Here is a 54,436-nt window from a genome sequence, read left to right as displayed (position 1 = left end):
TCGATGAGACAGTCCGCATGGTGGTGCAAAAGGTTGGTGATTTTATCCAGCCAGTAGACTTGTTTTTCCCAATTCTTATCCCTTTCTTGTTTCTCCCCATCCTTATCTTGTTTTTTCGAAAGCAAAAGTTCAATGTACTTAAGCTCTAATGACTGTATTGAATCGCCTGTGGTGACCATATAGCGGCGATTGGTCATGACTTCCGTGAATTCCTGATAAATTTGTTTCAAGCGTTCAGGAGAGCTATTGCTGTCGCGGTTAAATGTAAAACGATAGGCTCCTTTTCCAAATAAGCGCTGGGAAGTTCGGTTGAAATCGATGTAGTTAGTCTCTAACAAGGCAGGGGGTACTTCGATGACCACCAGGTTATCGCCTTCGGCTTTCTTTTCAGCGGCAACGGGGAGAATGACTTTCGATTTTCCACCACCAGGAATAACCTTTTCGATTCGTTCTTTAAAGCCACGGCCATCCTCAGTATGCTCAAGTAACGATTTTAAGGCACTGACTTGTCGAGTACGGAGTAAGATATCTTCTTCATGCTGGATGATGACTGTTGCGGGTTCTTCCAATCCCGGAATGTTTTCTCTAGCTAACGCATCGAGTGCTTGGAAGGCAAGCGTTTCATCCTTGGTTTTAAGTGCTTTATCAAGATTAGAGTTGATGTTTTTAACTGCTTGATGTTGAATATCTTGGAAGAGCGCTTTGTGGATTAAATCGTGTAATTGCTTTACCTTTTCAGCAGATAGCCCTGTTTTTTCCATGCTGTAGGCCACATCAGCACGGCAATACATGGCAATAAGATCTTTCTTCTTAAGCGTAGGTCTTGCTTTCGCGTGTTGTTCAATTTTCCACTTTCTTGCCTCTTTAGGATCGGCAGGCCCTTCATCGGCAAGTTTTAAGGCTTCTTCCCAGCTTTTTTGCGCCTGATTTTTAAGTGCGGGAGTCACTTTTTCGGTCATGTCGCGAACTAATTCACCGAGCTTAGGATTCTCAATCAGGGATTTTGCCAGTTTCTTTTGTTCTTGCTCTAAAGCAAAAATGTGTTTACCAGCGGCGTTTTCCGTGTCGATTTCACTTTCATGACCAATAATACTTTTTTCTTGCAGCTTTCGATAATGAGTAATTATCTTTTCTAACTCTTCTACCAAGCCACCTGATCTCTTTTCTTCAAGATACTGGTGGATATCTTTTTGCTCTAAAAGGGAGGTTTTTTCCAGTTTTGTTGCAACGAGCGGAATATGTTCCGGACGTTTTCGGGCGAGTATCTGCTCAGGTGTTGCTAATGCTTCAGTATAAATATCTTTTGCTTGCAGAACTTTGATAGGCTTTATGTGAAAGTTGCTGGCCTCGTTTACCAATTCAAAGAACTCAGTGTTCCCCCAACTATAGTTATGACCCGGATTGTTGATTACGCGATATAAAATATTACACAGAAGCGGAATATTTGATTGTTGATCAGATAATGGTACATGGCGACTAGCACGTAAGGTCTGCTTACAGAACGTTAATAAACGCTTCTGGAGTTCGGTTTTTTTATTTGAATTTGCTAACTGCAAGTACGCTGGAAAATTCGTGATAAAGGTATCGTCAGTCATGTTTGAAGAGAGCTCAGCAACGGCCTTTGTAAGTTCTGTTATACCTAGTTGTGACTTGAAAACATTACCCTGCCAGCTTTCAAAAGCTTTCACCGTGCTAGGTAAAAGATGAGTCTCTTTAATCGAACTCGAGGAGGGCAAGCTTAAGTCGATACTTACCTCTTCAAGCTTTGTAGACTTCTTGCTCACGGTTTGCAATTTTTTGAGTTGCTTATCAATAAACTCTAACCTTCTCTTGTCAGCGGCTGTTGAGGTTTTTGCTTTTTCTCGAGCAAGAAGTGCGTCACGTTCTTGTTGGATGGCTTCAATCGTTAAATTCATCCATTCATAACCTAAAGAACCCCGAGGTGCTCTGTCGTCTTTGGGCTGTGACCTGTGATAGTAATCCAACAGGCTTTTACGCTCGTGATTGGACAGTTGATAACCATGTTCAAGGTGGCGTCCCATCCTCTGATAACGGTCAAAGGTTTGGTAAATTGTTCCGGGAAGCGCTTTAAGGAATTTTTCTAAGCCTTGATGTTGATTTAATGCATAGTGGGCATTTGCGCTATCCTCAAGGCTGGGCGCTTTTAGATCAAATTTGCGATCTTGCATGAGAAAATCACTGGCAAGACCTAATGCCTTTAATTGGCATGCTACATAGGGGGGAGTACTTCTGGTGGCATCCTCAGCATCTATATTTGAATTAGGTAGGATATGAGGCATATCATTGCAAATCCAGGAAAGAAATTGTAATTCTGCGGGATCACCGGTTAATCCTCCCAAACGAGTATTGCAATCTTCTAATACAGCCCATGCCTTTTCTGTTTGGTCTGTAGCAAGATAGGTGTAAGCTAAATAAAGGGCATCAGCGACAGTATCGGCGACAGGTTGTCCATCTTGTAAGCGGAAGCTCACGTATTTCTCGCTACCCTGGTAGTGCCACATGGGCTCTTGCGCAGGAGGTTGGCGCTCCCAGGCTGCTTTTAACTCAGCTTTAGCAATCGTTCCATTCGTGTCATGCACCACAGGATAGAAATCACTTTGTTCAGCATCATCTTCGGTTGCATAAAATCGGGCTACGGGCACGAGGCAGCGGTTGTAATCCCCCTTCGATAGCACGAGCCCCCTCACATTGGGGTGAATGGGCGATGAATCCTCAACAACGTGTTCGCCAGTTTCAGGGTACACAAGAGCAGGTTTGGTACCGGCGGTGTCCACTTCTAATGTCAGGTTATACCGTGGCAGTTTAATGAGAGTATAACTAGCGCTGGTGTGAGCCAGTATAAAATTGTTACTCTCAAAATTATGAATAACGGAATGCCATCGCTTATCAAGCCGACTTAACTGATAAGGTGTTTTTTTACCCTCTTTATCCAGGACTGTAATTATTCCCTTAGAGTCGATGGAATAAACGGGACTGTTATTTTGAACTAAGAGCCCTTCTCCTGAATTATTGGTGGCATACCAATAATCCGACGTGCCATCAGTTAAGACTAGAGGCAAGGAAGAGGTAACCGGGATGTTTTCTTCATTGGCGTGATATGCAAGGTGATTCTCGGTCAGCGCTTGTAGTTCATAGCCGCGCTTTTTATCATCAATCGTCCAATCTTTTTGCACCGTGAGTTTTTTATCACTATAAAATAGCCGTACTTCATGGTTTGGATCCGGCAGAACCATGTATTTCTCATCAGCTGAGATAAGACATTTCTGTTGTTCCTGAAGATTTAAATGCTTAATCAGGGCATGGTTTTGTAGGGCTAACGGTAAACCACCATGGGCCAATCCGTTTTCAAAAATTTTACCCAAAAAGACATTGAACTCCAGTGTCTTTTTGTCTTTTGTGTCCTTCAATTCGTAGATAGGAAATCGGCCTTTTTCCAGCATTAATGTTGGTGAGTGTGCTGCCAACGTTTTTTGAACGGCATTTGTTATTTCATGCTCAGGCTGTTGACTTGCCAAAACCTGGAATTTGGCAATCGCAGCATCCACTTCGACGCGGTGATTGAAGTCTTGAAGAATAAAAGGATCAGCATGGCTTTGTAAGTAGAAATAAGCATTAAAGGCAGTTGCGAACAATTCACTGGACACTTTTTCACCCATTTCAATTTGGGTCATGACCGTTAAGAATAAATATTGTTGCAAGACATACGTTTCGTCAGGACCATTGGGGAGTGCAAGCTGTTTGCTGAGGGCTTCTTGCACATTTTGAAGACGTTTAAGTCCTGCGGGTTTATCACTAAGGTAGAGATAGCGACTGACTAAGTAGTTCAATCGGAAAAACACCAGTGAATCACGTGTACATTGCCCATTTTTGTTAAAAAAGCGAAATCCCGTTTTCAAAAATTTATCAAATTGCGGGAAGAACGTAGGATTTTTAAACGCTTGTGTTAAAAGCCCTGGTTGGAAAAGATTCGCCTCGACATAGTGTTTATTAGACTCTTTGGAAAGTTTGGCAATATTGCGAGTAAAATAATCAAGGGTTAATGTTATTTGGAGTTTGGGTTCACTTCTTAGGTGAAAATAATCACGAGCAGCAATGTCTTGTTGGGTTATATGTCGCCTAGAATTTGATTTCGACTCCTTCTTTGATGGATTAAGCTGAATATCATTGGCAGTTCTCACTCGAAGCGGAAATGATTGAGGAGCTCTATTGCTAACATCCGCATTCAATGCGTCCAGAGCAGGAGAGTCTTCTATCATGGTTCTGTTTTTAGTAATTTCAATTGACCGTTCTTGCCAGGCAATATAAGAGGGAAACAAGGGCGTGTCGAGGTCGAAATTATTATTACTTGATACATAGAATCTAATTGACGGGTTGCCTGAAAAATTTGAACTAAAGAAATGGCTAATACCTTTCATCAGCTTGCTTTCATATTGAATGTGGGCTTGAACAGTCTCAATGGCTTCGTTATATTGGGATGGAAGCGTTATTCTTAATCCCAGATGCTCTGATATTAAGTACACAGGCCCAAGCTTCTTCTCTCTAATTTTGTTATGAAGCTTGCTAGTATCGTGACCATAAGTTTTCTCGTATTCACTCTCCAAGCTCTTATATAAATCGGGGGCGATTAGTTGGTTAAAGTAACCATAATGCTCATCATGGCTTACAGTGGGGAAACCGAAAAATTTTATTTGTAACTCTTTAAATTTTTTGTCAAGTCCTGGATGATTTGTAGCCCAAAATGGATTTCTTTGGTTATTACCAATAACAGTTTCCATCGCAACACCTGCAAAGGGTGTAAATGAGGGTAACTTTTTAGTTCTTCCAATGGTATCTTGAATGTCTATCTGGAGAGCAAGGGTGCTAAGCCCCATTATATTTAATGCCCCAGTTTGTGCTTTGTTAAACCATTTTTTTTGCAAACCGTTAGATCCGCTGATTAAATTTTGAATAGTATCCATGCATTTTTCGAACTCTTCGTAGTCACCTAAGGTCTTAAGTTCATTGTAAAAGGTGTTTGAAGTTTCGATAGGGAGTGCAAGAATAAGTTGCTCAAGATAATAATACTGTGTAGCTGGGTCTTTGATATTCTTAATATCACGAACTGCTTGTTTAATATTGTTTAAAAAATTCTTTCCCTGGCCAAAATTAACTGGGTTAGGTAAGTTAGCATCATAACGGAAATTACTATAGTTCTCACTTGAAGTTGAAGCAGGCGTCAGGTGACTTCTTATTGTTAGTTGAGTAGGAGCATCTCCTGCAGGCGCTGATTTTTTCGTGGTTACTAATGGAGCCTCATTAACTTGCTCCTGTAATGCCAAAAGCTCTTTTAAGTAGTTTTCGGTGTCAAATTCATCAAAAAGTCCCTCAGTTTTTAATATTTTCAAATTGTTTTCTATTGCCAGATTAATTTGCTTTAGCGACGCGCGTGTCAGCTTTTCACCTCCTTTTTGGTTAATACAAGCATCGATATAATCTCTAAGGGCATGATGTTTAAATTTGAAAATAAATTGTTCATACTCATCAACAGATGGCGAATTGATTTTAAGCATTTGATGAAGACAGCGTTGTGAACAAGTTCCGGAGAGTTGTCCGCCGGTATAGGCGTGTTCAGGAACAGCATGGGGCTCTTGTTCCACACCCTTAATATGACTAATAGTAGGCAGGATTTCTTCATAAAGAATTTTTTCATTTATTGGTTTTTTGCGGTCGTCAGTGTGGATTCTTGCTTTAAGGAGGCGGCTAATAAAAAGACCAACTTCTGCCTCATTAGCCTCGTCTTCACCTGTTCCCATCGGTGGGATTTTCCACGTCTTTGTCGGGTTATACAATTCCTTGGTTTCGCCCGAGCCTTTATGATGGTAGTTAATTCCGCCGCCTGCATTGAAAATGGTAAACTCATAACCGCCATCTTTAGTGCGAACAAATTGATAAACCATACCATGGCCACCAGAGCGGTTTGACCATCCGCCTGGCATTAATAGTTTCTGTCCTACCGGTAGGCTTTGGAGTTTTTTAGCAATGTCCCCACCAAGTTTGTCAATTTCTTGGGGGATTTGAGAGCCTAGAGCAATCCTATCCAATGCCTGCTCGGTTTCGAGCAAAGACTTGGTATCCTTAAATAATTGTTGGTATGCAAGGGGGAACTCTTCTTTGCCACCCTTTACCTTTAGGCTCTCTAAATATTCCTTGAGGTACAATACAGTGTTGGAAAAGTGATTCCCTTCAAGTTTATAGGTTCCAGAAAGGTTTGCGTCATTTTGTATATGGGCAAACAAAGAAGCATTGATAGTAACCATTTTAAACAACCCGATTTTTTTATGTATATTTTGCTATTATAGTTAGCTTGGCTTAAGTTAACATTAACGTGGTTTACTATTTATAAGTAAAGGAAATAGAAAAGGCTTTCCCTGAAAATAAATAAGCATTTTTAATAAATATTTGAAAATTACGAAGAATAGAATTGTGGCGCTTAATGGAGAACTTAAATGCCTAAATCTATTGTTAAAATTGCCTCACTTAAGAGTGGTATTTTTTACGTTAGAAGGTGTAAATCCCTTCTCATCAAGTAACGTTTCAAATTCGCTAACGCTTGCTGGCGTTGCCCAAAAATGCAGAACATTTCTTTTCTTTTGACAGACAGATCTAATTTGCTCAATGAAGTCGCTTTCGGATGAGCTCCATGCCTCATGGGGCGTATTTGCCATAGCATCCCTTAGTGTTTTTAAGTTGCTGACTTTTTCGGAGTCTTTTCCGGACGTCCAGCGCTTGCCTGTTGGTGTTTCGATATTGTTGATTAGAGTATCAACAATGAAAGTTAAATCTGTTTGTCTTTTATTGCCAACAGCAGTAGTTCTGGTTACTTCACCACTATCTGGCTGATTCTCTACAAAAAGAGGTAACGACTCCTTTATAACTTCTGTTACCGGCGATGGTTTCTTTGACGCTGCGGTTGTTGTGATAGTAAGTGTCCGTTGTTTTTCGTCTAGTGCTTGCTTTAAAGTGGCTTCAAATATTTTATCGTTAGATTTGGGATCTTGGGCATGAATAGGAATAGTGATCGCTAATTTGTCCTCGGGATCTGCCTCACTGATGACCTCAGCAAATAACTGAGCTGCAAGTGCTGGTGGCCATCCATATACCCCGATGCCTAATGGCTGCAAATAAAGAGGTTGTTGCAAATGTATTGCATCGTCTATCGCTCCTTTTATTGCGGCTTTATACTGACTTATGAGTTCTTCTTGTTGTTCTTTGTTTGCACTATAAACAGGAACTGTGGCAACACCACCTGTATAGCTGTCTTGTTTGGCAATGCGAATATAGGGCGGCACGGGTTTTTTGTCTTGATGATAATCCTCTAATATTTCGTTTAAATGATCGCTCCATTTACCTTTTTCTATATGCATGTCTTGATTAAAAAATTTTTTAAAGACGAGAAAGCCTGCGCCCATTCCCTTGACATCTCTACAAGTGACAGTACCGGCGCAAACAATGAGGGAGTTCGCAGAGGGGGAAATTTGTGTGGTTTGAGTGCAAATAGGCATTGTTTTTCCAAATAATTTTTAAGTTATTGGGATTATAGTTTGGCAATATTAAATAAACATTAACTTCCCCTCCGTGTTACTTTATGGTAGAAGAGGTTTTTTCCCTGAGATGCGGATAGCTATATGTCGATAAAATCAGATCGTTGGATAGAAAAAATGGCTTTGGAACATGGGATGATATCTCCTTTTCAGCCCGAACAACTACGTCATACCGATAAAGGACGCATTATTTCCTATGGGGTTTCGAGCTACGGTTACGACGTTCGTTGTGCTAATGAATTTAAAATCTTTACGAATATTAATTCTGCTATCGTGGACCCCAAGGCGTTTGACGAGAACAGTTTCGTTGATGTGCAATCTGATGTTTGTATTATTCCGCCTAATTCATTTGCTTTAGCGCGGACTGTCGAGTATTTCCGCATTCCTCGTAATGTGTTGACCATTTGCTTAGGTAAATCAACCTATGCGCGTTGTGGGATTATCGTTAATGTGACGCCACTTGAGCCAGAGTGGGAAGGTCATGTGACTTTGGAATTTTCCAATACAACACCTCTTCCTGCTAAAATTTATGCCCATGAAGGGGTGGCGCAGATGCTATTTTTGGAGTCTGATGAGGTTTGTGCGGTTTCCTATCGTGACAGAGGTGGGAAATACCAAGGGCAAACGGGCGTGACGCTTCCGCGAGCTTAGGTTTAAGTCAATGATAAACATGCGGCTCCGCGGCTTTGCCGCGGAGAGCACTATATCTGAAACTCAATGAAATAGTCCCTTAAATGCCTATTCATCTTTGTCTTGCAATTTTACCTTGCCGCGTGAAGCATCCACACGTTCCCTAAGTTCTTTGCCTGGTTTGAAATGAGGACTGTATTTTTCCTGAGTAATCACTTTTTCACCCGTTTTGGGGTTATGAGCATTGCGAGGTGGTCGGTAATGCAGCGAAAAGCTACCAAAACCTCTAATTTCAATGCGTTTACCATCAATAAGTGCTTGACTCATTAGTTCTAAAATACGATTTATGCTGTCTGTGACTTGCTTCTCAGGCAGATGTGTCATTTTGGCAGCAAGGTTTGCAATGAGTTGCGATTTAATCATACCCACCTCGGTTAGCCGCGTTTTTGGGGTGTCATCACCAGGACACATCAGGTGTTGACTTTCTTGCATTCAATTTTAGTATAGACTCGAAAAAAAATTATTCAATGTTATCAATTAACTGTAACAAGATTTTTATCTCTGATGCAACATTATATACCTCTAATCATTAGAAATGCTACTGTCAGACTTTTGCTTTTTTCGCCCAAGAAATTTTCAACTCGCCTAAAAATATTGTATTTCTAATGATAAGAGATATATTTGCTTAAATAACGTGAGCTCTACATTAATGCACCGCATTGTCAGGCTGCCGCTCTTGAATATAAGCATTGACAATCCCCCAGCTCATCGTAACTGCAGTGGTTTTAGAAATAATGAATCGGTTTGAGAGAAGCGCCTTACTCGTTGAAATTACGATAGCTCCAGGTTTTAATTGCTCCATATGTCTGCTAATAGCAAACCAATATTCGCCAAAAAAAGCAGTGGCATTGATGAAGACAATGGATGCATTGCGAAAATCTGTTTCTAGCAAATCACCTAAGATGAAAGTAATCCGCTCAGCTTTTTCTTGATATCCTGCCGACTGTCTTAATTGCTTTTGCTGCATTTGTGCACATTGGTGCAAGGCTGGCAAAATTTCAATCCCACAACTTTTTTGAATGTCAAAAACAAGTGCACATGCAATGACGGCTTTACCTGTACCGCTACCAAGATCATAAAAGATGGTAGCGGCATTGGGGTTGCACAAGGATAGCAAGGCAATGAAGGATTCAAAATCAATTTCGCCGTAAATATATTTCATGGCATCACTTTTCATTCTGGCAATACGCGATAAAGTAAAACCATCAATATGGCCATAAAGCTTCTGGAAAATGGCAGAATGTTTGTCTAATGACAAGGCTCTTCGCCAATTTTTAATAGCCCAGTGGCGGTGTACCCTAAGGCCTATTAAAGTTGCTGCAAATAATAATAAGGATAATAAAAAAGATAACATTTTATACTTTATGAGGCTTGTGGCTATTTAAAATCTTAGCTTTTTCTTCCTGTGTCAATGATGGCCATGCCTTCATTAATACTTTGCCGGCTTCCCGCTCATTGATGGCTTGCTGATGAATTTCCCAGGGAAATTCATTACTGACATAAAAGCCGATGGCAAATGCTGTAAAAATTGTGGTGAGTAAGGCAAGTGAGGCAGCACGCCATTGGAAACGACCCAAAAGTCCCTGGCTTTTAATAACGGCATTATGAGCTACTCTTTCAACTTGCTCACAGCTTTCGTTGGCAATACGGCGAAAATGATGAACATCATATTGCGTAAAATGCTCGTCTAAGCGCTCTATTGCGCGAACGGTATATTGTTCAATTTGATTAAGTCCTTTTTCCAATAGCTGGCTTAATTCTTGATGTTTGTTGGTCATGTCTTCAAGCAATTGCTGGCTAATTTTTTGTACATGATTAACATGTTCTTCGCCCTGTTTTAAGGCTTTTTCAGCCGTCAGGCGAAATCGTGCAATACCAGCTTGAGTGAGGACCTCTTGTAACGCATCAAGCTCATTGTGTAGATTTTGTAACTGCTGCTGTGATTTATTCTGTTGAATTTGGGCTTGCTGTTCAATATCGTGTCGCCATTCAAGCATTTTAGTTTCAGCAAGCTCAAAATATGCGATGAACTCACCTGTATGACGTAAAAGTTCTTTTAATTTAGTGATATCCTGATCTTGTATATGTTCCATGTTGCCTCCTTGCTCATGATAGCCATACCTTTTGCCTTGATATTTTCTCGCAAAATCTTCTACAGTCACTATATACTTAACCACTTTAATTTCTGGCATTGCGAATGATCAAACAATTGCTTTTCATTTGTATTTTTGTATTGCTTATTGCTTTTTTGTTAATTTATTTCTTTCAAAGAAATTTGCTGTATTTTCCAGCAAAAGAAGTGCCAAGTCGCAAAATTTTTCAGGCCGAAGATCTGCAAGTGGTTAAGTTTACAACGACAGATGGTATTCATTTAAATTCCTGGTATAAACCAGCATTAGCGAATCGGCCTACCATTTTATATTTACATGGTAATGCTGGCCATATTGGTTATCGCATGCCCTTAGTCCGTCAATTCCTTGCCAAGGGTTTCGGTGTTTTGTTATTGGAGTATCGCGGGTATGGTGGTAATCAAGGGAAACCTACTGAACAAGGTTTATATCAAGATGCAGAGGCTGCTTTAAATTTCTTACAGCAACAAGACGTTGCAATCGAGCAAATAGTTTTATACGGAGAGTCTTTGGGAACAGGGGTTGCAATTTATATGGCTATAGAGCATCCGGTTTGTGCCGTGATATTGCAATCGCCATATACTTCAATGACTCAGGTTGCGTATTATCATTATCCGTGGATTTTTATTCCTCCCTGGGACAAATTTGATTCTTTAAGTCGTATCTCCCAACTTAAAAGTCCTTTGCTTATTTTACATGGTGAAAGTGATGCTATTGTTCCTTATCAACAGGCGCGTGAGCTTTTTGCTAATGCGAATGAGCCTAAACAATTGGTTAGTATTCCTGGTAAAGGACATAATGATTTGTGGGACTCTACTTTTGCGGAAAAAGTTATTGATTTTATTGGGACATATTGTTTTTAACAGGGGCGAACGAGTTGAAATTTGAGCATGATAGTGTAAAGTCTAAGTTAATATTCCCTTAATCTGAATTGATTAGAATGGAATTATGAATAATGAGGGGAGAGCGCCATGTCAACTGCAAGGTTTTTTAGTCCCACAAACCTTGACAAAAATTCGACTGTTAAGCCAGCTATAGGGCCTGACTTTGTCGATGTGGGTGAGCGCGACAATTGTTTTAAAGCAATGGCAGTAGGGATTATCAATAAAGTACTGTCTGAAAAAAAGAATACCCCCGAGTTAAGTCGTCTATTAAAACGGCATTTTGAGTATTTCCCGGAACAAAAACCGGCTCTTCGTCTTGCTACTCCTGTGGAAAATGTTTTCGCCCTCAAAGGAAATATGGCTGAGTTTATTCAAACTCTTGCCTATACTTTGCGCCAGATAGCAGTTGATGAAATGGTTTCTAATCCTGAGTATTATCATGATGTTTTCTACAACAAGGAAGGCATGCCAATCTCTCCGGCTGAAATGCGTCTTGGAACTACCTGGATTGATGAAAAAAATGCAATTGCCGCTACGGCCATGGCAACTGGTTTCCCTTTTAAAATTTACACGGTAGCCACTGATAAAGAATTACACATGTTGTCTCATTACGGCAAGGCAGGAGAAACAAAGCCTGTCGCGATGCAATTACATAATGATTCGAAGACTGACCACTATCTGCCACAAGTTAATGAGCCACGCTATTTTCGTGGCGTTAAATCAACAACTATGCGTGGTGCGATTGAGCCTCAGGAAGTTGCTCGAAAAGAAGATCCTGATTTGCAAGATATTCTCACTAGAATTGAGGATGAGGAAAGCCGCTTACTAGGGGATTATAGAGATGCCCAAGGGCGTTTGATGGCAGCAGTCGATGCGGGTGAAGTGAGCCAAGAGCAACTCATAGATATTTATATAGCGGGTATAAACAAAGATAATCCTCAAAGATACGTGGGTGTTGAGCATGGAAGTGAGCATTTTTTTCGCACCATAAAAGATAAGCGCCTTGATATGCCAGTGACTCGTCCAAAGTTTGAGAAACATGATGAACAGTTTACAAAACAGTTGGTTAATGCCATTGCACGAGCTGTGGGTATCAAACATCAAGATCCGGTTAAAGTTTTTGATAAAGTTGAGGAGTTGCAAGAAAGCGGATTGAAATTAAAATAATCTGATTGCTCTTTTAACCGCTTAATCGCTGCCCGGATACTGACAATGTTGTTAATCCGGGCAATTGCTAGATTTATTTAAAGAAAATGCTGCTCTTTCATCCATTCGTCATTGGCATATTTAGACATATAATTACGAATAGAGTCAGGTAAAATAACCAAGCATCGTTGTCCGGCTTGTAATGATTTTGCCGCTTGTATTGCCCCCCACATAGCAGCACCTGAAGAGCCACCTACAAGTAATCCTTCCTCACGAATTAATCTTCGCGCCATGTCAAAGGAGTCTTTATCATTGGTTTTAATATAATGATCAATCAATTTGTTATCGAGGACTTCCGGGAAGAAATCGTAACCTATTCCTTCTACATGATAAGGTTTGATTTCATCCCCGCCACCAAGGATAGAACCCTCAGGGTCAACCCCTACAATTTTTATGTGAGGATTATGCTCTTTTAATCGTCTGGCGATTCCAGTAATAGTGCCTCCAGTGCCAACACCAGCCACAACCATGTCTAAATCCATGCCAAAATCGTCGATAATTTCCTGCGCAGTACCATAGTAATGCGCATTTGGGTTGTCAGGATTGGCGTATTGATCCAGAATGTGGGAGTTAGGTATTTCGCGTTGTAATTCTTTTGCTAGAGAAATGTGACTATCAGGGTCATTCCAGGCAGCTTCTGTCCGTGTCCGATAAATAGTCGCTCCTAATCTCTCCAGAACAGCCTGTTTTTCCTGACTCATTTTGTTGGGCATTGTAATAATGATTTTATACCCTAGAACTGCGCCTGCCAAGGCGATGCCAATTCCTGTATTACCTGAAGTTGGTTCAATTAAGGTGTCGCCAGGTTTAATGCGACCGCTCTTTTGGGCATTTGTAACCATTTCAAAGCCTATGCGATCTTTGACCGAACCGCCGGGATTAAAAAATTCACATTTAACATAGAGTTCGCAGGCAAGTTCTTGGCCAATACGATTTACTCTCACAATAGGTGTATGTCCTATAGTGGCAAGAATATTAGGATAAATCATGACAGATCCTTTGTAAGCAAATTTGCTGCCCAGTATACGCTAAAAACCTGAGCATGTCGTTAATGAAGGTAGATTGGGAAGCTTGTTCTCCTAAACATGACTTCACAAGTTCTCTGACACCGGCTAGAATTCAAGGTAGTGTTAAATAACTATTTTTTCAAGGATGGCCACATGAAAAAGAATCCATTTTCGGTTGTAACGTATACAGTAATTCTTTCTGCACCGTTATTACTTTCTGCTTGCCAAGGCATAGAGGGATTATTTACCGATTCGCCAAATAGAACCTACGACGCCCGTCCGAGCTATGGAAATTCTCAACATACTACAACGGTCTATCAAAGTGGCTCGCCAACACAAACCAGGTCTTCTTCCGCACAGAGAGGAACTACTTACTCGACAGAGAACAATAATTCGTCAAATACTAATTCATCTGCTGCCTCAGCTTCCGCTTCAGCGTTAGGTGCGCCACAAACTTCAACGCAGGCCAGTAAGAAAACCGTTGGTACTGCAGTACCAACCGAAGCCCCAACAGTTGGTCAATAGGGACTATTAACTCATCACTAGGGTTAAAAAGGTTACTGTTACTGACGTGTTTGTGGATACTTTTAGAATAAAGGGATTCGTGTTGAGGATCCCAGGGATTTAAAGGATGCTTTAAGACTCGCCTACTCATCAAGGGTCTGCTGTCGTTGATGTGCGAGTGAATCGCAATGAGCTAGTGATGCCACCTTTATTAACGCTGCACAAGTTAAAGGTTTAGTTTATTTCTCATGAAAGCCATTATAAATGGGCAGGAGACTGAAGTTTAGATTTGGTGAAAACCAATTTATGGCGTTAGAATGCGCCATGAATCTTCGCATGGATTATTATATGGGTGCATTGAAAGAAGCGGTTGCTAAAGCGGCGTTAGATTATCTAAAAGATGATGAAATGATTCTTGGTATCGGCACTGGTTCTACTGTTAAGTATTTCATTGAGCACTTGGCTACGATCAAACATCGCATTAATGCATGCATTGCAAGTTCAAAAGAAACCGAAGCTCATTTACGTGCTTTGGGTATTTCCGTTATTGATTTAAATGTTGCGACGGATGTGTCGATTTACATCGATGGTGCTGATGAAGTCACTGAACAACGGCAAATGATAAAAGGAGGCGGGGGCGCTTTAACGCGCGAAAAAATTATTGCCTCTGTAGCGCGTCAATTTATTTGTATTGTTGATGAGTCCAAGCTTGTAAAGCGCTTGGGGACGTTTCCTGTTGCTGTAGAAGTTATTCCCATGGCACGAAGCTTTGTTGCTCGCGAGCTTGTAAAGCTCGGTGGTGACCCGGAATATCGAGAGGGATTTATTACGGACAATGGCAATATTATTCTTGATGTTTATAATCTTGATTTGAGTAAACCTATTGAATTAGAAGAATTAATTAAGATAATCCCAGGTGTGGTTGACAATGGCTTGTTTGCTAAACGCCGCGCTGACACGGTATTAATAGCCACACAAACAGATATTAATGTGATCCGTTAAATCCTTAAGTTTCCCTTAAGGTTTGCTCGCTATACTCCTTTCTGAAAGTAGAAGGGAGTTACCATGCGTGTATTAATTGTCGAGGACAATGCATTTAATGCATTTTGCTTAACCAGGTTATTGACCGCGGTTAATAAGCAAATTCAGGTAATCGTTGTGGGTGACAGTCTCAGTACCTTAAATTATCTTGCTGAAAATGACGCTTCTTTCATCATTATGGATGGTGATTTAGGTGCCAGCGATGGTTTATATTGCAATGGTCCTGCTTTAGCAGAAGTAATTTGGCAAAAAAATCCGGAACTTCCTATCGTTGCTTGGTCAGATTCAGAGAATATGCGCCGAGCTTTCATTGATGTCTTTAAACAATATAATAAACCTTTCAATGAATATAGCTGCTGGACAAAAGTCGTTAGTCAAGAGCGTATTCGCCAATCACTACCTTATTTATTAGCGCAAAATGCTGGCAAATATTTCGCCAGAGAGCAAAATAAAAACCAAGAGCATTGTTTGCCTGCAGCTTAAGTTCGTAATTTATCTTCAACTCTTATTACGAGTTCTTGCACGCAATGTTCAAGTAAGATAGGCTAAACCATACTTAAAATGGAAGAATTTAGTGCATTTCTATTGATAGTTTAAACTTGGCACAAGCCTAGTTTCACGTTAGGATTATGATTTTTGCACAGGGTAAAACGAATGGAGCAGCTAGACACCTCAACACATACTGTACAAGAGCAGCTAGCACAAATAAGTGTTCATCTAAATACACGTATTTTAGGTCAGCAAGATTTAGTATCACGATTATTGATAGCGTTACTTGCTGATGGGCATTTATTAGTAGAAGGAGCACCTGGATTAGCGAAAACTCGTGCTGTTAAGGAGTTATCTGGAGTAGTAGAGGGCGATTTTCACCGTATTCAATTTACTCCTGATTTGCTACCAGGCGATTTAACGGGTACAGATGTTTATCGCCCTGAGAATGGCTCCTTTGTTTTTCAACCAGGCCCTATTTTTCATCACATGATTCTCGCCGATGAAATCAATCGTGCACCTGCCAAAGTACAGTCAGCATTACTTGAGGCTATGGCAGAACGACAGGTAACTATCGGTGGTACGACCTACCCTTTGCCGGAACTTTTTCTAGTAATGGCTACACAAAATCCTATTGAGCAAGAGGGAACTTATCCTTTGCCTGAGGCGCAACTTGATCGCTTTTTAATGTATGTGAAAATTAGTTACCCTGACACTCAGGTAGAGCGTGATATCCTAACTTTGGCACGTTCAGAAGCTATGGGGAACTTGAAGTTAAATTCAGCATCAACGGCTGTTGTTACCCCCTTGTCCCAAGTAACACTTTTTGAAGCTCGACGTCAGGTTTTAGAGGTACACACCAGTGAGGCATTAGATAATTATCTTGTGCAATTGGTTGTTGCAACGCGTAATCCTGCTGTCTATAGTGATGAATTAGCGCGTTGGTTACGTTTTGGGGCAAGCCCACGGGCAACAATTGCTCTCGATCGTTGTGCAAAAGCCCATGCGTGGCTTTCAGGGCGTAACTACGTTACTCCCGAAGATATTCACGTTATTGCCCATGATGTCTTGCGCCATCGCATTCTTTTAAGTTTCGAGGCAGAGGCGGAAGGGGTAACAAGTGATGATTTTATAAGCTCTTTATTGCGCTTGATTGCTGTACCTTAGAGGTCATTATGAGTGACGGATTGGTTGCCGAACTTGATGAATTGATTGCTTTCAAACGTTATGCTCACAGGATTAATTACAAGCCTGAAAATAATGCTATATATATGGGAAATCATCTGTCTAAGTTACGAGGACGTGGTATGGATTTTGCGGAGGCTCGTAATTATCAGGCCGGTGATGAAATTCGCCATATGGAATGGCGTGTGACAGCACGTACGGGACGACCCCATGTAAAACTTTACCAAGAGGAACGAGAGCGGCCTGTTGTTTTGCTTTGTGATTTCAACCCATCAATGTATTTTGGCACCCGGGTAGCATTTAAATCGGTGGTGGCTGCCCGTTTGGCAGCGATGATCGCATGGACAGCCGTTAAACAAGGGGATAAGGTTGGTGGTTTAATTTATTCCGCCAATGAGCATAGTGAATTTACACCACATAGTCGTAATTTAGGTATTTTGCCTTTTTTAGCAGCATTAAGTCACTATACCACCGTTTCCCCTGGAAATGGAGGTGACTCTCGAGATTTAAGTGATGCTTTGATTCGCTTAAGACGGGTCACGAGACCTGGAAGTATTGTAGTTCTAATTAGTGATTTTTATGCGTTGGATGTTGATAGCGAACGGCATTTGAGCCGTTTACGCTTCCATAGCGATGTTTTGGCCTATCATTTATGTGATCCTATAGAACTTGCTGTGCCAAAACCGCAGTACTATCCCATTACCGATGGCCAGCAAGAAACGGTTTTAGATACAACTAGAGATGACATTGCTAAAAGTTATCAGAGCTATTGTGAGGAACGTATTGCTAATTTAAAAATGTTATTTAAGCGTTTACAAATATCTTATGTCCAGGTGACAGCTGAAGCAAATATTCCTAAATTGGTACGACAAACATTTCCCAGGAGAACCGGTGGCTGATTCGCAGTTACTCAATCAATTGCATGATATTCAGTTGCCCGAACCTATTGGTTGGTGGCCCTTAGCGCCTGGATGGTATGTTTTATTAGTTGCCCTGTTGGTTGTTGGGGGAAGTCTCTTTTACATCGCTTACCGACGTTATAAACATGGCCGAGCCAAGAGAGAGGCCCTTCACCTGTTGATCAATTTGCAAAAAGAGTATGAACGTGATCATGACAGTCAATTAAGCAGTATGAAAATTTCTGAGTTACTAAGGCGCGTTGCCTTGGTCTATTTCCCAAGGCAGCAAGTGGCAAGCTTACAAGGCCAGGAGTGGATCGAGTTTTTGAGTAAGACAGCAAAGGGGATTAATTTTGATCAGATGCAAGATTATCTTTTACAGCTGCCTTATCAGAAGCCCACAGATATTGATTTGAGCCCTCTTTTTAATTGTGCCAAATCATGGATAAAGCAACGAGGTGTACCATGTTCGAATTAGCTTTACCCTGGGTTTTATTCTTTTTGCCAATACCTTTGTTGATTTGGTTATTTTTGCCTCACCCTCATACTAAACTGCCGGTGGCCCTTAAAGTTCCTTTTTTTAATGCTGTGCTCACCATGGTGAATAAAAAACAACGTGCATTCTCGGCGCAAGCACAAATGGGGCTTTTATCATTGGTATGGTGTCTACTTATTATTGCAGCTGCTGGTCCTCGCTGGGTGGGAGAGCCGCAACCTCTGGAAAGAGAAGGACGCAATATTATGCTAGTCCTTGATTTATCAGGGAGTATGGAGCTTCATGACATGATCTTAAATGGTCGCCCTGTTAGTCGTTTGGCAGTGGTAAAGCGCACTGCAAAAGAGTTTGTACAACAGCGAATAGGCGATCGGATCGGGTTAATTTTATTCGGCACACGCGCTTATTTACAAACCCCCTTAACGTATGATCGCCAATCAGTCTTATTACGTCTTGAGGACGCGACAGTTGGCCTTGCAGGGCAAACGACATCTATAGGTGATGCGTTGGGATTGGCAGTAAAGCGCTTACAAGATGTCCCCGCTAAAGGGCGTATCATTATTTTGCTGACGGATGGTGCTAATAATTCAGGCGTATTGCCTCCGCTGAAGGCTGCAGAGCTAGCCAAGCTTGATAATATCAAAGTTTATACCATTGGTTTGGGGGCAGAAAGTGATCCTAGAGCACTAGGCCAAGTATTTTTTAATATGAATGCCTCGTCTGACTTAGACGAAGAGACCCTCCAGGAGGTGGCAAAAATTACTGGAGGGCAATATTTCCGCGCGACAGATTTGCAGTCTCTGAATGCTATTTATGAAACTATTAATCAGCTCGAAACGGTGACTCAGGAACAAGCAACCCTTCGCCCGCAGCACGATTATTATCCATGGCCTTTGGCATTGGCTTTAATACTGTTTATTTATTGGCTTGGAAATAAAGCGAAACTGTTCTCTGGCTTGAAGAATGTTTTTCATCGTAAGGTTGTTGAATCATGACAGAGTTTCATTTTCTGCGTCCCTGGTGGTTGCTGAGTACTCTTCCTTTATTGGGATTGTATTGGTATTTGTGGTGGCAAAAGCCACAGTTGCAAGCTTGGGCTGCTATTTGCGATAAACATTTATTAGAGCGCTTACTCGTTTCTAACGGAAAGTATAATCGTAATCTGGCTTTATTCTTTTTATCAGTGAGTGCCTTATGCATGATTATTGGTCTTGCTGGTCCTACTTGGTCTCGTTTGCCCGTACCCACCTATAAACAAATTCAACCACGAGTGCTGGTATTAGATATGTCGGATGCAATGCTTGTCGATGACTTATCCCCTAATCGTTTAAGTCGCGCTAAATTTAAATTGCATGATTTGTTTAAGCGTCGTGATACAGGCCAATTGGGCTTAGTTGTTTATACTGGAGAGCCTTTTGTGGTATCTCCATTAACAGATGATGCTCAAACTATTGACTCGCTATTGTCTTCACTATCACCAGACATTATGCCTGTCGAGGGTCATCAGTTAGATTTGGCTCTTCAAGAGGCGGGTCAATTGATTAATCAGGCGGGTTTTCACCATGGACAAATACTGGTGCTAACGGCTGAAACACCAAGTAATGCTGCTATTACGGAGGCTAAGGTTTTGGCAAATAAGCAGATTAGTACTTCAATTATGCCAATTCGAGCAGATAAAACTCTAAATCCCCTATTTCAAGAGTTTGCTACTGCCGGACTGGGCGAAGTGTTACCGTTTTCGGATGACTCCAGTGATTTGGATGCGTGGCTTAATAAGAATGTTAATGATAATCAATTTCTACGTAATCAACAGGAGGGTATTCCCATTTGGCAAGATGAGGGGCGTTGGTTCTTATTGCCTGCACTTATTTTTTTATTACCAGTATTCAGGCGTGGGTGGTTACAGAGGTTAGAACCATGAGGATAGTCTGGCTATTATTACTTTTAAGTGTTTGTTGCCAAAGCTATTCATTTAGTTGGCAAGATCTATGGTTTACCAAAGATCAACAAGCTCAGACCTTAATGAAGGAAGGGCAATTTAAAGAAGCAGAGACTATTTTCCAAGATCAAGGATGGCGTGGTGCTGCAGCATATCGCGCTGGAAACTTCAAAGAAGCCGCTGAATATTATCAATCTTTGCAAAACGAGCAGGGATTTTATAATCAAGGGAATGCTTTAGCGAAGTTAGGGCAATATGAGAAAGCAATCAAGGCTTATGACAAAGCCCTTGCCCATAATCCAAATAATAAAGATGCGCAGTTTAATCGCAAGTTAATGGAAGAATTATTAAAAAAGGATAAAAACTCTCAAGCTAACAACCAACAAAACCAAGACCAGCAAGATAACAATCAACAGCAGGATAAGAATCAACAAAACCAAGGCCAACAGGGCAACAATCAGCAGCAGGATAAGAATCAACAAAATCAAGACCAGCAAGGTAATAATCAGCAGCAGGATAAGAATCAACAAAACCAAGGCCAACAGGGCAGCAATCAGCAGCAGGACAAGAATCAACAAAACCAAGGCCAACAGGGCAGCAATCAGCAGCAGGAGAAGAATCAACAAAACCAAGACCAGCAAGGTAACAATCAGCAACAGGATAAGAATCAACAAAACCAAAGCCAACAAGATAAAGATAAACAGGGGCAAGAACAACAATCGGATGACAAAAACACCGGAGTTGGAGTGGACCCATCTGCTGAACGTGAAAAGCAACAAGCAAAAGAGCAGTGGTTGCGCTTAATTCCTGATGATCCAGGTGGGTTATTGCGAGAGAAATTTTTACGAGATCATATACGTCGACAAGGTGGTTGGTATCAATGAAAAAAATTTTATTAAGTTTATTTTTATTGGGTTTCTATAGCCTTGGGTTTGCTACGGTGACCATGCGGCTTGAAACTTCAACAGTTCAAGCAGGAGAAACTTTTCAATTAATTTTGATCTTAGAGGGCAGCCAAACTGACAGTATCCCAGATTTAACTCCTTTACAAAAGGACTTCACCATCGTAGGGACGGAACGTAGTGTGAATTACACCCTGGTTAATGGTCGCGCTAGCTCGGTGGGACAGTGGTTAGTTTTATTGATTCCTAAGAGGACTGGCGTGTTAAACATACCTGCGATTCAAGTAGGTCAGGAAAAAACAATGCCTGGCAGCATTGAAGTAACTGAACAAGCTTCCGAAAGTAAGGAGCCAGACACCGATAAGCAGCAAGATGTTAAGTTGGTGACAGAAGTAAGTGTGGAGAATCCATATATTAATCAACAAGTCATTTATACGGTAAAACTATATTATAGTGGGCGTTTAATGAATGCTAATTATCAGCCACCGCAAGTTGAAGACGCTCTTCTTATCCCTCTAGGAGCTGGACGCCGTTACCAAACGGCTGAAAATGGTCGGTTGTATAGGGTCGAGGAGCAGCAATATGCTCTTTTCCCGCAAAAAAGTGGGGATTTGAAAATTATCCCTCCTTCTTTCCAGACGATCATTTATGATGCGGTACCTAAACACGTTAATGAGCGTGCTCAAGCAACCTTGCTACATGTAAAACCCATTCCGGAGCAACATGCAAACAACAACTGGTTACCTGCTAAGCAAGTTAATTTAACGGAAACCTATGACAATAATGCTTCATCTTTACAACAAGGGAGCACCATTGTTCGCAGTGTTACATTGCAAGCAACGGCAGTGCCTGCCCAGCTATTACCTGTGCTTGATTTTGGGAGTAGTACAGATTTTTCTGTTTATCCGGAAAAACGGACTGAGAGAAACACCTTTCAGCAGCCAGATTTAGTGGGTACAACTACTGTTAAAGTAACTTATCTGCTCAATAAAACTGGCCAAATTACCATTCCACCGCTCAAATTAACCTGGTTTAATACCACAACGGGAAAGGAAGAAATAGCAACTTTGCCTGAACGCTCAATTCAGGTGATGGCCTCTGCCAATGCACCTAACCCAACGGTGAAACCATCGACTGCAGTCAAGGAAACAAAGCCTGCAGACATTCCTCAGACTGTCGTAAAAACAGAGAAAACCAGTGATCCACGTCCAACGGCAAACTCTACTAAAAATTTTGCTTGGTGGTTGGCCTCAGGATTTGCAATCGCTTGGCTTTTAACGCTAAGTTTATGGATATGGCAAAGACGAAACCGAAGTTCAATACCCGATACAAAACAGGTCGTTAAGCGATTACAAGAGGCATGCTCCACTAATAATGCTTCAGCAGCACGGGATGCCTTAGTCCAGTGGGCCCAGAGACAGTGGCCACAGGCAACAATTTTAAATTTGATGGATATTGAAAGTAGAGTTAGTGATGCATCTTTAAAACAGCAAATTAAAGAGTTATCTCATGCACTCTATCATAATGGTTCACAAAACTTATGGCATGGAGCTGATTTATGGGCGTGTTTCACTGCGTTTAAAGAAGGTAAATCGCCAATTCATTCGACTAACTCTTTGCCCCCTATGCATAAACTATAGAGATAATAATGTTGCTGAGTGAATACTGCAATTTAAGTGTCCAAGAATTAAGTGAGCTTATTAGGCGAAAGGAAGTTGGCGCTTCAGAAGCATTAGACTGCGCCATTGCTCGTATGCATGAAATTAACCCTTTACTAAATGCCATTGTGACGGATTGCAGTGCTTGGGCACGCAAACAATTAAAGAAAATGAAAGGCAATGAGCTTTTTTATGGGGTTCCTATATTAGTGAAGGATTTAGGATTTGCCCTGGAAGGAGTCCGTTATACAGCGGGCTCAATTTTTTATACGAATAGTACATCGCTAAACAATAGTGACTTCATCAATCGTTTACTGGCATTAGGGATGGTGCCCTTTGCCAAGACTAATGTGCCTGAGCTAGGTCTTTCTTATGTAACGGAGTCTTTCTTACATGGACCTTGCAGAAATCCTTATAATTTAAACTGTACTTCGGGTGGTTCTTCTGGGGGCTCTGCGGCCGCCGTTGCAGCAGGAGTGGCACCGCTGGCTACCGCCAATGATGGGGGAGGCTCCATTCGTATTCCGGCTGCATGTTGTGGTTTGTTTGGTTTTAAACCAACTCCAGGGTTAGCTCCTGTCGGGCCTTGGGCTCCTGAGCCATGGTCAGGTCTCTCAGCAAGTCATGTCTTAACACGAAATGTTCAGGATTCGGCTCTATTATTTGAATGCCTAACTGCACAGTCTTTGACCCAAGCCAAAAACCGTATTGAAGTATACAAAAATACGTCTTCATTGCCACCATTAACAATTGCTCTGCTTGATGTGGATGCGCTTACGAAAGTACCCATCGCTGAGGCTTATACACTTGGAGTGAAAGAGGCAGTTAAGGTATTAAAAGAGTGTGGGCATCAAGTCATCCCTTATAAATTATCTCTTGATAACGAAGCGATTGGTGAGTGTACCTTAACAATGATTGCAGCCAATACTTGGGCTGAAATTGAAAATCAGCAAAGTCAATGGCAGCGTCAGGCGCAACAAGGCGATTTAGAGTCACTAACTTGGGAGTTTGTGTTAAGAGGGCAGGGCATCACTGCATCGCAATTAATTAATAGTAAGAACAAGCTTTATCAGTTGTTACAGCCGTTGCGTGATCTTTTTCAAAAATTTGATGTCATTTTGACTCCTGCTTTAGCGCAATTACCTATCCCTATTGGCAGTTGGCGAAACAGTAGCTTTGAAGACTATTTACAAAAAAATATGGAGTTTTCCCCATTTACTGCCCTATTCAACCAAGCAGAAATGCCGGCAATGACTATGCCGGTGATGCATTATGATGGTTTTCCAATTTCTGTCCAGTTTGCGGCAGGAAAAGGGAACGATAGATTATTGTTGCAATTAGCCAAACAGCTAAGCGCCAAACTTCCAGATTTCAGCTCTCCGATAATGGCAATTACGCTATGAGTTATGACTCGAATTGTGATTTAATTTTATTCTTATGGTATAATAAAAGTCCTAAATTGTTTAAATTAAGAGAATCTAAATGTCTTCCAACGAAAAAATTGTTGCCGTTGAACTTCAAATAACTAATCTTCAAAAAAAGATAGAGGAACTCACTGAGAAGTTTTCTATAGTAGAGAAAGAGTATAATGACATTCTCAGTCGTTTTGATAGCAAAGGTTTTTTTAAAAAAGACGATTTGGCAATGGTTGCTTATGGTAAGCACAGAAAGACTGAGCAATTCGTCAAGGACGATAAAGAGAGAAAAGAATTAGAAAATAAACGAGGATTCGTCATTACCACAGAACAAGGAAATTTGAATCCAGAAGAGTTTAAGCGACTACAAGAACTTCGATGGATAGTAGACCCTGAAAATACTGCCATTACACTTTTCCATACGAAAAATGGACAGTACCAGACATTAAAAAAAGAAATAGAAGGTCATAAAAAAGAATTAGAAAAATTGACAGAGACTTTATCAACTCTTGTCGATACTTCTATGGAAGAAAAGAAAGAAGAGAAGAAGACGAGTCAAACTTATCGTTTTCTCTTAAGCGATATTTCTTTTAAAAAACTACAACAATACAAATTAGATTTACTTGAAGGTAAGGCTGATGCAGGGGCCTACCTTAAGAAAAAGCTTGTTGATAAGAATTTAAAAGAAATGTCTGATGAAGCATTCATCGAATGTTTGGTACAAACTAAATTACCTACTATTTTTGCCGAATCAACACCATTTTCGGGTGAAGAAAACTGGAGCTCTACGGAAATTGCTCTTTTAGGGGATATCAGTTGCAGCATACCTACCACAATATATGATAATGGTGCCTGGAGTTTCCCCAAAATTTATGAACCTCCATTTGCGGCGACTTTAATTTATGTCCCCGGCGCTCTTTTGCGAGCGGTTGGTGAGGCAAAACCCGATCTGGATGAGGTCACAAAAAAAGGTAAGCTAGATCCTGAAGCTTTTTATCGCCTCTATGAGCGAAGGATACTTCCAGGATTATTAGCAGCTAATGAAAATGCAAAAATTACTGGAAAAAAGTTATTGGTTACTCTCCCTGGAATTGGTTGCGGACAGTTTGCGGGAAAATACGGGTCTGAAATTCATGCGCAATTTCAAACGGTCATAGAAAGATTACTCACTGAACATGGTAAAGAATTATCTCAAATCCAAGCAGTTTGGTATGACAATTACAATAAAGAAGAAAGTACAAAATCAATTAATGATATTGATCTCTTAGTTAGACCACTGACTAAGGGTGGCAAACCTCAGCTCTGCCGTCCCGAAGAATACGGTGTAGCCTACAAAGACTGTGATTTAGTGAGTTTAGTTGCTTGGGATCATGTGTCTTATCCTGGGAATGATTATTGGGGGGGGGCTAGAGCTACCGATGATGGTGTAAAAGCTGCTGCCACTAATACAATGGAAGTTTTAACCGGCTTAAATGGCCACTATGATAAGAAGAGAAGTGGTTTTGTTTATTCTGCGGCTCCATCTATGACTTGGGGACAGGTCGCTAAATCCAATCAATACCACCTTCAGTTACAAGGTAAAATGGAGGTTCATGTCATTAAGAGTGCTGCTACAAAATTAGAAAGCAAAGATGTTAAATCGGAAGTTAAAAGTACTGAATCTGAAGCTACTTCTTCCAATCTGGAAGGAATGGGGGCTGAAAAAAGTGGAAACAAAGATATTAAATCCACGGAAGTTAAGAGTACGGAATCTACTTCTTCCAATTTGGAAGGGATGGATGCTGAAAAAAGTGAAAGCAAAGGGATTAAATCCGGCACAGAAGTTAAGAATACGGAATCTACTTCTTCCAATTTGGAAGGACCGTTTGCTGGCAAAAATGGTTCTGAGATAGATCAATGGTTAAAAAATAAGTTACCAAAAAATCTTAATCTTAAAGAGAGTAAAAAAGCTTATCTGAATGCGCTGGAAGAGATAGCAAGTAATTTGAAACCTGAGCAAAAGAAAAGTTTAGCGCTTTATATTTTAAATACACCTCAGCATTTCTTGAAACAAGAAAGACATTTCTTCCGTACTAACAAATATTCAAATGAGACTTTCTCAGTGCACCAACTTGTGAAAACCTTGATGCAAGGAGAACAAAAAAATGGAAAAATTACTATTCATGATGAAGAGCATGGTCAAGATCATGTTATTTCTCGTCATGCTAAATAATTATTTAGCATGACCCTTTATCAAGGTATAAAACTAAGGGGAAGGTAGGCTTCTACCTCATCGTAAATTTTACCTTTACCACTCTTAAAATCGGTTAGTGCTTTACGTGCGGCATTCTTAGCACTTTGACAAACCTGAACTACATTTTTTGCATCATTATCGCTCAGGTAACTACCGATAAGTTCCCCTATTTCAGTGGGAATGTTGGGGCAATTCTTTTGCTTTAAGGGATTCCAGAGTAACAATATCCCTGCTGTGGCAGCCCTTTTAAAAATTGTTTTCTCATTTTTTATGCGTATAGAGTGATTAATTTGCATTATTTCACGATTTCCCAAATATTTCATGATTCCTCAATCTATTGTTAGTGGTAATTGTCTGATGATTGGCTTTAAGCCTAATTATTTTAATGTCATTAATGATTACATTTTCTTAATGGTTTGTAATCACATTATAATTCTCTAGACTTACATCCATTATCATTATTTGCTATGAAAGTAACTTCGTAGAAATAGATAGAGTTATATAATCTATTGTGGATTTTTTAGGCGACTAAGTCATTTGCGTTTTGGCAGTGCTACAAACAATGAGCCTGCGTGATTTAGCGCATTTGCCTCCACACCAGCTTGGTTACCCTCACCTTTATAGACGTCAACATGAGCCCCTATAATGGCACCGCCTGCGTCTTGAGCCACGCACCATGAAGTAGATTTTTTGCAATGATAGATAAAATTCATTCCAATAGGGATTACTTTGTGATCAGTTGCGCATGAGGCGTGCGGAGTTAGAGAAATATTTTCTGAACCATAAGGGCCACCAGCTTCTTTAGAAAAAAATACAAAACTTTGATCGCGATTTCGCAAGTCGGCGGCTTTATCGCGGTTAAGAGGACTATCTAAATATTGGCGAATTAGCTTTTCTGATGCAGCGCTTTGTCTAATTTCTTTAGACACGTTACAGCGTAACTTGGCTTCATCATGGCATTTGGGATCTTTAGCGCAACGTTCCATTGCATCAAGGTTGCCACCACAGGTTGGGTCTTGTGCACATTGCACAATGCGACCAAGCATGGTGCGCGGCCTGCCATTAGCGCCATCGTAATTGATACGAAATAATTTGCCATCAAGAATTAATGAACCAGAGCCTTGAAGCATTAAAAAGGCGGGGTCATTGGGGTTTTTAACATAGCCAATTATATATTTTGGATTTAAAGCCCCACGAGCAATTTCCTCTCGATCTGGCGCTATAGAGTAGGTGCCATCGGTATTTTTCAGACAAAATCCACGCACCATTTTGCTAACTGGGTCGATTCCGCAAAGAGGCGCTTTTAAATTAAATTTTCTACATTCCAAAGTTACGTTTACAACACCTGGATTACTATAGATGGGATATAAAAAGGCTCCTCCGCGTTGGGTGCGAGCTTCAATAGGGGCTGGCGCATAATAAGCTGTAAATTGAAATTCACCCTTTTTAAATCCTCCATAATTTTCAGGCCAGCCATCGCTTTTATACCAGTCAAATTCGGTTTTGATATTTGATAAATATTTTTGAAAATCGCCATGGGCAGCTTTTGCAAGAGTGAGCATTTTTTTGTTGGTATCAAGGCACCATTCCTGACGTTTGAACTTATGACCAGCAATAACTACTGTCTGAAATTCACCTTGGTTTTTATAGCAGTTTTCAATCTGATTATTTAATGCTTTGATAACTTCATCCATATTACCCGCAGGATTAGCTAACGGTAGCTTTGATGCTGAAATTTTATGAAATTTAAAGCGCAATACCCCGGGCTCTTTGGCGGCCATTTTTTGTCTTGTGGTTAAGTCTGCAAGCCTTCGAATATCTAAACAGCGCTGGATTGGGTCAGCAGGAAGGGCTGCTTGAGTGATGATGCTAAAAGTCATTAGTGCAATTATTAAAGCTGATTGAAACATTGCTATCCTTTTGCCTAGTGGGTTGATCCTTTCGCCCAACCATTAATTTGTAACAGGTATTATATCGTCTATTGGCCAGAGAGATACAAGTCCTGGTTGACGTAATAGCTGCGATAATAATCTATATTCTCTATTTATTTTTATACCGAAGTTCGCAATGGCTAATAAAATTATCAAGAAGTGTCGATGCGATACTAAACGACATGGAAGGTCGTCCTGGGAGATTATCATAGCGATACCAGTCAGCGTGTTCAATTTCACTGTTATCGATTAGAATTTCCCCGGACTCGTATTCTGCCATGAAAGCTATCATTAAAGAATCAGGAAAAGGCCAAGGTTGCGAACCGAAATAAGACAAATTTTTTATTCGTATACCAACTTCTTCTTTTACTTCTCTGTATACTGCTTCTTCAATGCTCTCCCCGGCCTCTACAAATCCGGCAATGAGGCCATAAATGCCTGGCAAAAAATGCGGGCTTCTCGCCATTAAGAGATGGTCTTCTCTGTGGATTAGAACAATGATAGATGGCGAGATTCGTGGAAAAAAACTAAGGTCGCATGGTGTGCAGATCCGTTCAAATGCTATGGTTTGATGCAATGTAAGTGCTCCACATCGCCCACAAAATTGGTGATTTTTATCCCAATTGATAACCGAATAAGCTTTAACGCCCAACCCATATTGATTTTTATCCATTAAGGATAATGCCTTACGTAATGGAAGAAAATAAAATGAATTGTCTAGAGTGATGTTTTCATCCACCTCAGCGCAATAATACTCTACTTTTTCATAGGCTCCCAAATTAAAATTTCTTTGAAAATAGGGAGCTATAGCCGCAATATTCGATGCACTTGGGAGGCTGTTATTGCTATTTAATAATATTTCATTATTTTGAATGATAATCCAATTGGATTGATTCTCATGAGATATGTGCATAGAGGTTCTCTTTTATTGAGTTGAAACAAATTTATTTAAATCGATAGGGAAGATATTTAAAGTAATATTAAAAGCCCTCGCTAACTCATTCTTTGGATTTTCCATTATTGATGGGCTACGCCAAGCAACATGACCATCTGGACGCACCAAAACACAACCCTCACTATTTATTTCATAAATACGGTGCCACGTATTTTCAGGGTTAATCAAATCACCATTAGCCCCCACACTATAAACGATTAATGGAAATGACAATGTTTGGGCTAATTCACTCGCAGCAATTCGCCACGGCTCCCCTTTTGAACCAATTAGCAGAACAAAATTTTTTTCAAAAAGATCTAATGTTGAAATAGGTTCATTATCCTTTAGTAATTTTACATAAGGTGCCCGAGCTCCTGGCAAAGTTGTGGGCATATATTTAGATGGAGATACACTGAGAGCTTGATTATTTTCAGATATCACTGCATTTGAATGGTAAATAAAACCTAAGTCTAATCCTTCATAATTAAGATTTTTTTGTTGTTCATGTAATTTTATTTTTAATGTTTCATGATCACCGGCATGGATTGCTTTATGGATATCAAAAAAACGTTTAGCGTTTTCAGTACTCCATTCAATGTTGCGTTTAGCAATGGGGGCACGCTCCTCATAATAAGTATCTAGTAGCGAATCAGAAACGCCATGATTAAGCACAAATGCTAATTTCCAAGCTAAGTTGTGTGTATCAGCAATACCTGTATTCATTCCCAAACCACCGGTAGGGGGTAAACGATGTGCAGCATCACCTACTAAAAGATTCTATTATGGCGATATTGTTTCGCGACTTGTGCTGCCATTGTCCAAAAACTTTTATTTATAATTTTAATATCAAGATGAGGGATATCAACAACACGCCGTATTTCATGGATACAATATTCATCTGTGAAATCTTCTTTCTTATTTTCTTCTGTAAAGCGCATACCGACTATCCAACGATTTTTGCCATAGGCCATAAATAAAGAGCGGCTGGATATTTTAGGATCAATAAAGAAAAATCCGGCGCTAGGACGATGCTTTGTCCATTGTGATATGTCAAATTCACAATAAACACTGCAACTTCGTCCCAAATTGTCCGGCCCTTCCATTTCGATTTCTAATTGTTTACGTATAGGGCTATGCGCACCATCAGCGGCAACAACATATTGAGCGCATACAAATTCTTCTTCGTTGTTTTTTCGATTCCGTAGTCTCACCATTACGCCAGTATTATTTTCTTCAAAAGAAATCATTTCTTTTGAAAATTGAACCTCTGCCTCTTGATGAGATCGCAAAGTATGGTGCAGATATTCTTCCACACAATCTTGAGTGACAAAACTAGCACCAATAGGGCCATGTGTATAATTTTCTATACCTTTCATTTCTACCCGAGTCACTTCATTGCCTTGCAAGGACTCTGACCAGATGAATCTTATCGCTTCTCTGGGGAATTCATATTTCAATAATTCGTTAATATTTCCCCATTGTTTAAATAACTCCATCGTGCGCATGCTAACACCACGGGCACGAGGATGTTCAGTACGGCTCGGATGTCGTTCAATCACTAAAGAATGAATACCTTGACGTGCCAATGCTAAAGCCATACTGAGGCCAACGGGACCACCACCAACAATTAGAATGGGAGTTTTTTTCATGAGTAGCTCTCAGTTTAAATTTTGAAAAGTCTATGACAATCATTGGAAATAAAAAGGGTATTCTAACATGGAGTCGATTGTCTTTAAGTTACTTGCCAGCGAGTTGTAACAGGGCTATATTTTTATCTCCCACTCTAAAACAGTAAGAAATGACCAAAATAGCGCTTTATTTGGCCGGTGGTGGAGCCCGCGGAGCCTATCAGGCTGGAGCCCTCAAAGCTATCAGTACAATTCTAAATTCAAAAAAAATTCCTTTTAATATGCTCACTGGAGCAAGCATCGGCAGTATTAATGCCGCCGTGCTAGCTGAAAATGCATTGGATTTTTCTGCTGCCACTACCAAGTTAAGTGAGTTATGGGCTGATATTACGTGCTCACAAATTTTTAAGATAAGCAATTATGCACTCAGTAAAACGTTCATGCGTAATATGAAAAGCATGATTTTTAGGCAACGTTTATTAGGGCATATTCTTGATACCTCCCCCTTGCGCGGATTTCTAAAGAGCATCATTGATTTTGAGGATGTGGAAGGCGCTATTAGGAATAAACACTTAGAAACGATAGAAATTATTAGCAATTGTTATGAAACACAAAAAACTATCTCTTTCTATCAACACCATGCAGAGGATTTTGCAGATTGGGACTATCCACTTCATATTAGCCAGCGAGTTAATTTGGAAATGGAGTATTTTCTGGCGTCTACTGCATTACCCCTGTTCTTTCCACCGTCAAAGATAGATGGTTTTCACTACGGAGACGGTCACTTAGGATTAGAGGCTCCTCTGCGAGGGGCAATCCATTGTCAAGCCGATAAAATTTTAGTAATTGGAAATCGACAATTAAAAGGGGGCGACCCAGAGAAATTACGTGATGGTGACATTGATTTTTCACGCGTTCTAGCGGGAATGATTAACGGATTGTTTTTAGATAATCTTGAGCGTGATATTGAGATGATTAACCATATGAACAATATTGCCCGTTTGTTACCCGCAGAGAAGGAACAGCACTGCTCTTGGCGACCTGTTCAAACTCTACATTTACGTCCAAGTAGGAATATAGCCGCAATTGCTCAATCTCATTACCACAGTATTCCTATGTTACTACGTCTTCTGCTTAATTTTCTTGGTGCCAAGCGCCACTCCGGGGATTTACTAAGCTTTCTTTTGTTTGAAAAAGAATTTACCCGTGAACTAATTAAACTAGGCTTCGACGATACAATGGCCGTGCAGGAATCCATTGTGACCTTTTTTGATGCATAGAGAGATTAATTGGGTTTCCTAGACAAAAGCTGACAATAGATTCGCGCGGTTAAATAAGTAGATTTGGGCTAATTATGACGCTGATTAGTGGGGTCAAAGTGCAATTGAGAATTATTTCGCACACAATTCTCGCTATTTGATCAACTCTAGGTTATAATCAGATCACTTGTGGTCTTTGCTTCTTGGCTGGAAACAGTGTTCTTCGTGAAAATCCCTCCTTTTGTAGTGCAAAGTGGCGAATTAGCGCGTGGTATACCTATTTATGTTTCTGGGTTAGTTAAGCTTAACTCAAGTGTATACGTTTAATTTTATTTGGAAAGTAGAAATGTCTGATAAAGAAACAGGCCACGTTAAGTGGTTTAATGATGATAAAGGTTACGGATTCATCAGTCGTGATAATGGTCAAGATGATGTATTTGTGCATTTTCGCTCAATCAACAGTGCAGCCAATCGTAAAACTTTGAAAGAAGGTCAACGTGTAGAGTTCTTAGTGACCAAAGGACCTAAAGGCTTGCAAGCGGAAGATGTAACTGCCGTTTAATCTCTCTGCTGTTTCTCTGAATCTTCCCTCTTTGCTGCCAAGCTTGCCTGGTATCAAAGGGGGATGATCTTTGTTTACTATGAAAAATCCTGATGTAATCATTATAGGTGCAGGTGCGGCCGGATTAATGTGTGCTATAGAAGCAGGCAATCGCGGGCGGCGTGTATTGATTATTGATCATGCTAACAAAGTCGGTAAAAAAATTCTTATGTCGGGGGGCGGTCGTTGTAATTTTACGAATTACTACATAGAGCCTCATAATTATCTGTCAGCCAATCCTCATTTTTGTAAATCAGCACTGAAACGCTATACAGCTTATGATTTTATTAACTTGGTGAAAAAGTACAAAATTCCTTTTCACGAGAAATCACATGGCCAATTATTTTGTGATAACAAGGCTTCTGATATTGTAGCAATGCTATTAGCCTGCTGCGAAGAGGCAAAGGTTTCTATACGGTTAAATACGGCAATTAATCGTGTCGATACAACAGAAAAGGGGTTTGCAGTTCGTTTAAATACGGGAGAGCAGCTACATGCGCAAGCAGTAGTTGTAGCAACTGGTGGCTTATCAATCCCGACGATGGGAGCCTCGCCTTATGGTTATCAATTAGCCGCTCAATTTGGTTTAACCGTTTTACCAACGCGTGCAGGCTTAGTACCATTTACATTACAACCAGAGGATAAAGAACGCTTAAGCCTTCTTTCGGGTATTTCTCTGCCTTGCCAAGTGCATTGTAATGGACAGAGTTTTACGTTGGATATGCTCTTTACCCATCGAGGATTAAGTGGTCCTGCAATGCTGCAAATTTCTTCTTATTGGCAACCTGGCGATCCTTTGACGATTGATTTGGATGTCTATGATGAATGGGCATGTTCACTTGCCAAACGTAAACGCCTTACGCCAAAGGCGCGATTAAAGCATTGTCTGGAAGAAGCACTGCCTAAAAGAGTGGTAACGACTTTTTTTAAAGAAAACCTCCTCGAAGCCGAATTACAAACTTTTTCAGATAAGCATTTGCAAGAAATTGGCGAGCGCCTAAGACAATGGTCCATTAAGCCTAATGGCACGGAAGGTTATCGCACCGCAGAAGTGACCTTGGGGGGGGTTGATACACGTGCTATTTCATCACAAACCATGCAAGTCAACCATATTCCAGGCTTGTATTTTGTTGGTGAAGTCCTTGATGTGACAGGGTGGTTGGGCGGTTATAACTTTCAATGGGCATGGTCATCAGGCTGGGCCGCAGGCCAAGTGGTATAAGTTAAACTAGAGAGCAGGTCTATACCTTTATAGTCATAGATAATCATATGATTTTTATAAATCTATGGGTATAATCATGGCATCTTATGTTGCTGGGATGCATGATGATAAGATTGCTTGTTATTTTTTGGATGGTTTTTCCCCTGTTATCCTTCTCCTCTGTTAACGTGACTGGCAATTTTGAAGCTCACAAATCTTGCCCTGTTTACCTCTCTAAAAATAAAAAAACGAATCCTGATAACTACAGGGTAAAACCTTCGCAAAGTTATATAATCAAAGAAATTAATCGCCCTAATAATCCTGATTGGCTGCGTATCGAGCTCCCCGACGCAGAACACTCTTTGCGATGGGTAAGTGCTGATTGTGGGGAGTCTAGCTTTCAAGCCAATGGCAAAACAACTTGTGAGCAGATACCTGGACTTGCCGATTCCTATGTATTAGCACTGAGTTGGCAGCCAGGTTTTTGTCAAACCTATGGGTATGAAGTTGGTAAGCCAGAATGTTTAAAATTGGCTGCCGATTCTTATCAAGCCAATCATTTGGTGTTGCATGGTTTATGGCCTAATCAGCAGATTTGTGGTGAACATTATGGTTTTTGCGGTGTGAATGCTAAACCGCATCATTGTGATTACCCTGCAGTTGATTTAAGTGCTGAAGTAGCACAGTCCCTACGGCAATTCATGCCTGCTTATGCAGCTGGCAGCTGTCTTGAGCGGCATGAATGGAATAAACATGGAAGCTGCCAAATTCTTTCAAGTGATGCCTATTTTTCCTTGGCGTTACGTTTAAATCAAGAGATTAATCAAACACCGTTAGGCTTGTTTCTCTACGCGCACGTAGGAGAGACCATAAAGCGAGAGCGGCTACGTGAAATGGTTCGCGAAACTTTTGGGCAAAATGCTTCTCGTAAAGTGTATTTTGGATGTAAGAATGGTGTTTTAGTTGATATTTTTATTCAACTCCCTCCTTTGATTATGCAACAGGAGACTTTGCAAAAGCTGGTAAGTAAAGCACCTGATTTTGAGCGTGATGATGGCTGCCCAGGGAATATTACCATATCAGATTTTAATAGTGATTCTTGGTTTTAAGTAAAAATTTTAAAACCAGGTGAGTTTAGTAAATTGAGGCTTGAACCGGCATAATAATCTTGCGCATTAGATTAACTTCCTCTAATGTAGGGAAATTCAGGTAAATGGAACATTGACTATGTTGATGCGGTTTTTCTCATTGATTTTTATTCTTTTATTGACGACAAGTTGTTCTAAGCATCAGGTAGTGATTGTTCCACCGGCAGCTAAAAAGGCTTTGCAAAATCGTCAACTTCCGGCATTTAATCAAGTGGTCGTTGAAGGGAACATCAATGTAAGTTTACATACGGGATATGCTCGTCCCCAGCTTATTTTACATGGTAATACCCTTGATTTATTACAGGTAAAAACCGAAGTTAGCAGCGAGACTTTATTGATACATGTTGGTAAGGGCTATCCGCGATATGGACCTATTACTGCAGAGATTCGTGGTCGCTATTTAAATGGTTTTAGTTATCGTGGTGCCGGGACGATAACCGGTAATAATTTGCGTTCTGGACTTTTAGACCTATCGATTAATAATCCGGGACGTACCACGCTTGGTGGAAAAATTTTCATACGCCGACTTAACATCAGTGGCGGGGGTTATACCCAAATTAGTGGTATTTATAGTCAATATTTGCAATTGTCGATAGAAGGTAAAAGCAAAGTTCAGCTAGCGGGTGTTATGAATATCACTAAGCTTGATTTGGGCGGTGATGCTTGGCTAGGAATGTATTGGGTTAAAAGCAATTCCTTAATTATTCGCAGTAGGGGACAGGCTTTTATGCAATTATCAGGGACTGTAGGCAAGTTGGATCTAGAGTTATGGGATAAAGCGCATTTCAACGGTCGATATCTACGAGTTGATCGTGCATTTATAAAAACTCATGATAAAGCCATTGCCGATATTGCTGCTGTTAAGCGTCAGCACACCTTGGCGACGGATGCCAGTGATATCTATTTCTATAACATTCCAAGAATGAGAACTGATTTCATGGCTTACAATGGCTCAGTGCTTGATATGCGCGATTGGGATTTATATTTTATGCAAGAATATGATCGCTATAACAAATAAATCAAAACAGGACTTCAGAGATGGCCATCTCTGAAGTCCTTCTTGGTTTAATCAATGATCCAGACAAAAATTACCTAGTTAGTTGCTTCATCTGCAGCAAAGTTGTTCTTTACGCAGGCGATAACACTGTCAATATCCCCATCCAAGGGGATAACATGGGCTGAGTTACTGAGCCAATGAATAGTTACATTGTCTTGATTAGCAAAACGGGCTGCTACTCGCCAAGAATCAACCACTTTATCATGACAGCCTAAAAATACATCCGTAGGGCAATTAGGTGGGGTGAATGGGAATTGTCTAATCAAATTAAAAACTTCAATAATTGAAGATAAGGGTAGTTTTCGATAAGCGATTTCACAATGTTGATTGGTATATAAATTTCCTGAAAGGCCCCGTACTTCTTGAAATCCCAACCAATTTAAAATTTTGGCCAATTTTAATGTTTTTTCAAGAGGCAGTTTTAGATCGAGGGCTGGAGCGAGTAGATAGAGATGATGTAATGGAAAGCAATTACTTAGATGACATGCCAAAATGCCCCCCAAAGAAAGGCCTAATACATCAAGTTGCTCAAACTCATTGATGAGAAGCTCGCAAGATTGCTCCACTGCTGTAACCCACGCTTCTCCTTTCACATTAGCAAAGGCTTGAAGATTCTCTGCATGTCCCGGCAGAACCGGGCAAATTACAGCATCATAAAATGAAAAAGAGGGCAACATAGCGCGAAAAACAGCCGGCGTTGAGGTAAAGCCATGTATTAACAGTAAAGCACGCCGTTTTTTCCCGTTGCGGCGGTCAATAGGTGCTATAAGTGACTCATCTTTTCTATTGAGGGCAAAAAGCGGGATTCCTCTTCTCATCGCCCGAAAGTCATCAATATCCATTGAAGTCCTTTTTGGTTAATAATTTTGCAAAATAATTGTAAATAAATCCTAAAAATTTTTTTTTACTAGCAGTAGTTTGGTATTATCAAACTACGATAATACTAAATTAAATCGTGATAGTAATGCATTAAGCTGATTCATACCTGTATTTTAGGATAAATTTAGCTGACTGCATAAGGAAATTAAAACGGGATTTATAAGTATTTATCCTGTGTAATTGTGCTATCTTTAAATTAATTAGTTAAAGCTTTTTGGAGATCGTTATGGGTGAGCCACTTGATGTGTCTGAAGTCACAGATAACACACCAGCACCTACAGAAAATAAGCCTCAGCCTAAGTCTGATAAGAAATCAGACAATAAGAAGTCTCAAGCTAAAAGTCCAGCTCCTAAGCCTAAATCTCCTCAAGAAGATGACAAGAAAAAAGAGGATTCCTGGGAGAAGATGGCAAAGGATCTTAAGGAAATGGTTGAAGGTGTCAATAAAAGTCTGTATGGAGACAATCAATTTGAGAAGCTTAAAAATTCTCTTAAGAAGAAAGATAAGAGTGAGGAAAAACCTGAGCAAAGCAAAGAAAAAACAGAGCAACCAGACGAAGACGTTAACCAGTGGACCAACAATGATGAGTTTGGTGAGGATGTTGAAAGTATATTCCAAGATGAACCCTCCACGAATTCAATGTCTTCTTCCACATCAAATACTACGTCAAGCCCATCAACTTCTAGTGGTGGCTCTACCGATTTACCCGATGGGGAATTTGGTGAAGATATTGAAAGCTTATTCGATGACAATGAATATGAAGGCATGCAACAAATGTTTGATGAGCAGTCTAGCATGAATTCAATGTCAAGCGATACTTCTGGTCCTGATATGAGCATGAGTAATGATTCAGGATTGGATGTAATGGATAGCCTAGGTGAATCTCCTGTAGAGGTTTTAAAAGACAACCCTGAACTAGTAGAAGAGGCTGCTCTTGTTTTATAAGAAAAGGGGGGGTTCTACCCCTTTTCTACGTTCATTATTCATTGTTTAGTTCTCTAATAATTTGTGCGGCAAGCTTTCAAGTCGTCCCGCCTGCGTTACTACCACATAGTTAAGTTTACGTTGTAATTCGCTAATGGTATCGGAACCGGCATAGGTTAGGCCTGAACGCAAGCCACCAATGATATCGGCGAGAATTCCTTCTTGGTTGGTACGATAAGCCACTTCTGTAGCGACGCCTTCGGCAGTTTTCCACTCATGCATCTGACCTAAGAAATCTTCTTGGGCTTCTCGAGAAGCCATCCCGCGATAACGTTTGACTTTTTTACCATCTTCTTTGCTGATCACTTCACCTGGTGTTGGTTCCGTACCTGCTAACATTCCTCCTATCATGACAAAGTCAGCACCAAAGGCAAGGGCTTTCACGATGTCTCCGGAGGTTCGGATTCCGCCATCAGCAACAATTGAGCGATCTGTACGGGCACAATCTTGAATACAGGTGAGCATGGGAATACCAAAGCCTGTTTTAATTCGAGTACTGCAAACAGAGCCGCCACCAATTCCTGCTTTAATAATATCGGCGCCACAAGAGGCTAAGTAATCTGCTCCTGCGTAAGTGGCCACGTTTCCAGCCATAATGCAGCGGCTGCCAAGAAGCTGTCTCAAACTCTTGAGGGTTTTCCCCACATATTTAGCATGCGCATGGGCAACATCAACACAGAAGAAATCCGCTCCCGCATCGCGCAAGGCTTCAGCACGTTGTAGTTCCGCATCGGTACAACCAACGGAAACAAACACCTGCCCATTACAGTTTTTGAATTCTTTAATGTTATCTTCAATGCTTAAAAAACGATGGAGAGCGCCAATGCCACCTTTGCTGTGCATGAAATTTGCCATCTTGCTTTCAGTGATGGTATCCATGTTAGAGCTAATCACAGGTAACTGCAGACTAAGTTTTCCTAACCTATCAGTCATACTGATATTCACTACTCGTCTTGACTCATGGTGATTGTACGCTGGAACCAGTAATACATCATCAAAAGTGATGGCTTGGTTGTTCATTAAGTAATCCTCTTTGGCAAGCAAAAGCGTGTACTATAAATGCTCAGCGGCATAATAAGCAAGTCTTGAGCGTTCGCCACGTGTTAATGTCATATGCGCACTGTGCTGCCAATGCTTGAAACGATCAACAGCAAAAGTTAATCCAGAAGTGGTTTCAGTTAAATACGGTGTGTCAATTTGTTTAATATCGCCAAGACAGATTATTTTGCTTCCTGGGCCAGCTCGTGTAACTAAAGTTTTAATTTGCTTTGAGGTTAAATTTTGTGCCTCATCAATAATGATGAAGCGATTTAAGAAAGTTCGTCCACGCATAAAATTAAGTGAGCGAATTTTTATTTTATTTTGTAATAAATCTTGTGTAGCACCGCGGCCAAAACTGCCCCCCTCCTGTGAGCTATGGAGTACTTCCAAATTATCCATTAATGCTCCCATCCATGGTGTCATCTTTTCTTCTTCTGTGCCTGGGAGGAAACCAATATCTTCACCGACAGGAATGGTAACGCGGGTCATTAAAATTTCACTGTAGCGGCTTTGATCAAGAACTTGGGTTAAACCTGCGGCAATGGTTAATAAGGTTTTACCCGTACCTGCAGAGCCTTGCAGGGTGACAAAGTCAATTTCTGGATCTAACAATAAATTAAGTGCGAAATTCTGTTCACGATTACGTGCAGTGATACCCCAAACAGAATGCTTGGCTTGTGTATAATCTCGAGCCAGTTGCACCACTGTCCCTTCGGGAGCAATTTCTTTAACAATGGCTTGAAACTGGTTATCCTGGGTACTGATGCAGTCATTAAAATTCCATTGGGTAGTTAGTGGTCCGCTGATGCGATAAAAGGTTTTGCCATTATCTTGCCAGGCTTCCATGTTTTTTGCATGGCTATCCCAGAAGTCATTCTCAAGAATGTGCAAACCACTATGCAAAAGATTAACATCGTCCAGTACTTTATCGTTGTAATAATCTTCGGCAGGTATACCAAGGATCCCTGCTTTAATGCGTAGATTAATATCTTTAGAGATGATAACAACTTGTCTGCCAGGATATTTTTTCTGTAACCCAAGAGCTGTCGCAAGCAAGGTATTATCGGCTTTGTGCCCTGGTAAAGAAGTAGGGCGTAATTGTTCAAATTCATCGGTTTGAAAAAATAATCGACCACTACTTTTGACTTTTTCTGAAGTCAGAAAGTTTGCAATGGGCAACCCTGCTACTATTTCTTGATGACTGGCATTACTCATTAATTCTACTAACATCCGGTTGGTTTGCCGTACGTTGCGAGCTACTTCGGAAAGGCCGGTTTTATGGCTGTCTAGTTCTTCTAATACCACCATGGGCAAGTAGATATCATGTTCTTCAAAACGAAAAATAGCGGTAGGATCATGCATCATGATATTCGTATCGAGCACGAAAAGTTTTGTTTCTTTAGTTTCCTTATCCATGATTTCACCTATCTCTAAATGTATTCATTGTGCTGAGGGTGAATAACGCAGTCAAGTGTTATCTCTCTTTAGCAATCAATTACTTAGCTGACTTTGCTCAGTGCCCATATAATATGAATAGAAACAAGACGATTAGTTTTGTAGTCGCTCTAGTGTCTCGATGACTTCTGCAACGTGATTCTTCACATTAACTTTGCGCCATTCATGTCGTAGAACACCTTGAGGGTCAATGATGAAGGTGCTGCGTTCTATTCCACGTACTTGTTTGCCATACATGGTTTTCATCTTAATCACATCAAACAGTTGGCAGAGCGTTTCTTCTTTGTCACTAATCAATTCAAAGGGAAATTCTTGCTTGCATTTAAAATTTTCATGGGATTTTAAACTATCGCGAGAGATGCCAATGACCTCCACATTTAAGGCTTTTAATTGAGGATAGGCATCGCGAAAATCTTGCCCTTCCAGGGTACATCCTGGGGTAGAGTCTTTAGGATAAAAATAAAGGACTAGCCATTGGCCTTGAAAGTCACTCAGTTTTCCTTGCAAACCATTGGTTGCTGAAAATTCGAACGCAGTTACTTTGTCACCAACGTTCATAAATACCTCCTAATTCATAAAATCAAGTTGAGTTAACAAGTCAATTAATATAATAAAATTATCTTTTGATTACGAATTAATTCACGCATACTCTTGGAACGAAAGGAGTATTTTTCTTAATTTGGGACAGGAATTTCGCTAAGACCTGTTGTTGAGTGTATAATCATCGTTTTAATCGCAATCACACGTAAGTGTGATTAGTTTAGCATTATCATTTGGCATCGAATGTCGAATGAAGAAAGCATTAATTAACAATATTTTTAAGTGAGTTAGGTGTCTCATGGGTACCCATAAACAACAAAGTGCGACTATTGTCACCAATAAAAAAGCGCACTTTGAATATTTCATTGAAGATGAATTTGAGGCCGGTTTAGTTCTTGAGGGATGGGAAGTTAAGAGCCTGCGTGCAGGAAAAATTAATCTTGCCGATGCCCATGTGATTGTTAAAAATGGTGAAGCATTTTTATTAGGTGCACAAATCCAACCGCTACCCACAGCTTCGGCTCATCTTTTTCCTGATGCTATACGAACAAGAAAGTTACTTTTAAACCGTAAGGAACTTAGTCAACTTATTGGCAGTGTAGAACGTCAAGGCTATACCCTAATTCCTTTATCATTATATTGGAAACATAATCGTGTCAAAATGAAATTGGCTTTGGCCAAAGGGAAAAAGACCCATGATAAACGGGAAGCTGTTAAAGACAGGGATTGGAATCGCGAACGTGCACGAATACTAAAAAAGAATAATTGATGCTCTTAACAAAAATAAAAGATTATTCTTAATGATTGTCAGTTTTTTTAGGAACTTTCATACCTTTTTCGCGAGCTTTGGATAAACCTATGGCAATGGCTTGCTCACGACTTTGAACTTTTTTGCCAGATGGGCCACTGCGAGCGGTTCCTTTTTTGTAGCGATGCATTTCCTTTTCCACTTCCTTTTGTGCTGCTTTGCTGTATTTTCTATCCATGACTTCTCTTCCTTTAGTTTAAGGGTTGTATTTTAAGTATAACATTTGAGAGAGCAGGGATGATGGGCAAACCTACAAGGAGATATTAGTGTAGATTCAGCCGATGAACCACGACATCTAACTCTTCGTTTTTTCTTTCGCGGCGTGCCATAGTGTCATTAATAAACTCAGAGGTTGATCTTTAAGAGTAGTAAAGCCTTGTTCCTTGGCAATTTCTTTGAGAGCGAACATCCGTGTCGCAAATTTTACCGTTATTTTTTGCAAAGTCTCTTCAGGTTCGAAACCGGCAAAAAGACATAAGGAAATGGCAGTATGCAATAAATCGCCTATTTCTTCTTCGATGCGTTGCTTAGACTCGCCAAGTGTGAGGGCTTCTTTAATTTCGTCACATTCGCTGATGGCTTGATCAATAATCATTTCTTCGTTGGGCCAATCAAAACCAAATTGTCGGGCATCTTTTTCGATAGCGATAAGGGAATCTAGAGGAGTATCGAGAGACTTCACCATATAAACCATATCCCAGGTGTAATTTTGGGGTCTTAAATTAAAAAGGGGATGAAATCCGGTTGTTTCATAAAAGCGATAAGTTCTTAAGTAATTTTTATCTGCTTCGCAGGGGGCGAGTGTTTCAACTGTCATTGTTTGAGCCTGGCACTGTCTTGCATAAGTACAAGCCTTTTGTAGCAGCAGGCGACCAAGGCCCTGTCTTTGATAGTTTTTTAAAATTCCCATCCAATAAAGATTACAATTAGCAGGATAAGGGAAGGACAGGCTTAAAAGTCCTACGGCAAGGCTATCTACAGTAACGATAAAATTTACACAGGAATGAACGCCTTTAGCATATGACTCATTGCACTCTGGCAGCCCAAAGTACTCAGGCAAGTCAGCACTAATTTTTCGGCATAATTTTTCTGCGCTTTCAGCTGAAGCAAGCTCAATACTGTAATTCATGAGTGAAATCCTAAATGGTCTGATCGTCAATAGCGGCATTTGTAGCACAACTAAAACAATGAATATATAGGGGCAAATGACAGGCTAAAAGAATAAAAACTGGCCGAGTAAAGTTTTCGAGCTGTTCAACCTATACTGAATGATAATAGGATATAAGAAGATACTCTTAAAGATTAAAATCCTGCACAGATGAACCGAGGGATTTTATGCCAAAATATCTCATTCAGGCAGCGATGTTTAGGTTGCCAATCCTTTTTTTAAATTGCTTTGCTCATAACTTTTGGATTTTAAGAGAGATTGTAACTAATACCGTAATAGCACAGCTACACGGTTTAGCTACTTCAAGAAAAACTGGGACGATAGTACCTATTGGCTATCGTAGAGAGCATAGCTTACGAGCGCATTGCATTGTGTATAATGCAAATTTCGCTAATCAATATGGATTGCGGGTAGGTAGCTATGCATTACCTATCCATGCTTGCAGCACCGTGTATGCCAAGGAAGATAGTGTGCAACGCTGGTTACGGGCAATTGATGCTGTTAAGGCCATTAATCATTTAAATCTTGATTATCCTCGTGGGGGATTTAAAATTCCCTTATCAGCCACAATCAATAGTAATTCTATCTATCATACTTTTGCTGAGGTCATGGGAATACCTTTACATACTTTTGCAGGTTTCTTTCAGATTGGAATACAAGCGTCTATTTACGATCAAATTAAAAATCATTTGTAAATCAAGCAGTAATAAATCTCGCAATTCATTGAGCAATATTTAGGCTTGATTAATATTGTCTTTTGTGAATAATACCTGCGCACTTTAGTCAAATATTAGGAATTTTATGAACCCTGAGAATCATATGGTTGTTCGATTATTACGTCATCTCAATTTCAACATGGCTGCGGATAAGCTTGTTGATTCACTTTTGGGGGATGATGAAGTATTCATCCATCCTGATGTATTAGCTGCCGCAGATCAGATCCAACGGCGCATGTCATTGAGCACAAATGAAGGCCTGTTTGCAGCAAATGATCCACAAAACATGAAAGTAATCTTTGATCGTGTGGCTCAGCAATTTAACCTTTCGAGTTTGGATAATCCTTTAATTAATGTAACTAACGATTTGGTTCAGTAGTTAAAAGGCAGCTGCACCAGAGCAGCTGCAACTTAAATCGTTGTAGTCATCGATTATTTGCAGTAGACGTTAAGTCCATTTGCTATCATCAGGGGTTAGTGTTGTTTGAAACGGGTTCATTGATTTTTTATGGGTATCACTTTGGGTTGATGGTTCCTCTGTCTCTAATGGGTTTTCAATGGTTTTGTCATTGTCCAATGGATGTTGCATACTCTCCGAAGTGGCTGGGGGCTTAAGTGAGGGATTAATTCCCCATAACGTGTAAACTCCCCCTAACTCTTCAAAATTTCTTGCGAAACCCCACTTATGGAAAAAATAATTTGCTGCGTGGTCTAATGCAATCGACTTGGGGATGATTTGGTCTGCAAGAATATGTCCATTATGGGAATTGGCGAAATAAACCACCGCTGTTTTATCATTTAAATTTATCGCTACCCATGCTCGACAATCATTCATATCACCTGAGTGGTAGGCTGTCGTTGCCTTTTTTCCTTCAGTTTGTAACCCCCAACCTAAACCCCAGGCGACATGAGTCAGGTCTGAATCGGGTATGTTTCCTTTTGCGACTCCAATTAAACCCGCTCTTCCTTTATCTTCGGTCATGAAGACCTGGGGGACAAAAGGATCTTCTAATGGTTTATTGTTCATTAAGTATTTAACAAAACTTGCGTAGTCTTTAGCTGTTGTCCGCAAACTATTGATTGCTTTAGGTTTAAGTTGTGGACAACCATAGGCTGAAACGACAGCATGAATCAAATCAGGATTTTCTGAGATGGGGCTGTCTTTGGGTAGCATTTTAACAATTTCTTTAATTGCACTTTCACTTAACGTTCTTGTAACCAGCTTGCTATTTTCGAGCCAATATGCGGTTAATTGCCCGTCTTTTTGTAGTATGACGAGCTCTGAGGGTTTCATCTCCTCCAACAATGGTTCTTTTTGAGACAATAAAACACGACCGATTCCAAAACTACTGCTAAGCATGCCGCAAGGTCCAAACACATGTTTTTGGGCTAGCGCTTCAATATTTGATTGGGTAAGCGTTTCAATGACCTTTTGCAGATAAAGTATTGCTACATTTGAATATCCATGTGCTTTTTCTGCAGGATTGAACTGGAATTTAATTTCTCCATGAGCTAAACCGGTCATATGTGATAATACCATGCGGGTGGTCAAGTCATTGGCATAGCTCACTGCTGATTCATCAGCAGTATCAAATGCAGGGATTTCATCTATTTTAAAATCTTGCAAAGGCAGGATACTGGACAGCGGAGTATCTAAATCAAAATGCGTTACTTCCTTTGGCAAAATAAATTTTCCTACTCCTGGTTCAGCGGTCTTCTCAGAATTCTTTTCTATCAATCGTTGTACTAGATTGGAAAATACGGGTTTGCTAAGTGATGCTGCACCAAAAATAGTGTTTTTCTGGACTTTTGTGGGTGGGGCTTCACCGGTGAGGGAGTTGAGCAATGGATAATCATTTTTATCAGCTAATTGATAAGTATCAGTGCATCTTGATTTTAATTTTTGGTAGTCAGCCTCATTGTCCAGATTCTTGGTAATTTTATGGACTTTTTCTTCCTTTTGAACGACATAATAAAGTTCATCATTGAATAAAACCACGGCATTTTTTGTTCCTAGTCCTAGTTTATCGAATGCGCATTGGGTTGGATCATTTGCCATCTTAAAAAGACCACATCCATCTGTAACCCCTTCTTCCCTTGTGGAAATGACTCCCTCTTGATCAAGATAGGCAATAGAAACGCCAGGAATCTGCGCTTTTTCCATGGTTTCAATAAGAGATATCTCTTTTTTGGGAAAGAGTTCTTCCATTTTTGTGTAGGACATAGGCATAACTCAAACAGTATATTGTTTATTAATTATACTTCATGTCCGAGGTGTTTGGCGTTACAGAGGGCTAGTAGTAAAGGCATATATGGAATTTATTTGTTCATTTTGTTATAATTATGAATTTTTTGAGAGAATGTTATGAAAATTGTCCATGAATTCATTATACCGGTGTTATCAGACGAGATTAAGTCGTTTACGCAAAAGGATTATCAGGATGATTTTCACCCACTATATATTGCAGAAAAATGCGAAGCGATTATCACACCGGTACTGCAAAAATTCGGTATGAAGCTACCTCGTTTGTTCGGTGATGCCTTACAAGAATTACTTGAGAACTCCTATGATTCTTATGCGAAGAAGGGGTTGTGTGTTGGTTCAAGCTTACAGATTAAATTAGTCGTTAAACAAATAGACACAGGCATCGTGGTGATGATTAAAGATAATGGTTCGGGCTTCCCTGAACAAAAAAAAGGCGACTACTTTATGATCGCTAATATAAAACCCGAGCATAAGGACGCGGAGCTTTATTGTGGTGGAGAGGGGATAGGTTTAAATCGATTACACAACCAATTTGCCAAGGAAAAGATAGGTCTTTTCTTTAAAAATCGTAAAGAAACTGGTGCTGCTGTCCAACTAAAGTTTACTCCTAATAATATGACCGCTTAATAACAAGCGATTTCATTAAGAGTAATTTTGGTTTGGAATAAAAAGTTAATCTAAAACAATTTAATTTTATTGTAAAACGATAAATTTTGGTTATAATGCCTAGCACTTTAACCTTACAAGGATATTGTTATGCAAAAAATAAAACGTACCAGTCACATGCTTTATCTACTTTTTCGTACCCTTTGTTGGTTCATGCCATTGGTTACGACCTATGTTACTCTTTTTCATTTACAGGATATGCTCAATTGGGGGATGTGGAGTGCAATCATTTCATCTTCTCATATACAGAATGTAGATTCTTTTTCCCTTATCCATCGCTTGATAATTTTAATCATCCAGTTATTACCCTTATCCATTACTGTGTTAATTTTTTATAAATTAGCGCAATTATTTCACTTATATGAGCAAGGAAATTTATTTGAACAGGAAAATATCAAGCTAATTAGACAGATTAGCATTTACATGATAGTAGGGGAGTTAGTGCAATTAATTTATCAACCTTTAATAACGGTCGCTCTCTCTTTTAACAATCCAGTTGGTGAACGCTTTGCAAGCATTACCTTAGGCTCTACTAATCTATCAACGCTAATTACCGCACTCATTATTTTGGTCGCCTCCTGGATCGTTAAAGAAGCGCACCAATTAAAATCAGATTGCCAATTAACCATTTAAGGATGTCGCATGTCGATTATTGTTAATTTAGATGTGATGATGGCTAAACGAAAGTGTCGGCTAAAGGAGTTAGCCGAAGCAATCGGCATTACTGAAGCAAATTTGTCCATCTTAAAAAATGGTAAGGCAAAAGCAATACGCTTAGCAACACTAGAGGCTATTTGTTCCTATCTACAATGTCAGCCTGGTGATATTCTTGAATATCAGGAAGACAAAAACCATGTATCAGTGAGAGAAGCTTAAATGCTTAAGCATTTAAGCTTCTCTGTAGGTAGGGCAACATTGATTTTGATTAGCTATACTAGTGAAAAATAATAGTAATTAACATTTCCTTGTTCCAACGTAATTACCATGTCTGATAATAGAATATTCCATTGAGAAGGAAGCTTAATAATGAGTAAAATGACTATTGGCAATTATCTGTTAACCCGCCTTACAGAACTTAATATTAAAGATATTTTTGGTGTGCCAGGAGATTATAATCTTACTTTTCTAGATCAAATTGTTAATTTTCCTTCATTGAATTGGATAGGAAATTGCAACGAACTTAATGCTGCATATGCAGCTGATGGTTATGCGCGTGTGAAGGGAGCTGCAGCTATTGTTACTACTTTTGGTGTGGGTGAGCTTAGTGCTATTAATGGTATAGCTGGTAGCTATGCAGAATATCTACCTGTCGTTAACATTGTTGGCGCACCCTCAACAGCTACTCAGAAACAAAGCGCCATTATGCACCATACTTTTGGTACGGGTGATTTTAAAGTCTTTACAAAGATGTTTGAAAAAATATCTGCTGCAGTTGCGATTCTTGATTGTGCTGAAGAAGCGGCTGAACGAATTGATCAAGCGTTAGAGCGATGCTGGGTAAAAAAACAACCGGTGTATATTAGCTTGCCAAGTGATATGGTGGATGTTGAAATCGATGCACCACAAAAGTCCTTAAAATTGGCTTATCCTCACTCTGATCTTGATTCAATTGCTGAATTGGTTTCACGCACTGCTGAGCTAATTCGCCAAGCAAAGGCGCCAATTATCTTGGCTGATCTTTGTGCATCACGCCATAATATGAAAGCCCTGATTCACCAATTTCTCGATCACACAGGAATTCCTTTTGCGACCATGAATATGGGAAAAGGTATGATTAATGAATCGCATCCAGGATTCATTGGCTTTTACAATGGTGATTACAGTACACCGGGCGTGCAGGAACGTGTTGAGAATTCGGATTGTATTCTTTCTTTTGGCACGGTGCTATCTGATTTCAATACAGGGGGTTTTACCTGTCGAATTGATGCTAATGCGACTATTGAAATTCATAGTAATTATGTCAAAGTGCGTCGTTCGATATACCCTGATGTTTATTTTAATGCTGTTATTCCCGCCTTGGCCGAAGAATTAAAAGGCTATCATTTCACCGGTAAAATACTCAATCCAATCAGAAAAAGTTATCAGCCCACTGACAAAAAAATTACCCAACAGCGCTTCTGGGATAATATGGCCAATTACTTTAGAGCCAAAGATATTATCTTGGCGGAAACTGGTACGAGCATGTTTGGTTTATTGGAAACATCCATTCCCGACGATACAACCTTTATTGCTCAGTCTTTATGGGGTTCAATCGGTTATACGGTGGGGGCATTGTTGGGAGCGGCACTTGCCGATAGAAGTCGCCGAACACTTTTATTTGTTGGGGACGGCTCATTTCAATTAACGGCTCAAGAAATATCCACCGTGTTGCGGCATAAGCTAACGCCAATTGTCTTCCTGCTTAATAATGATGGCTACACTATTGAACGTGTGATTCATGGCCCGAAAATGATTTATAACGATATTCAACCTTGGCAATATGCGCAATTACCAATGATTTTCGGGGATAATGTGTTTACTGCAAAGGTTAGCACGGAAAATCAGTTAGCAGAAGTTCTTGTTCAAGCCGAATCTCATCGCGATAAGATGTGTTTCATTGAAGTTATGATGGATAGGGATGATTGTCCAGATAGTTTACGCAAGTTAGGTAAAGCGTGCGAAGCCAAAAATAAAGGCTGATTGCTTATCTTGAGATTGTGATGGAATTGGCCAAATTTAAGATGTCAGGCTAACGCGAGCTATCATTTTAGGAAGAAAAATGGATACATTACAATGGATTAAACAACTTATTAGTTTTAATACTATTTCTAGCAACTCTAATATGCAACTAATCGAAGCGATTGATGCCTGGTTTAAGCAGCATGACATTAATTCTCAGGTTGTCTACGGACCTACTGACCTGAAAGCAAATCTGTTGGCAACAATACCTGCAAAAGATGGTCAAACTCAAGGCGGTATTCTATTTTCAGGCCATACCGATGTTGTCCCTGTCGCTGGGCAACAGTGGGCTACTGATCCTTTTGTAGCAATAGAAAGTGATGGTAAAATTTATGGTCGTGGCACATGTGATATGAAAGGATTTTTAGCCGTCCTACTTGCTTTAGTGCCCGAGTTTAAAACGTTAGCACTTAATAAACCTATTCATTTTGCTTTTACCTATGATGAAGAGGTAGGTTGCATTGGGGTAGATTTTTTATTGGATTATTTAAAGAAAATAGGTTTACAGCCGGAAGGTTGTATTGTCGGCGAACCGTCAAGTATGCGTCCGATAATCGGTGAGAAATCAAGGCAAGTTTTTCACTGTCAAATACAAGGAATGGCTGCACATTCTTCTCGCGCAGATAAAGGTTGTAATGCCATTGAATATGCGAGCCGCTTAATCTGTTACATTAATAAACTAGCCAGTCATGTCAGGGAGCAAGGACCTTTTGATAAAGACTTTGACTTACCATTTACTACCATTTCGACGAATATTGTCAGTGGTGGAACGGCTACTAATATAATTCCAGGCACTTGTGAGCTTTTATTTGAGGCCCGTTATTTACCGCAATTTCCAATGGAGAATTTTCGTAGCCAAGTGGAAAACTACATTAATGAAGAGCTATTACCTGAGATGAAAAAAATATATCCGGAGGCTGCCATTTATTTGGATCAAGTGTCAGATGCGTCAGGATTTAATGCATCGGAGGATGCTCTGCTGACCCGATTAATTAGAACCATCACTGGAGTAAAAGAACGTTATAAGGTTTCTTATTCAACTGAAGCAAGAGCATATCAAGATGGTGGAATACCGACTATTATTTGTGGGCCGGGAAATATTGAACAGGCGCATCGCCCAAATGAGTTCATCAGTATTGAGCAACTAAAAATCTGTGAACACGTTCTTAAAAACGTTGCCAATTTATTTTGCTTGGATAGCATGACCCATGGAGTTAGTGATTTTTAATGCGATAAAAATAGCACTCCATATCAAGGTAATGACCCTCCTTGTAATACTCCATGCCGCATTTTTTCATGACACGAAATGAAGGTTTATTCTTTTTGTCGGCATAGGCTATGATGTATTCCGCAGCAATATTCTCTTTTGCCCATTTAAGTAAGGCACTCAATACTTCTGTGGCATAGCCTTTATTCCAAAACTTTTTGTGGAAAAGATAACCAACTTTTATTTCGCCATGGTCAATTTCATCAAAATAGGCTTCGCCGAGGAATTCATTAGTCTGAAGTTTAAAAATGACAAAGCAGGGCAACTGTTTTCGTTCATAGTTATGAAGGCATTCTTCAATATAATCTTTAATTTCCCGATAACTTAAAGTTCCTTCGGGGAAATATTCTTTGACAGCTGGATCTTTGTCTAAGTCTTCCAAATACTTAATGTCTTCCTTCTCAATAAGTCGTAGGCCGAGATGTTTGGTCTCAATTACATAAGAATCCATTGTATTTCCCTACAATGTGCTCCTAAAAGAAGTATAGCCAGAGTGCGCGTGGTTGTCTTTTAAACATTATTCTTTGGATATGTTGACAAAAATTTGATACGAGATCTACTCTAAGAGAGGGATTTACTAACAACCTTCTTCCAACAATATTCAAAGCAACAGACTCTAACGGAATTATTTGAAATCTAAGGAGAGATTTATGTCATCACATTGCACGAGGATGTGCTATTGGTTGTGTCTGGTGGTTTTTTGTGCCCCCCTTACACTCTTTGCAACAACACCAGTTAAATCAATGGTTATTTTTGGTGATAGCTTGTCTGACAATGGTAATACGACTCATCTCTTAAAGAGTCTGAGGCAGGATGAGAGCCCAGCTTATCTTGTTCGGCCATTAAAAGTCTTTGTTATTAATAAGATGGAAGAGTTTGCTTATGACTATTATGTTCCACAAATGGTCTTGGATGCAGGCATTGAGGTAGTCACTAACTTTTTTGATACGGAGTTTGGCCCCTTTTTAGCAAATTTAGTAGGCAAAGTGCGCAAGGTGCCAATTCTTCCTGGAGACCCGTACTGGCAAAATCATTTTTCTAATGGTCGAGTGTGGAATGAATATCTGGCATTGATGTTAGGGGTCGATCGGGAAGACGCAAGCTATTACAACAATCAGGCTTTTGGTGGTAGTTGGGCTGTCACTTATGATTACCAAGTAACAACCTGGAATTTAATTCGCCACCCTTTAGGCACATTGAAAACATTAATCGTCGGCAAATTGATACCTCCTAGCTTAGGATTGACAGTTCAAGCTTACTTAATGATGAATAATTCTATCGATGAGGAGGCAGTGTATTTTGTACTGACAGGTGCCAATGATTATTTAAACGTTTTATTCTTTGAAGATAATTATAACCCTTCTGTCATGAGCGCTTATATCGATAATGTTCTTGATGGATTAGCATCTGGGGTGCGCAAATTAACTCAAGCTGGGGCACGTCGAGTGGTAATTTTGGGTTTACCTAATATTGGAGAGACGCCCAAGTTTGTCAATACAACGGACAAGCCGGTGTTGACTGCAGCCCTGCAACAACATAATGAGCGGCTACAAAAACGTATTGAGGAATGGCGTCAAGCTTCGCCAGAGGTGGATTTCCTATACATTGATTTGGAGCAATTTTTACAAAAGGCTTTGGTGGATCCACAAAAGTATGGCTTTTCTAATATTAAGGATGCCTGTATTGATGTTAAATTCCCCATGTTTGGTGCTTTAGCCCACTCTCCTTTTGCGAGAAACTATGTATTGCAATATGCGCAAGTTCTGCAATACCGCAATAGTCAGTTTGGTCCTCATGAAAAGAATTACCATGTGTGTGATGCTCCGGACAATTACTTATTCTGGGATGAAATACACCCAAGTACCCGTGCGCATCATTTTTTAGCCTATGAAATTTGTGAGGCGATGAAAGAACATGGTTATAAAACTAAATGTGAGTCACCGGCAAACATTTAGGTTTTGATGATGATGTGGCATACTTTGGCAATTTTGCAAGACATCGCCCTATATTCTACAGTTTGAAAATATGGCGATATTGATGATGTGAGGAGTTTTTATGTGTGGGATCATGGGTGCGGCATCACAACGTGATATAAGCAAAGTGTTACTGGAAGGTTTGAGACGACTCGAATACCGTGGCTATGATTCAGCAGGTATTGCATTGATTAATGGCTCTGGGCATTTAAAGCGTGTGAGAATTCAAGGGAAAGTACAGAGTCTGGCAGATGCAATGCAGGAAACAGCTATCGCTGGAAATGTAGGTATTGCGCATACGCGTTGGGCTACCCATGGCAAACCATGTGAACAAAATGCTCACCCACACATGTCCCATGATGAAATTGCTATTGTACACAATGGCATCATTGAAAATCATGATGCTTTGCGTGAAAAATTACGCGGGGCGGGTTACGAGTTTACTTCGGAAACGGACACGGAAGTTGCTGCTCATCTCATCCATTTTTATTATCAACAACATGAAGATTTACATAAGGCGGTAAGAGAAGCTGCTCAGCAGATGCACGGGGCTTTTGCATTAGGTGTTATTCATCAACAACGCCCGCAAGAGCTGGTGGCCATTCGTAAGGGGAGTCCTTTAGTTGTCGGTCTTGGAATTGATGAGCAATTTATTGCTTCAGATGCCTTAGCTCTACGCTCTTTTGCGCAATCTGTCATATACCTCGAGGAAGGTGATAGCGCACGTCTGACGGTTGATAAAGTTTCCGTCTTTAATGCCAAAGGAGAGCCGGTTAAACGAGAAACGCATGTTCTCAATGGAGACAATCAAGCCGTTAGCAAAGGTCCCTACCGGCATTTTATGCTGAAAGAGATCTATGAACAAACGAAGGTTTTAACCGATACATTAGAGGGACGTATTGCCAGCAAGGAGGTATTAAAAGCGAGCTTTGGTGAGAAAGCTGCCTCCATCTTTGAGCGGGTAAGGCAAATTCACATTGTGGCTTGTGGTACCAGTTATCATGCAGGCTTAATTGCTCGTTATTGGTTGGAGTCATTAACTGGATTACCAACCCAGGTAGAAATAGCGAGTGAGTATCGTTATCGTGACGTTGTCGTAGGAGATAACACTTTATTTATTACGGTGTCACAGTCTGGAGAAACAGCGGATACGCTAGCTGCTCTTTATAAAGCAAAATCGATGAATTACTTGGCAAGTTTAGCGATTTGTAATGTGGCTACCAGTACATTGGTGCGAGAAGCTGATTGTGTGTTCTTAACTCGTGCAGGAGTTGAAATAGGTGTGGCTTCTACTAAGGCTTTTACTACGCAATTGGCTGCTTTTTTAATGCTTGCCGCAGCTCTTGGTAAAGATGAGCGAGCAGAGCAAGTACTTACAGAACTGCAAGAGTTGCCTGCCTGCTGTGAGCGTGCATTAAAAATGAATGATGAAATCAATGGCTTGGCTTCTTTATTTGTAAATAAAGCTCATACTCTGTTTTTAGGTAGAGGTGTGCAATATCCTGTAGCATTGGAAGGGGCATTAAAGTTAAAAGAAATTTCTTACATTCATGCAGAGGCTTACCCGGCAGGCGAGCTTAAACATGGCCCTCTTGCTTTGGTTGATAAGGATATGCCGGTTATTGCTGTCGCGCCTAATGATGAGTTGTTGGATAAATTAAAATCTAATTTGCATGAAGTGAGCGCGCGTGGCGGACAATTAATAGTTTTTGTGGATGACTCTCAGGCTTGGGAGCCTGATGGCGCACGTCTCATTCGCGTTCCTGTTTGTGGGCAATGGATTTCTCCCATTGTCTATACAATTCCGTTACAGCTACTGGCATATCATGTTGCCGTTGCTAAAGGAACTGATGTTGATCAGCCTCGTAACTTAGCCAAGTCGGTGACAGTGGAGTGAATAGTGGTAAGCAATTTTGG

49 protein-coding genes and 1 pseudogene (1 of these 50 only partly in view) are annotated in these 54,436 nt (G+C 40.2%); 32 read left to right on the top strand and 18 right to left on the bottom strand.

Features of this window, described 5'->3' with window-relative positions:
- Both Lbru_RS17565 and Lbru_RS15615 read right to left on the bottom strand, forming a co-directional pair.
- Nucleotides 1–6,317 (bottom strand): DUF3638 domain-containing protein (locus Lbru_RS17565; protein ID WP_193786927.1); only part of this gene is annotated, 6,317 nt, incomplete at its 3' end.
- Between the two features lie 216 nt (nucleotides 6,318–6,533).
- On the bottom strand, nucleotides 6,534–7,562 hold the full coding sequence (locus Lbru_RS15615) for a macro domain-containing protein (protein WP_058443048.1): 1,029 nt from the start codon (nucleotides 7,560–7,562) through the stop codon (nucleotides 6,534–6,536).
- Nucleotides 7,563–7,685: 123 nt separating this feature from the next.
- On the opposite strand from Lbru_RS15615, the gene dcd reads away from it, so the two are divergent.
- On the top strand, nucleotides 7,686–8,252 hold the full coding sequence (dcd, locus tag Lbru_RS15610; RefSeq protein ID WP_058443047.1) for a dCTP deaminase: 567 nt from the start codon (nucleotides 7,686–7,688) through the stop codon (nucleotides 8,250–8,252).
- A gap of 87 nt (nucleotides 8,253–8,339) precedes the next feature.
- Here dcd and Lbru_RS15605 read toward each other — a convergent pair whose 3' ends face one another.
- From Lbru_RS15605 to Lbru_RS15595, 3 genes are all read right to left on the bottom strand, one after another.
- Complete coding sequence (locus tag Lbru_RS15605) at nucleotides 8,340–8,702, bottom strand: integration host factor subunit beta (protein WP_162262417.1); 363 nt, start codon at nucleotides 8,700–8,702, stop codon at nucleotides 8,340–8,342.
- 235 nt (nucleotides 8,703–8,937) lie between these two features.
- The gene (locus tag Lbru_RS15600) at nucleotides 8,938–9,645 is read right to left on the bottom strand and encodes a class I SAM-dependent methyltransferase (RefSeq protein WP_058443046.1); all 708 of its coding nucleotides are present in this window, start codon (nucleotides 9,643–9,645) and stop codon (nucleotides 8,938–8,940) included.
- A 1-nt stretch (nucleotide 9,646) separates the two neighbouring features.
- Complete coding sequence (locus Lbru_RS15595; protein WP_058443180.1) at nucleotides 9,647–10,384, bottom strand: hypothetical protein; 738 nt, start codon at nucleotides 10,382–10,384, stop codon at nucleotides 9,647–9,649.
- 104 nt (nucleotides 10,385–10,488) lie between these two features.
- Between Lbru_RS15595 and Lbru_RS15590 the strand changes: the two genes are divergently transcribed.
- Nucleotides 10,489–11,283: an alpha/beta hydrolase gene (locus Lbru_RS15590; protein WP_058443045.1), complete on the top strand. Its 795-nt coding sequence runs from the start codon at nucleotides 10,489–10,491 to the stop codon at nucleotides 11,281–11,283.
- A gap of 108 nt (nucleotides 11,284–11,391) precedes the next feature.
- Entirely contained in the window at nucleotides 11,392–12,471 is a 1,080-nt protein-coding gene (locus Lbru_RS15585) for an OTU domain-containing protein (RefSeq protein ID WP_058443044.1), read from the top strand.
- A gap of 77 nt (nucleotides 12,472–12,548) precedes the next feature.
- Here the strand turns inward: Lbru_RS15585 and Lbru_RS15580 are convergent, their stop codons facing one another.
- On the bottom strand, nucleotides 12,549–13,499 hold the full coding sequence (locus tag Lbru_RS15580; protein WP_058443043.1) for a pyridoxal-phosphate dependent enzyme: 951 nt from the start codon (nucleotides 13,497–13,499) through the stop codon (nucleotides 12,549–12,551).
- 171 nt (nucleotides 13,500–13,670) lie between these two features.
- Between Lbru_RS15580 and Lbru_RS15575 the strand changes: the two genes are divergently transcribed.
- The 12 genes from Lbru_RS15575 (at nucleotide 13,671) to Lbru_RS15520 (ending at nucleotide 26,257) form a co-directional block, all read left to right on the top strand.
- Nucleotides 13,671–14,042 carry a hypothetical protein gene (locus Lbru_RS15575; RefSeq protein WP_058443042.1) on the top strand — a complete coding sequence of 124 codons (372 nt, stop codon included), beginning with the start codon at nucleotides 13,671–13,673 and terminating at the stop codon, nucleotides 14,040–14,042.
- A 327-nt stretch (nucleotides 14,043–14,369) separates the two neighbouring features.
- A complete protein-coding gene (gene rpiA, locus Lbru_RS15570; RefSeq protein WP_058443179.1) occupies nucleotides 14,370–15,023 on the top strand; it encodes a ribose-5-phosphate isomerase RpiA in 654 nt (217 codons plus the stop codon).
- A gap of 63 nt (nucleotides 15,024–15,086) precedes the next feature.
- Nucleotides 15,087–15,545 carry a response regulator gene (locus Lbru_RS15565; protein ID WP_058443041.1) on the top strand — a complete coding sequence of 153 codons (459 nt, stop codon included), beginning with the start codon at nucleotides 15,087–15,089 and terminating at the stop codon, nucleotides 15,543–15,545.
- 171 nt (nucleotides 15,546–15,716) lie between these two features.
- Entirely contained in the window at nucleotides 15,717–16,718 is a 1,002-nt protein-coding gene (locus tag Lbru_RS15560; protein WP_058443040.1) for an AAA family ATPase, read from the top strand.
- An 8-nt stretch (nucleotides 16,719–16,726) separates the two neighbouring features.
- Entirely contained in the window at nucleotides 16,727–17,635 is a 909-nt protein-coding gene (locus tag Lbru_RS15555) for a DUF58 domain-containing protein (RefSeq protein WP_058443039.1), read from the top strand.
- A complete protein-coding gene (locus tag Lbru_RS15550) occupies nucleotides 17,628–18,113 on the top strand; it encodes a DUF4381 domain-containing protein (protein WP_058443038.1) in 486 nt (161 codons plus the stop codon). The genes Lbru_RS15555 and Lbru_RS15550 overlap by 8 nt, the downstream gene beginning before the upstream one ends.
- Complete coding sequence (locus Lbru_RS15545; protein WP_058443037.1) at nucleotides 18,101–19,126, top strand: vWA domain-containing protein; 1,026 nt, start codon at nucleotides 18,101–18,103, stop codon at nucleotides 19,124–19,126. Before Lbru_RS15550 ends, Lbru_RS15545 begins: the two co-directional genes overlap by 13 nt.
- Nucleotides 19,120–20,052 (top strand): VWA domain-containing protein, encoded by a 933-nt coding sequence (locus tag Lbru_RS15540; RefSeq protein ID WP_058443036.1) that lies wholly within the window; start codon nucleotides 19,120–19,122, stop codon nucleotides 20,050–20,052. Before Lbru_RS15545 ends, Lbru_RS15540 begins: the two co-directional genes overlap by 7 nt.
- On the top strand, nucleotides 20,049–20,954 hold the full coding sequence (locus Lbru_RS15535) for a tetratricopeptide repeat protein (protein ID WP_058443035.1): 906 nt from the start codon (nucleotides 20,049–20,051) through the stop codon (nucleotides 20,952–20,954). The genes Lbru_RS15540 and Lbru_RS15535 overlap by 4 nt, the downstream gene beginning before the upstream one ends.
- Nucleotides 20,951–22,612: a BatD family protein gene (locus Lbru_RS15530; RefSeq protein WP_058443034.1), complete on the top strand. Its 1,662-nt coding sequence runs from the start codon at nucleotides 20,951–20,953 to the stop codon at nucleotides 22,610–22,612. Before Lbru_RS15535 ends, Lbru_RS15530 begins: the two co-directional genes overlap by 4 nt.
- A gap of 8 nt (nucleotides 22,613–22,620) precedes the next feature.
- The gene (locus Lbru_RS15525) at nucleotides 22,621–24,033 is read left to right on the top strand and encodes an amidase (protein WP_058443033.1); all 1,413 of its coding nucleotides are present in this window, start codon (nucleotides 22,621–22,623) and stop codon (nucleotides 24,031–24,033) included.
- Nucleotides 24,034–24,112: 79 nt separating this feature from the next.
- A complete protein-coding gene (locus Lbru_RS15520; protein WP_058443032.1) occupies nucleotides 24,113–26,257 on the top strand; it encodes a hypothetical protein in 2,145 nt (714 codons plus the stop codon).
- A gap of 20 nt (nucleotides 26,258–26,277) precedes the next feature.
- On the opposite strand, the gene Lbru_RS15515 is transcribed toward Lbru_RS15520, so the two are convergent.
- The 4 genes and pseudogenes from Lbru_RS15515 to Lbru_RS17875 all read right to left on the bottom strand — a co-directional run.
- Nucleotides 26,278–26,601 (bottom strand): hypothetical protein, encoded by a 324-nt coding sequence (locus tag Lbru_RS15515; RefSeq protein WP_058443031.1) that lies wholly within the window; start codon nucleotides 26,599–26,601, stop codon nucleotides 26,278–26,280.
- 210 nt (nucleotides 26,602–26,811) lie between these two features.
- Nucleotides 26,812–28,188, bottom strand: a complete 1,377-nt coding sequence (locus Lbru_RS15510; protein ID WP_058443030.1) for an MltA domain-containing protein — start codon at nucleotides 28,186–28,188, stop codon at nucleotides 26,812–26,814.
- Nucleotides 28,189–28,318: 130 nt separating this feature from the next.
- Complete coding sequence (nudC, locus tag Lbru_RS15505; RefSeq protein ID WP_058443029.1) at nucleotides 28,319–29,122, bottom strand: NAD(+) diphosphatase; 804 nt, start codon at nucleotides 29,120–29,122, stop codon at nucleotides 28,319–28,321.
- A gap of 12 nt (nucleotides 29,123–29,134) precedes the next feature.
- Nucleotides 29,135–30,759, bottom strand: a pseudogene (locus Lbru_RS17875) (FAD-dependent monooxygenase); the annotation flags it as partial.
- 182 nt (nucleotides 30,760–30,941) lie between these two features.
- On the opposite strand from Lbru_RS17875, the gene Lbru_RS15490 reads away from it, so the two are divergent.
- The 5 genes from Lbru_RS15490 to Lbru_RS15470 all read left to right on the top strand — a co-directional run bounded on the left by Lbru_RS15490 (nucleotide 30,942) and on the right by Lbru_RS15470 (nucleotide 35,998).
- The gene (locus Lbru_RS15490) at nucleotides 30,942–32,051 is read left to right on the top strand and encodes a patatin-like phospholipase family protein (RefSeq protein ID WP_058443026.1); all 1,110 of its coding nucleotides are present in this window, start codon (nucleotides 30,942–30,944) and stop codon (nucleotides 32,049–32,051) included.
- A 325-nt stretch (nucleotides 32,052–32,376) separates the two neighbouring features.
- On the top strand, nucleotides 32,377–32,592 hold the full coding sequence (locus Lbru_RS15485) for a cold-shock protein (protein ID WP_058443025.1): 216 nt from the start codon (nucleotides 32,377–32,379) through the stop codon (nucleotides 32,590–32,592).
- Nucleotides 32,593–32,671: 79 nt separating this feature from the next.
- Nucleotides 32,672–33,853, top strand: a complete 1,182-nt coding sequence (locus tag Lbru_RS15480; RefSeq protein WP_058443024.1) for a BaiN/RdsA family NAD(P)/FAD-dependent oxidoreductase — start codon at nucleotides 32,672–32,674, stop codon at nucleotides 33,851–33,853.
- Nucleotides 33,854–33,954: 101 nt separating this feature from the next.
- On the top strand, nucleotides 33,955–34,941 hold the full coding sequence (locus Lbru_RS15475) for a ribonuclease T2 family protein (RefSeq protein ID WP_238583904.1): 987 nt from the start codon (nucleotides 33,955–33,957) through the stop codon (nucleotides 34,939–34,941).
- Nucleotides 34,942–35,059: 118 nt separating this feature from the next.
- Nucleotides 35,060–35,998, top strand: a complete 939-nt coding sequence (locus Lbru_RS15470) for a GIN domain-containing protein (RefSeq protein ID WP_058443022.1) — start codon at nucleotides 35,060–35,062, stop codon at nucleotides 35,996–35,998.
- Nucleotides 35,999–36,072: 74 nt separating this feature from the next.
- Here the strand turns inward: Lbru_RS15470 and Lbru_RS15465 are convergent, their stop codons facing one another.
- Nucleotides 36,073–36,879 (bottom strand): alpha/beta hydrolase, encoded by an 807-nt coding sequence (locus Lbru_RS15465; protein ID WP_058443021.1) that lies wholly within the window; start codon nucleotides 36,877–36,879, stop codon nucleotides 36,073–36,075.
- A 263-nt stretch (nucleotides 36,880–37,142) separates the two neighbouring features.
- Between Lbru_RS15465 and Lbru_RS15460 the strand changes: the two genes are divergently transcribed.
- A complete protein-coding gene (locus Lbru_RS15460; RefSeq protein ID WP_058443020.1) occupies nucleotides 37,143–37,862 on the top strand; it encodes a hypothetical protein in 720 nt (239 codons plus the stop codon).
- A gap of 45 nt (nucleotides 37,863–37,907) precedes the next feature.
- On the opposite strand, the gene Lbru_RS15455 is transcribed toward Lbru_RS15460, so the two are convergent.
- The 3 genes from Lbru_RS15455 to Lbru_RS15445 all read right to left on the bottom strand — a co-directional run bounded on the left by Lbru_RS15455 (nucleotide 37,908) and on the right by Lbru_RS15445 (nucleotide 40,955).
- Nucleotides 37,908–38,921 carry a guanosine monophosphate reductase gene (locus Lbru_RS15455; protein ID WP_058443019.1) on the bottom strand — a complete coding sequence of 338 codons (1,014 nt, stop codon included), beginning with the start codon at nucleotides 38,919–38,921 and terminating at the stop codon, nucleotides 37,908–37,910.
- A gap of 33 nt (nucleotides 38,922–38,954) precedes the next feature.
- Entirely contained in the window at nucleotides 38,955–40,358 is a 1,404-nt protein-coding gene (locus Lbru_RS15450) for a PhoH family protein (RefSeq protein WP_058443018.1), read from the bottom strand.
- 132 nt (nucleotides 40,359–40,490) lie between these two features.
- Complete coding sequence (locus tag Lbru_RS15445) at nucleotides 40,491–40,955, bottom strand: peroxiredoxin (protein WP_058443017.1); 465 nt, start codon at nucleotides 40,953–40,955, stop codon at nucleotides 40,491–40,493.
- A gap of 280 nt (nucleotides 40,956–41,235) precedes the next feature.
- On the opposite strand from Lbru_RS15445, the gene smpB reads away from it, so the two are divergent.
- Nucleotides 41,236–41,706 (top strand): SsrA-binding protein SmpB, encoded by a 471-nt coding sequence (gene smpB, locus Lbru_RS15440; RefSeq protein WP_058443016.1) that lies wholly within the window; start codon nucleotides 41,236–41,238, stop codon nucleotides 41,704–41,706.
- A gap of 28 nt (nucleotides 41,707–41,734) precedes the next feature.
- On the opposite strand, the gene Lbru_RS15435 is transcribed toward smpB, so the two are convergent.
- Entirely contained in the window at nucleotides 41,735–41,923 is a 189-nt protein-coding gene (locus Lbru_RS15435) for a DUF6496 domain-containing protein (protein ID WP_058443015.1), read from the bottom strand.
- Between the two features lie 117 nt (nucleotides 41,924–42,040).
- Nucleotides 42,041–42,874, bottom strand: coding sequence for a GNAT family N-acetyltransferase (locus tag Lbru_RS17015; RefSeq protein WP_162262414.1), 834 nt, complete (start codon nucleotides 42,872–42,874; stop codon nucleotides 42,041–42,043).
- 206 nt (nucleotides 42,875–43,080) lie between these two features.
- Between Lbru_RS17015 and Lbru_RS15425 the strand changes: the two genes are divergently transcribed.
- Complete coding sequence (locus Lbru_RS15425) at nucleotides 43,081–43,608, top strand: hypothetical protein (protein ID WP_058443014.1); 528 nt, start codon at nucleotides 43,081–43,083, stop codon at nucleotides 43,606–43,608.
- Nucleotides 43,609–43,714: 106 nt separating this feature from the next.
- Nucleotides 43,715–44,008, top strand: a complete 294-nt coding sequence (locus Lbru_RS15420) for a hypothetical protein (RefSeq protein ID WP_058443013.1) — start codon at nucleotides 43,715–43,717, stop codon at nucleotides 44,006–44,008.
- A gap of 69 nt (nucleotides 44,009–44,077) precedes the next feature.
- Here Lbru_RS15420 and Lbru_RS15415 read toward each other — a convergent pair whose 3' ends face one another.
- On the bottom strand, nucleotides 44,078–45,853 hold the full coding sequence (locus Lbru_RS15415; RefSeq protein WP_065235484.1) for a serine hydrolase domain-containing protein: 1,776 nt from the start codon (nucleotides 45,851–45,853) through the stop codon (nucleotides 44,078–44,080).
- 141 nt (nucleotides 45,854–45,994) lie between these two features.
- On the opposite strand from Lbru_RS15415, the gene Lbru_RS15410 reads away from it, so the two are divergent.
- The 5 genes from Lbru_RS15410 to argE all read left to right on the top strand — a co-directional run bounded on the left by Lbru_RS15410 (nucleotide 45,995) and on the right by argE (nucleotide 50,507).
- Nucleotides 45,995–46,522: an ATP-binding protein gene (locus Lbru_RS15410; protein ID WP_058443012.1), complete on the top strand. Its 528-nt coding sequence runs from the start codon at nucleotides 45,995–45,997 to the stop codon at nucleotides 46,520–46,522.
- Nucleotides 46,523–46,651: 129 nt separating this feature from the next.
- Entirely contained in the window at nucleotides 46,652–47,194 is a 543-nt protein-coding gene (locus tag Lbru_RS15405; protein ID WP_058443011.1) for a DUF2975 domain-containing protein, read from the top strand.
- 9 nt (nucleotides 47,195–47,203) lie between these two features.
- Nucleotides 47,204–47,437, top strand: coding sequence for a helix-turn-helix domain-containing protein (locus Lbru_RS15400; RefSeq protein ID WP_058443010.1), 234 nt, complete (start codon nucleotides 47,204–47,206; stop codon nucleotides 47,435–47,437).
- 150 nt (nucleotides 47,438–47,587) lie between these two features.
- On the top strand, nucleotides 47,588–49,240 hold the full coding sequence (locus tag Lbru_RS15395; protein WP_058443009.1) for an alpha-keto acid decarboxylase family protein: 1,653 nt from the start codon (nucleotides 47,588–47,590) through the stop codon (nucleotides 49,238–49,240).
- A gap of 79 nt (nucleotides 49,241–49,319) precedes the next feature.
- On the top strand, nucleotides 49,320–50,507 hold the full coding sequence (argE, locus tag Lbru_RS15390) for an acetylornithine deacetylase (RefSeq protein WP_058443008.1): 1,188 nt from the start codon (nucleotides 49,320–49,322) through the stop codon (nucleotides 50,505–50,507).
- On the opposite strand, the gene Lbru_RS15385 is transcribed toward argE, so the two are convergent.
- A complete protein-coding gene (locus tag Lbru_RS15385; RefSeq protein WP_058443007.1) occupies nucleotides 50,494–50,997 on the bottom strand; it encodes a GNAT family N-acetyltransferase in 504 nt (167 codons plus the stop codon). The two genes, argE and Lbru_RS15385, sit on opposite strands and share 14 nt — an antisense overlap.
- Before the next feature lie 199 nt (nucleotides 50,998–51,196).
- Here Lbru_RS15385 and plaC point away from each other — a divergent pair, with 199 nt between their 5' ends.
- The 3 genes from plaC to Lbru_RS15370 all read left to right on the top strand — a co-directional run.
- On the top strand, nucleotides 51,197–52,501 hold the full coding sequence (plaC, locus tag Lbru_RS15380; RefSeq protein WP_058443006.1) for a lysophospholipase/glycerophospholipid:cholesterol acyltransferase PlaC: 1,305 nt from the start codon (nucleotides 51,197–51,199) through the stop codon (nucleotides 52,499–52,501).
- A 100-nt stretch (nucleotides 52,502–52,601) separates the two neighbouring features.
- Complete coding sequence (gene glmS / locus Lbru_RS15375) at nucleotides 52,602–54,416, top strand: glutamine--fructose-6-phosphate transaminase (isomerizing) (RefSeq protein WP_058443005.1); 1,815 nt, start codon at nucleotides 52,602–52,604, stop codon at nucleotides 54,414–54,416.
- Nucleotides 54,413–54,436, top strand: the 5' portion of a protein-coding gene (locus Lbru_RS15370; RefSeq protein ID WP_058443004.1) for a thiopurine S-methyltransferase. The gene runs 639 nt beyond the window's last position; only the first 24 of its 663 coding nucleotides appear in the window; its start codon is at nucleotides 54,413–54,415; the stop codon falls past the right edge of the window. The genes glmS and Lbru_RS15370 overlap by 4 nt, the downstream gene beginning before the upstream one ends.

Origin of the sequence: Legionella brunensis (assembly GCF_001467025.1) — a bacterium.
In the GTDB taxonomy this organism is placed as follows: Bacteria; Pseudomonadota; Gammaproteobacteria; order Legionellales; family Legionellaceae; genus Tatlockia; species Tatlockia brunensis.
Note: the sequence above shows the minus strand (reverse complement) of the source record. Positions and strands in the feature narration are given on the sequence as shown.

Bases quoted from the DNA above. Each gene is read 5' to 3' on its own strand.
- dcd (WP_058443047.1), top strand. From the start codon at position 7,686: ATGTCGATAAAATCAGATCGTTGGATAGAAAAAATGGCTTTGGAACAT.
- Lbru_RS15470 (WP_058443022.1), top strand. From the start codon at position 35,060: ATGTTGATGCGGTTTTTCTCATTGATTTTTATTCTTTTATTGACGACA.
- Lbru_RS15520 (WP_058443032.1), top strand. From the start codon at position 24,113: ATGTCTTCCAACGAAAAAATTGTTGCCGTTGAACTTCAAATAACTAAT.
- Lbru_RS15605 (WP_162262417.1), bottom strand. From the start codon at position 8,702: ATGTGTCCTGGTGATGACACCCCAAAAACGCGGCTAACCGAGGTGGGT.
- Lbru_RS15435 (WP_058443015.1), bottom strand. From the start codon at position 41,923: ATGGATAGAAAATACAGCAAAGCAGCACAAAAGGAAGTGGAAAAGGAA.
- Lbru_RS15585 (WP_058443044.1), top strand. From the start codon at position 11,392: ATGTCAACTGCAAGGTTTTTTAGTCCCACAAACCTTGACAAAAATTCG.
- Lbru_RS15460 (WP_058443020.1), top strand. From the start codon at position 37,143: ATGGGTGAGCCACTTGATGTGTCTGAAGTCACAGATAACACACCAGCA.
- Lbru_RS15455 (WP_058443019.1), bottom strand. From the start codon at position 38,921: ATGAACAACCAAGCCATCACTTTTGATGATGTATTACTGGTTCCAGCG.
- Lbru_RS15525 (WP_058443033.1), top strand. From the start codon at position 22,621: ATGTTGCTGAGTGAATACTGCAATTTAAGTGTCCAAGAATTAAGTGAG.
- Lbru_RS15515 (WP_058443031.1), bottom strand. From the start codon at position 26,601: ATGAAATATTTGGGAAATCGTGAAATAATGCAAATTAATCACTCTATA.
- Lbru_RS15555 (WP_058443039.1), top strand. From the start codon at position 16,727: ATGAGTGACGGATTGGTTGCCGAACTTGATGAATTGATTGCTTTCAAA.
- Lbru_RS15575 (WP_058443042.1), top strand. From the start codon at position 13,671: ATGAAAAAGAATCCATTTTCGGTTGTAACGTATACAGTAATTCTTTCT.
- rpiA (WP_058443179.1), top strand. From the start codon at position 14,370: ATGGGTGCATTGAAAGAAGCGGTTGCTAAAGCGGCGTTAGATTATCTA.
- argE (WP_058443008.1), top strand. From the start codon at position 49,320: ATGGATACATTACAATGGATTAAACAACTTATTAGTTTTAATACTATT.
- Lbru_RS15600 (WP_058443046.1), bottom strand. From the start codon at position 9,645: ATGTTATCTTTTTTATTATCCTTATTATTATTTGCAGCAACTTTAATA.
- Lbru_RS15545 (WP_058443037.1), top strand. From the start codon at position 18,101: ATGTTCGAATTAGCTTTACCCTGGGTTTTATTCTTTTTGCCAATACCT.
- Lbru_RS15385 (WP_058443007.1), bottom strand. From the start codon at position 50,997: ATGGATTCTTATGTAATTGAGACCAAACATCTCGGCCTACGACTTATT.
- Lbru_RS15590 (WP_058443045.1), top strand. From the start codon at position 10,489: ATGATCAAACAATTGCTTTTCATTTGTATTTTTGTATTGCTTATTGCT.
- Lbru_RS15415 (WP_065235484.1), bottom strand. From the start codon at position 45,853: ATGTCCTACACAAAAATGGAAGAACTCTTTCCCAAAAAAGAGATATCT.
- Lbru_RS15560 (WP_058443040.1), top strand. From the start codon at position 15,717: ATGGAGCAGCTAGACACCTCAACACATACTGTACAAGAGCAGCTAGCA.
- Lbru_RS17015 (WP_162262414.1), bottom strand. From the start codon at position 42,874: ATGAATTACAGTATTGAGCTTGCTTCAGCTGAAAGCGCAGAAAAATTA.
- Lbru_RS15490 (WP_058443026.1), top strand. From the start codon at position 30,942: ATGACCAAAATAGCGCTTTATTTGGCCGGTGGTGGAGCCCGCGGAGCC.
- Lbru_RS15420 (WP_058443013.1), top strand. From the start codon at position 43,715: ATGAACCCTGAGAATCATATGGTTGTTCGATTATTACGTCATCTCAAT.
- Lbru_RS15615 (WP_058443048.1), bottom strand. From the start codon at position 7,562: ATGCCTATTTGCACTCAAACCACACAAATTTCCCCCTCTGCGAACTCC.
- glmS (WP_058443005.1), top strand. From the start codon at position 52,602: ATGTGTGGGATCATGGGTGCGGCATCACAACGTGATATAAGCAAAGTG.
- Lbru_RS15395 (WP_058443009.1), top strand. From the start codon at position 47,588: ATGAGTAAAATGACTATTGGCAATTATCTGTTAACCCGCCTTACAGAA.
- Lbru_RS15405 (WP_058443011.1), top strand. From the start codon at position 46,652: ATGCAAAAAATAAAACGTACCAGTCACATGCTTTATCTACTTTTTCGT.
- Lbru_RS15485 (WP_058443025.1), top strand. From the start codon at position 32,377: ATGTCTGATAAAGAAACAGGCCACGTTAAGTGGTTTAATGATGATAAA.
- plaC (WP_058443006.1), top strand. From the start codon at position 51,197: ATGTCATCACATTGCACGAGGATGTGCTATTGGTTGTGTCTGGTGGTT.
- Lbru_RS15450 (WP_058443018.1), bottom strand. From the start codon at position 40,358: ATGGATAAGGAAACTAAAGAAACAAAACTTTTCGTGCTCGATACGAAT.
- smpB (WP_058443016.1), top strand. From the start codon at position 41,236: ATGGGTACCCATAAACAACAAAGTGCGACTATTGTCACCAATAAAAAA.
- Lbru_RS15565 (WP_058443041.1), top strand. From the start codon at position 15,087: ATGCGTGTATTAATTGTCGAGGACAATGCATTTAATGCATTTTGCTTA.
- Lbru_RS15535 (WP_058443035.1), top strand. From the start codon at position 20,049: ATGAGGATAGTCTGGCTATTATTACTTTTAAGTGTTTGTTGCCAAAGC.
- Lbru_RS15410 (WP_058443012.1), top strand. From the start codon at position 45,995: ATGAAAATTGTCCATGAATTCATTATACCGGTGTTATCAGACGAGATT.
- Lbru_RS15400 (WP_058443010.1), top strand. From the start codon at position 47,204: ATGTCGATTATTGTTAATTTAGATGTGATGATGGCTAAACGAAAGTGT.
- Lbru_RS15445 (WP_058443017.1), bottom strand. From the start codon at position 40,955: ATGAACGTTGGTGACAAAGTAACTGCGTTCGAATTTTCAGCAACCAAT.
- Lbru_RS15510 (WP_058443030.1), bottom strand. From the start codon at position 28,188: ATGTTTCAATCAGCTTTAATAATTGCACTAATGACTTTTAGCATCATC.
- Lbru_RS15425 (WP_058443014.1), top strand. From the start codon at position 43,081: ATGCCAAAATATCTCATTCAGGCAGCGATGTTTAGGTTGCCAATCCTT.
- nudC (WP_058443029.1), bottom strand. From the start codon at position 29,122: ATGCACATATCTCATGAGAATCAATCCAATTGGATTATCATTCAAAAT.
- Lbru_RS15475 (WP_238583904.1), top strand. From the start codon at position 33,955: ATGATGATAAGATTGCTTGTTATTTTTTGGATGGTTTTTCCCCTGTTA.
- Lbru_RS15480 (WP_058443024.1), top strand. From the start codon at position 32,672: ATGAAAAATCCTGATGTAATCATTATAGGTGCAGGTGCGGCCGGATTA.
- Lbru_RS15465 (WP_058443021.1), bottom strand. From the start codon at position 36,879: ATGGATATTGATGACTTTCGGGCGATGAGAAGAGGAATCCCGCTTTTT.
- Lbru_RS15530 (WP_058443034.1), top strand. From the start codon at position 20,951: ATGAAAAAAATTTTATTAAGTTTATTTTTATTGGGTTTCTATAGCCTT.
- Lbru_RS15580 (WP_058443043.1), bottom strand. From the start codon at position 13,499: ATGATTTATCCTAATATTCTTGCCACTATAGGACATACACCTATTGTG.
- Lbru_RS15595 (WP_058443180.1), bottom strand. From the start codon at position 10,384: ATGGAACATATACAAGATCAGGATATCACTAAATTAAAAGAACTTTTA.